This is a genomic window from Dehalococcoidia bacterium, from assembly GCA_040902535.1.
GTDB lineage: Bacteria > Chloroflexota > Dehalococcoidia > DSTF01 > JACRBR01 > JBBDXD01.
This window is the reverse complement of sequence record JBBDXD010000018.1, coordinates 1-56,230: the sequence shown is the minus strand read 5'-3', so window position 1 is coordinate 56,230 and position 56,230 is coordinate 1. Positions and strand designations below refer to the sequence as shown.

Below are 56,230 nucleotides of genomic sequence, written 5' to 3'. Positions count from 1 at the left end.
CCGATGCACCTGCGCCATCTTTCGCTGACCAACTTCCGCAACTACGCGAAGCAGGACCTGGACCTCGCGACTGGCCCCGTGCTGTTCCTGGGTGAGAACGCGCAGGGCAAGACGAACCTCCTCGAAGCGGTATTTCTGCTCGCGACCGGGCGCTCCGAACGCGCCAGCACGGACGCAGACATGCTCGCCTGGGAAGCGCGCGATGACCCGCAGCCATTCGCGCGCGTCCTCGGACAGGGCGTACGGCGCTCCGGCGACGTCTCCGTTGAAGTCACGATCGCAGGCCGCGAGGGCGCACGAGGCAGGCTCATCGCGTCGAAGCGCTTCAAGCTCAACGGACTCCCGAAGCGCGCGTCCGACGTCAACGGCGCCGTACTCGCCGTGCTCTTCACGACCGACGATATGGATCTCGTCAAAGGATCGCCCGCTGGCCGCCGCCGCTACCTCGATACGATGCTCTCCCAGGTCGACCATCAGTACCTGCGCGCGCTCCAGCGCTACAACAAGGTGGTCACGCAGCGGAACGCGCTGCTCAAGCGGATCCAGGAACGCGCCGCCACCCGCGACGAGCTGGCGTACTGGGACGAAGAGATGGCGCGCGACGGCGCCGCCATTGCAGTGGCGCGCGCGCTCGCGGCGCGGGATCTCGCCGAGACTGCACGCGAGGCGCACGCCCGCCTCAGCGGCGAGCGCGAGCGCTTCGACCTGGCGTACGAGCCGCGGTTCGTCGAGGGTTGGACGCCCGACCGCCTCGCGACTGCGGACCCGTCCGAAGCGTCGCTCGCTCTGCTCGAACGGCTCACCGCCATGCACACGCGCGATATCGCCGCCGGCGTTACGCTGAGCGGCCCGCACCGTGACGACCTTTCGATGATCCTGGGCGGCGAGGCGGCGGCGGCGTTCGCGTCTCGCGGCCAGCAACGCACCGCCGCGCTCGCGCTGCGGCTCGCCGAGGCGCGCGTGCTCGCGCACCGCGCTGGTGAGCAACCGATCCTGCTGTTAGACGACGTGCTCTCGGAACTCGACCAGTCGCGACGTGCCAGCGTGCTCTCCGCGTTCGACGCCGATCAGGTCATCATCACGAGCCCCGACCCCGACCGCTTCTCCCCCGCCTTCACCCGCGAGGCGCAGTCGTGGCGCGTCGCACAGGGCGCCGTGACGCTCGATTGCTGACCATCAGATGTGCGCGGCGCGATGTGACTTCTGAGAGCTGCGCTTTAGCGGCGTCGTCAGCACGGCGAGCGAGACCGACGGCTTTGCATTCAACAGCTGGATCCCGCTCGACGCGGAGACGTGGACGATCCTCGAACGCGTCCGGTGCCGTCGCCGCTAGCGTCGCGCCTTCGACGGCGCGGCGCGCTCGCGCGATTGCCCTATCAAATACCCGTAGATATGATCCGGTGCGCGGATCGAAGCGCTGCGGGAGGAATCACGGTTGCTGCCGTCACATGAGTTCCCCGGGAACTGGGTCTACTACATCTCCTTCCTCGTCGCGGTGGCGTTCTTCGCGTACTCGGTGTCCGTCAAGGTCTCCGTCTTCGCGCAGGGCCGCGGCGACTGGCGTTTCGACAAGCTTGGCGAACGTCTCATCTCACTCGTGCCGTATCTCGTCGGCAACACGCGCGTCGCCCGTCTGCGCTACTGGTACAGCGGCCTGCTGCACACGCTGATCTACTGGGGCTTCATCGTCCTGCAAGTGCGGACGCTGAACTTCCTGATCAAGGGCGTCGACAACGACCTGGCGCCCGAATCGTGGGGCGGCATCTTCTACGATGTGCTCGTCCGCGCGCCGATGGACCAGTTCAACATCCTCGTGCTCGTCGGATGCGGCATGGCTGCGTGGCAGCGGCGCTTCTGGAAGCCCGCCCGCATGACGTTCAACTTCGACGCCTGGCTGATCCTCTTCTTCATCGCGTTCCTCATGGTCACCGACATCATGACGAACAGCTTCGAGATCGCCCTGCACCCGGAGTCCGGTCAGGGTTGGTCCTTCGTCGCGTGGCCCCTGGCGCAGTTCTGGCAGGCGACGATGTCGGAGAGCGTCATGGAGGGCATGCTCGTCTTCTGGTGGTACGCACACCTCTATGACTTCCTCCTGTTCTTGAACTACTTGCCCTACAGCAAGCACTCGCACGTGCTCACCGTGCCCTTCAACATCCTCTTCCGCCGCATCGCGTCGACGGGCCAGCTTCAACCGATCAAGGATTTCGAGAACCTGGAGCGCTTCGGCGCCGGCCAGATCCAGGATCTGACGTGGAAGCAGATGCTCGATCCGTACACCTGCACGGAGTGCGGCCGGTGCGAGATCAACTGCCCGGCGTACCTCACAGGCAAGGAACTGTCGCCGAAGAAGATCATGCATGACATGCGCTCCGCCATCGAGCAGGAAGTACACAAGGTCAGTTCGCCGCTGTTCGTCTGGGACGCGCTAAAACCCGGCAAGCTGGAAGACGGCAACGGCCACGCCGAGGAGTTGTCGCTGATCGATGCCGTCGGCTTCAACCCGATCTGGGACTGCGTGACGTGCGGCGCCTGCCAGTACCAGTGTCCCGTGTTCATCGAACACGTCCCGGCCCTGCAAGACATGCGCCGCTTCCTGACGATGAACGAAGCCAACATGCCCGAGACCGCGACGCAGACGCTCACGCAGATCGAGCAGCGCGGCCATCCCTGGCGCGGCACCGCCTACACGCGCACGTCGTGGATGGAGGGGCTCGAGGTGCCGACGTTCGACGGCTCTCAAGAATACCTGTACTGGGTCGGATGCTCGGGCGCCCTCGTCGACCGCAACATCCCGACGACGCGCGCCGTCGCCCGCTTGCTGACCGAAGCGGGCATAAGCTGGGGCTGCCTGGGCGAGGAGGAGTCCTGTACCGGCGATCCGGCGCGCCGGCTCGGGAACGAGTACCTGTTTCAAACACAAGCGCAGGCGCTGATCGAAGTGCTGAACGCCAAGGGCGTGCGCAAGATCATCACGAACTGCCCGCACTGCTTCAACACGATGACGAACGAGTACCCTCACTTCGAGGGCACGTTCGACGTGATCCACCACAGCAGCTTCCTCTCCAAACTGCTGCGCGAAGGCGCGCTGCGCCCCAAGAACGAGTTGCCCCTGGCGATCACCTACCACGACTCGTGCTACCTCGGACGCCACAACGGCAACTACGACGGCCCGCGCGACATCGTCGATGCGCTGCCCGGCGGTTCGCGCGTCGAGATGCCCCGCAACCGCGAGAACAGCTTCTGCTGCGGCGCCGGCGGCGCGCACATGTGGGTCGAAGAGTCGAAGGGCAAGCGCATCAACGTCGCCCGCACCGAGGAGGCCTACAGCACCGGCGCCGAGATCATCGCGACGGCGTGCCCGTTCTGCATCCAGATGTTCGAGGACGGCATCCCTACCGTAGAGCCCGACGGGGACAAGCGCATGAAGACGTTCGACGTCGCGGAACTGCTCGAACTGACCGTCATCGGCAAGCCGGCCGAAGGCTCGCGCGCTGCCGAAGCGATGGCGCTCGATGAGCCGGTCGTCAGCGCCGCTGCCGAAGTCATCGAGGAGTAGGTCCGGTAGCGCACGCCGGTGCAGCGTCATGCCTGGACAGACGGCAGATCCGACCCGCGCTGATCAGGACTACTGCTACGTCACCACGACGGGCCGCGTCACTGGCAACCCGCACACCATCGAGATCTGGTTCGCCATGAACGACAGCACCATCTACATCCTCGCCGGCGGCCGCTACCGCTCGGACTGGGTGAGGAACGCGAAGAAAGCCCCGCGCGTCGGCGTCCGCATCGCCGGTCATACATTCGAAGGCGTCGCGAGAATCGTCGAGGACGGGACGGAGGACGCGCTGGCGCGCCGCATGTTGCTCGACAAGTACGCGAAGTCCGCCGACAGCGGCCTCGACGACTGGGGCCGAACCGCGCTCGCGGTCGCCATCGATCTGACGCCGCAAGCCGACGCTACGACAGCCGGCTGATCGCCGTGTTCTTGACGACCGGCGTTCACATTCTCGGGTTCGGCACCGCGACAAATTAACCGTTTCGCTCATGCCCTCAGCGCGGCGCGCCGGTAAGCTCCTCGCATGGCTGTCGCTGATCCCGAGTTGACCGCGCGGAGCACAGGCGTCCGCACCCATCGGCGCGAAGCCCTGGCGATCGCCATCGCGCTGTGCGTGCTGAACTTGATCCTGCTCGTGCGCGTCCACAATGAGGCCGAGGACAGCATCGGCTACCTCGAGAACATCCGCCGCGGCGTCGCCTCCGACATCTTCAACCCGTACCACCTCGTGCATAGCTGGCTCGGCTGGATCGCGTTTCGCATCGCCGATGGCGCAGGCTACGACGGCGGGCCGCTCGTGCCCGTGCAGGCGATGAACGCCGTGTTCGGCGCCGCCGGCATCGGGCTGCTCTGGTTGCTGATGCGCACCGCGGTCGATGGGCGGCTCGCCGCCGCTGCCGCGACCGGCGTCGTCGGGCTGTCGTACGGCTACTGGGCGTACAGCCTGGGCGCCGATGTCTACGCCTTCTCGGCCATGACGCTGATCCTCGCGCTCTTCGCCGCGTATCGCGCCGCGCTCGATCCTTCGCTGCCGCGGTTCGCGATCTTGGGGCTCGCGACGGGCGCGACGGTGCTGGCGCACAACACGAACGTGCTCTTCGGCGTCGTCGGCGTCACCGCGATCCTTCTTGCGACCCGGGATCCCCGGCTCATGCTCCGATTCGGCGCGGCATATGCGGCGGCCGTCGTGGTGATGGTGGTGCCCCTGTACCTCGTCGCGCTGGCCACAGTTGACGCCAACACGCCGTCGGAGGCGAACGAGTGGCTGACGGACTACGCCCAGTCCGGTGAGTGGGGCGTGATATCCGCACAGAGCGCGCCGAAGGCGGCGGTCGGCGCCGCCCGGGCGTTCGTCGGCGGACTCTCGGCCTTCGCGCTGGACGACGTCCGCGATCTCGCGGACCGTGCCTCCGGTAACCAGAGCCTGCGAGAAGAGACATACCTCGTGCGCGATTATCCGCGCGAGCTCGCTGTTGTGCTGCTCGCCGCTTCGGCGGCAGCCGTTGCCGCGCTCGCGCTGCTGGCGATGCGATGGCTCCGCCGCCCGGCTCTCGACCGGCCCGCGCGCACGCTGGCGCTGCTTTCGCTGGCGTGGCTTGTGCCGTACGCCGTCTTCGTCACGTGGTGGGAGCCCGTCAACCCGGAGTTCTGGATCGCCCTCTGGGTGCCCGCGGCGATCCTGATCGCCGTGCCGCTGGCAGGCGACGGCGCACGCGCGACCGGACTGGTCTTCATACTTCTTGGCGCGCTGTTCATCGTCAACCTGGCGGGCAACATCGCTCCGCAACTCACCGAAGAGAATGACTACTGGCGGGAACGGACAGCCTGGTACGAGTCGGAAACGTCGCCGGGCGATCTCGTCGTCACCAACGGCTTCATTCAGAGCGCGTACTTGCGGTACTTCGCGCACGCTGACGTGCTTGACATCGACGAGTGGGACATCGTCGAGACCAACGAGGCGCTCGAGGAGATCGACGATCTGATCCAGGCTTCTGACGCGAGCCGCGTACTGTTCTCGAAAGAGGCGTTCTTGCCGGCGTCCGACGAGTACTCCGACTGCCAGCCAGGCACGAGGCCTTGCCTGTACATCGCCGATGCGCTGCGTCAGCGCTTCGAGCCACGGTCGCGCGTCGTGTACGAGTCCGAGCTCGAGACGGTCTGGGAGCTCGTCGATCGCTAACCCCCGGCGGGCGCCGCTCACCGGCAGCGACCGTGCCGCGGCCGCCTCCCAGCCCGCAGTCAAGACACCGCCGGTGCCACGATGCCACGACGACGATAGACCCTCCAGCGCGCAGGTGTGCAGTATCGCCATGGCCATGGATGTAGGTTGAACTTGGGGCTGGGACCTCTCGCGCCGATTGTCCTCGGCAAGAAGATTGAGTCTATGACTGGCAAGTTACTTGCGTCCTTGGTACAATGGATTCGTATCTGAGCGAGAAGGGAACGACCGCTTTCGATGGCTGCCAATCTCTACGAACTGCTCGGCGTCAAGCGCAGCGCCTCCGAGAAGGAGATCCGCTCCGCCTACCGCAAGCTCGCCCGGAAATATCACCCAGACGTCAATCCGGGCGATGCTACGGCGGAGGCCCGCTTCAAGGAGATCAATGCCGCACACCAGGTGCTCTCGGACGCGGAGAAGCGCCGGAAGTACGACAAGTACGGCGAGAACTGGGAGCACGCGGACCAGATCGAAGAGATGCAGCGCCAGCGTGGACAGCGCACCTCCTACGGGAACGGCGCCGGCTTCCAGACGTTCGACGTCGACGACCTGGGCGAGCTGGGCGGCGTGTTCAGCCAGTTCTTCGGTCGTGGCGGCAGCACTCGCACGCGCACGGCGCCCCGGCGACCGCCAAGCATCGAGCAGGCCGTCGAGATCACGCTCGACGAGGCGTTTCACGGCACGACGCGTACGCTGGAGACCATGACGACCGAGGCCTGTCCGACGTGCGGCGGCGTCGGCGAGATCGCGGGGGCGACCTGCCACACATGCGGCGGCCTCGGCGAGGTGCAGAAGCCGCGGCGGCTGGAAGTGAAGATTCCCGCCGGCGTCACGAGCGGCTCGAAGGTGCGCATCGCGCGCGAAGGCCAGGCCGCTGCCGGCGGCCAGCGCGGCGACGTCGTGCTGCTTGTCGATGTGCGCAAGCACCCGCGCTTCGAGCGTACGGGCGACGACCTGCGCGTCGACATCGACGTGCCGCTGACGACGGCGGTGCTCGGCGGCGAGATCGCGGCGCCGACGATGACCGGCAAGGTGATGCTGAAGATCCCGCCGCTCACGCAGAACGGGCGCGTCTTCAAGCTCGCCGGGCTCGGCATGCCGAGACTGAACAAGGACGGACGCGGCGACCTGCACGCGCGCGTGCGCGTCCGCCTGCCGGAACAACTCGACGACCGGCAGCGCGAGCTGTTCGAACAACTCAGCGCCGCCGGCGTCTAAGGGAGTACGAGATGACCGGAGAGATGCGCAACGACATCTTCGACGATGACGATCCGTGCTTCGTCATATCGATCGCCGCCCGCATGGTAGGCATGCACGCGCAGACGCTGCGCCAGTACGAGCGCGTCGGCCTGGTCGAGCCGAAGCGCACGCGCGGCAACGTGCGCATGTACTCGCGCTCCGACGTCGCGCGGCTGTTGCAGGTGCAGCGGCTGATCAACGACCTGGGCGTGAACCTGGCGGGCGTTGAGGTGATCCTCCGCATGAACGAGCGGATGCAGCAGATGGAGCAGGAGATGGAGCGCCTGCGCAACGAACTGCAGCGCTTCCGCGACGGGCGCCTGCCGGCAAGGACGGACCGATAGAGACGGTAACCACGCGTAGAGCCTTTCGGGGACGAATACGGGGAGACAGACGACATGATGCGACAAGATAGATTCACACAGCAGGCGCAGGAAGTGCTCGCGGCCTCGCAGGACCTCGTGCGCACGCAGCGCCACTCGCAGTGGGATGTCGAGCACGTGTTGCTCGCGTTGCTGCAGCATCCCGATAGCCTCGCCAATCAGATCCTGGAGCGGGCTGGCGCCGACGTCTCGAAGCTGCGCGAGCGCGTGGTCGAGACGCTGTCACGCTCGCCGAAGCTCGCCTACGACGTCGTGCAGGTCTACACGACGCCCCGCATCGTCCGCATGCTCGAGACGGCGAACGCCGAGGCCGAACGCCTGCAGGACGAGTTCGTCGGCGTCGAGCACCTGCTGATCGCGATCGCCGACGAACGGGAGGGCGACGCGTCGCGGATCCTGCGCGACTTCAGCATCGACAAGGAACGCATCTACCGCGCGTTGCAGGACATTCGCGGCAGCGCGCGCGTCGATTCGCCGACGGCGGAGAGCCGTTACGGCGCGCTGGAAAAGTACAGCGTCGACCTGACGCAGGCCGCGCGCGACGGAAAGCTCGATCCGGTGATCGGACGCGACATGGAGATCAAGCGCGTCGTCCAGATCCTGAACCGGCGCACCAAGAACAACCCGGTCATCATCGGCGAGGCGGGCGTCGGCAAGACGGCGATCGCCGAGGGGCTCGCGCAGCGCATCGTCGCGGGCGATGTCCCGGAGAACATCCGCGACAAGCGCGTGCTCGCGCTCGACATGGGCTCGATGGTCGCCGGCGCGAAGTTCCGCGGCGAGTTCGAGGAGCGGCTGAAGTCCGTCATGGACGAGATCCGCCGCGCCGAAGGCGAGGTGATCATCTTCATCGACGAGATTCACCAGGTCGTCGGCGCCGGCGCCGCCGAAGGCGCGATCGACGCCAGCACCATGCTGAAGCCCGCGCTCGCGCGCGGCGAACTGCGCGTCATCGGCGCCACCACGCTCGACGAGTACCGCAAGTACATCGAGAAGGATCCGGCGCTCGAGCGGCGTTTCTCACCTGTGTTCCTCGATGAGCCGACGGTCGAACAGTCGATCGATATCCTCAAGGGGCTGCGACCAAAATACGAGGCGCACCACAAGGTGCGGATCACCGACGAGGCGCTCGTCGCGGCCGCGCGCCTGAGCGACCGCTACCTCACCGAGCGACACCTGCCGGACAAGGCGATAGATCTCATGGACGAAGCGTCGAGCAAGAAGGTGATCGAGCAGCAGTCGCTCACACCGGAGATTCGCGCGCTCAAAGAGCGTCTCGACGAGTTGAACATGGAGATCGAAACAGCCGCCGTCCGCCAGGACTTCGCGGCCGCGGCGCAGCTCCGCCAGGAAGTGCTGACGCTGCAGACCGACTACGACCGGCTCAAGGCAGAATGGCAACAGTCGCACGACAGCGCCGATATGACCGTCGCTGAGCATGACATCGCCGCGCTGATCGCGTCGATCACGGGCATTCCTGTCAGCCGCATGCTCGAAGGCGAAGCCGAGAAGCTGCTGCACATCGAGGAGACGTTGCACGGTCGCGTCATCGGCCAGGACAAGGCGATCGAAGCGGTCGCCGAAGCGTTGCGACGCGCCCGCGCCGGGCTCAAGGACCCGAAGCGGCCGATTGGCAGCTTCATCTTCCTCGGCCCGACAGGCGTCGGCAAGACGGAACTCGCGCGCGCGCTCGCCGAGTACCTGTTCGACGATGAAGAGGCGCTGATCCGCCTCGACATGTCCGAATATCAGGAGCGGCACACCGTTTCGAGGATCGTCGGCGCGCCGCCGGGATACGTCGGCTACGAAGAGGGCGGATCGCTGACGGAAGCCGTGCGCCGCCGCCCGTACCGCGTGATCCTGTTCGACGAGGTCGAAAAGGCGCACCCTGACCTGTTCAACCTGCTGCTCCAGATCCTGGAAGACGGCCGGCTGACCGACGGGCAGGGCCACACCGTCGACTTCCGCAACACGATCATCATCATGACGTCGAACCTCGGCACCGGCTCCGACGCACGCGGCCCCACCGGCTTCGCGACCCGCAGCGAGAACGACGGTCAGCGGTCGGTGCGGCAGGAACAGGTCGAGAAGGCGCTCCGCGAGACCTTCCGGCCGGAGTTCCTCAACCGTATCGACGAGATCATCATCTTCGAGCCGCTGACGCCCGCTGAGCTGCAGCAGATCGTCGACCTGATGATCAACGAAGTGCGCAACCGGCTCGAGGACCGCACGATCGACTTCGAAGTCACGCAGGCCGCGAAGGACGAATTGGTGAAAGAGGGCTACGACCCGACGTACGGTGCGCGGCCGCTGCGCCGCACGGTCCAGCGTCGCCTCGAAAACCCGCTCGCGCGGCACATCCTGGCCGGCGAGTTCAAGGAGGGCGACGTCGTCCGCGTCGACTACCGAGAGGGCGAGTTCACGTTCGAGAAAGCCGGCGCGCGCGCGAAGGCGGAGCCACAGCCCGTTTCGGCGTAACCGGAACGAACGGCAACACGAGGAGCGGCGGAGCAATCCACCCCTCCTTTCGTCTCCCGCGGCACTGGGGACGTACAGCCGCACGCCGTACGAGGCTGCACTACCATCAATACAAAAGTTGGTTCGATACGGCCCACGCGGAATGCACGAGATCAATGAGCGAGACGGGGTACTCGGTGGCTGGACGAACGTGCTAGTTGTGTGGATCTGCGTGGCGATCGGGTGGCTTGTCACACTCCGTTGGGCCCTCATCTACAACGGCGTCATCCGCGGAAGCCAGGGGGGGATCGCGCTATCTTGGAGCCTTCTTCGCGGCGATCGGGCTGGGATCAGTCGTAACGATGATATGGTACGAGAAATTCGATCCTGGCTTGGTTGCCGTCGCTGTTTCGGGAATCGGGATTGCCGCGTGGAGCCTTGTTGACGAAGGCTCAACTAGAACCGGCGCTCCGCGCGAGCGGGCTCGTGAGAACGCGTACGTCTCCTTCGCATTGTCGTCCTTTTTTACGATAGTTCTGCTGATCGTGACGATCGCGTAAGAGGCAAACTGATGAATGTCCGGCGCCGGCTCGTTGTTATCACGCTCTCTGCAATAGTTGTTCTCGCGCTCGGCCTGTCGTTTTTCCGGTGCGAGTCAACGGAAAGCGAGGCACGGACCACATCTACATCGGCTGATGCAGATACTGGCTCCGGGCTCCCGATGCGGTAGCACGCGTTTGGGCCGCGCGCGCGGTTCCGCAAGCATGAAAAAGCTGGTTCAATGCCACGCGCATCCATGGCCCTCACCCGGGGCGATCAGGGGAGGTACCTTTGGCAGTCGGACTCAAGCGCGTCGATCACGTCAGCATGGCGGTCTGGAAGATCGACGACTCATTGCCCTTCTTTACGGACATCTTCGGTTGGAAGGAAGCCGGCCGCTTCCGCAACGACGAGGCGGGCTTCGCCGGCGTCGTGCTCGACGTGCCCGGCCCCGACGGCCAGCGCCAGATGCAGTGGGAAATCCTGGAGCCGATCGGCGACGACAGCTTCATCGCCAAGTTCCTGCGTGAGCGCGGCCCCGGCCTCCACCACGTCACGCTCGAAGTCGCCGACGCCGACGGCGCGGCGTCCGACCTGCGCGCGAGCGGCATCGAGCCGTTCGGCGGGCCGCGCGTCAGCTACGACTGGAAGGAGATGTTCGTACACCCGAAGGCGTCCGGCGGCGTCCTATTCCAACTCTACGAACAGTTGCCGGAACCGCCTGAAGGCAACGCCAAGGATCACGCCTGACTCAACTCCCGCTCGTACACAACGACCGGCAACGGACCGGCGGTGTAGCGCTGCGTCTCGACGAGTTCGTGGCGGCGCGCGAACGTCGCTATTGCCAGATCGCTCGCTTCTTCGCGCATCCACAGGGTCTCCGCACCGACGGCGCGCGCTTCGGACAGCATTCGAGCGAACGTCTGGTTGCCCGGCGCGCCGTTGAGCCGCTCGGGGCTCATCACGACGAAGAGCCGCCAGCGTCCGTCGTCTACGTCCTCCTCGATCGCGCCGTACCCCACGACGGCGCCATCCTCCTGGACGACGTACTGCCGGCGGCGGCGCGATAGTTCATCAAGAGAGCGACGCGCGTCGAGCCATTCGCGATTGTCGTCCGCTGCGTTCGGAAGCGCTTCATGCGCGACGCGCCCGATCTGGATCCAGTCAGAGGGCGCGACCGGTCGAAACAGCACAGTCATGGTCATCCTCCCACGAGCTGTCCCCCCACGTAGGTGTCCTGCACGCTCAGTGCATCATCCAGCAACACGAAGTCCGCGGCCAGCCCCGGCTCGACCGCGCCGTAGCGCATGTCAAGCCGCATGGCGCGCGCCGCGTGCGTCGCGGCCATTGCGACCGCCGTCTGGAGCGGCACGCCCAGGTGCTGAACGGCGTTGCGCACCGTCTGGTCGAGGGTGATCACGCCGCCGATGATCGTGCTGTCGGCGACGCGCACCGCCTTGCCCCCCTCGACGCGGATCGCCTGCCCCTCCCACTGCGCCTCGCCATCCCCCGTGCCCGCGAGCGTCATGCCGTCCGTCACCAGGACGATACCCTGCGCCCCTTTCGCCCGCAGCAGCACGCTCGCCGCGGCGTAATCGACGTGCGCGCCATCGCCGATCAGTTCGGCCGTGACGCCGTCGGAGGCCATGATCGCGGCGAGACATCCGGGGTCGCGATGCGAGAACGGCCGCATCGCGTTGAAGCAGTGCGTCACGTGCGTGCAGCCCAGCTCGAACGCGTGCATCGCCTCGTCGTACGACGCGTCGGTGTGCCCTATCGCAGCCACTGCCCCGGATGCCAACACAGCCTCGATGAGCGCGTCGCCGCCCGGCAACTCCGGCGCGAGCGTCACCTGCCGCACCTGCTTGTCCGATGCGGCGACAAGCTCCCAGTACTCGTTGACGTCGGGCGCGCGCAGCCATTGCGGCGGGAACGCGCCTTTCCGCGCCGGATTGATGTACGGGCCTTCGAGATGAAAGCCCAGCACGCGCGCCGCCCCCGGTTCGCACCCGACGACCGGCGCCAGCGCTTCGAGCCGCCGCACGATCTCCGCGTGGTCCCGCCCCGACGTGCTGACCAGGAACCCCGTGACGCCGCGCCGCGCGGCCCACCGCGCGTACGCGCGTACTTCGTCCGGGTCGTCCGTCATCAGCGAGTGTCCGCCGCCGCCGTGCACGTGTACGTCGATCAGCCCCGGCGCGAGATAGCGCCCGCCGCAGTCGATGACCTCCGCGTCGTGCGGGATCGGGCAGGCGCCGATGTGCACGCCGCCGATTACGCCGTCACGGACGACCACGCAGCCTTCGTGGATCCGCGTCTCGAACACGATGCGGGCGTTGACGAACGTCTTTACCTGCATGGCCGGTTCACTTCTGGCACGTTCGGCACCACGTCGTCACGCGGTCGTTCGGCGTGATCTGCGCCAGGTACGAGCCGCAACGCGGACAACGCCCCTCGTCGGAATTGCTGCGGTCGCCGCCGCCTTTGCGGTGCACCTTCAGGTGTTCGCGCCACTCTTCGTAATGCAGCGTGTCGCGAAAGTGCTCGTGCAGGATCGGGATCGCCCAGTCCATCGTCTCGCCGATCGCGCGGTACACGTCGCCGATCTCCTCGTCCGACATCGCGCTGCGTTTCCGAAACGGGTCGATGCGCGCGCGGAACAGGATCTCGTCCGAATACGCGTTGCCGATGCCGGCGATGAACTTGTAGTTCGTCAGTACGTTCTTGATCGCGCCCGTGTGCTTGCGGATCCGCTTCCGGAAGTCCTCTTCCGTCACCGCGAGCGCATCCGGCCCCATCTCGCCGAACGTCGGCACGCTCGCCACCTGGTCGGCCGCCACGACGTACACCTTTCCCATCACGCGCTGATCGGCGTACCGGATCTGCATCCCGTTCGCGAGAGAGATCGTGAAGACGAGCTTGCCCTTCTTCTTCTCGGAGGGGTGCACGTAGAGAAACCGGCCCGTCAGCATCGGATTGACGACCATCACGTAGTCGTCGGCGAGCGCGAAGAGCAGGAACTTGCCGTACCTCTCAATGCCGGTGATGCGGTTGCCGGTCAGTTCCGCCGCGAAGTCGGCGGCGCCTGTGCGGATGACCGGCGTGATCATCACCTCCGCGCCGGTCATCTCGACGTCGAGGATGCGCTCGTTGAAGAACGACCGAATGGCTTCCAGGTCGGGGATCTCCGGCATGGAGCAACCGTATCACGGCGCCGTGACCGCCCGATAGGAGCGCTCGCATGGCCGCGGTTGTTGTCGTAGGCTGCCTCCATCGCTCAGCACGAGGAGGGGATTGTCATGCCGGGTCCGCTCGACGGCGTCAAGGTGATCGACTTCACAGTGTTCCAGCAGGGGCCGCAGGCGACGCTGATCATGGCCGATATGGGCGCCGACGTGATCAAAGTCGAGCCGACTGTCTTCGGCGACCTCGGCCGCGTATTGGCATTGACGGGCGAGAATCGCTTCAGCGCTTATCACCTCGCGCACAATCGCGGCAAGCGCAGCATCACGCTCAATCTCAAGATCGAAGCGGCGCGCGACGTCGTCCGCACGCTCATCCCGCGGATGGACGTGATGGTGCACAACTTCCGCCCCGGCGTCATGGAGCGCCTCGGTCTGGGCTACGACGATCTACGCCCGCTAAACGAGACGATCATCTACGCGCACGCCTCCGGTTGGGGCCCCGCTGGCCCGAAGGCCGAACATCCCGCCTTCGACATCGCCGCCCAGGCGCGCGGCGGCCTCATGTCGGTCACCGGCGAGAAAGACGGCGGCCCGCTGCCGGCCGGCGTCGCGATCGCCGACTACATCGGCGCTGTGAACCTCGCGCTCGCCGTCACCGCCGCGCTCTACGCGCGCAAGACCACCGGCGCCGGCCAGCGCATCGATACGTCGCTGTTCGGCACGCAGATCGCGGCGCAGGCGTGGGAATTGCAGTACTTCATCCTCAGCCGCAAACCGAACCGCGGCGGCCGCGGCCACTCCTACCTGCCGACGATCTGGCGCACGTTCCAGACCTCCGACGGCTGGGCGGTCGTCGGCGGCGTCGGTGACGATCGATGGCCGGCGTTCTGCCAGGCCGTCGGCATGCCGGAGTTGGAGCACGACGATCGCTTCGTCAACGCAGGCGTGCGCCGCAACAACCTCGAAGTCCTCTACGAACTGCTCGACGATAAGTTCCTCGCGAAGACCACGCGCGAGTGGATCGACGTCCTGGAATCGCACGACATGATCTGCGGCCCCGTGCAGGACTACGAACAGCTCACAGCCGACGCGCAGGCGCTCGCCAACGGGTACCTCGTGGACGTTGAGCACCCCTCGAACGGCACGACGCAGGTCGTCGGCGCCCCGTGGCGCTTCAGCGAAACGCCGGCGCACATCGCGGCCGCCGCGCCCGAACTCGGCCAGCACACCGAGGAGATCCTGCTGTCGTCAGGCTATTCCTGGGACCAGATCACGTCCCTCCGCGAAGCCGGCGCCATCTAGTGCATACTGACGCCCCGTCATTCAGAGCGAAGCGAAGAATCTCCATCACGACAATCGCCTTCGCCTACACCCACCCGCCGAGCCCGTCATTCAGAGCAACCGAATCGCCGCTCCCGTCATTCAGAGCAACCGAATCGCCGCTCCCGTCATTCAGAGCAAGCGAAGCGCAGCGAAGAATCTCCTCGCGGCGACCAAGTCCTCTCCCTCGATTACTCCCGGAACCAGATCGTCCCTCCGCGAAGCCGGCGCTATCTAACGCGCGGCGTGGCGCAGACTTTCAGCCCGCGACTCACGCACCACGAGACCGAACGCAACCTCACCCGCCCACAGGCGACAATATGTCAGACTGATCGCGGCGACTGGCGACTGACTACGAAGGACTCACCACTGATGCGCAAGATCTTCGACATCCACATGCACTTCCCGCGCAACTGGGAGAAGCCCGACGCCGACCCGGCGCCGCTCGTCGAGAACCTCTACGAGCATGCGATCGCCGCCGGCGTCACGAAGGCGAACCTGCTGTGCGGGGGCCGCTTCGGGCTGTCGTACGAGGATTCGATGAAGTACGCCCGCCAGCACGAGGATCTGTGGATCCCGTCCGCCATGGTCGACCCCGAGGTCACCACCCCCGAGCAGGTGCGCGAACTCGTCGGGATCGGCTACCGCGGGCTGAAGATGATTGGCGTCAAGCGCGACTACGACTGCGAAGATTACTTCCCGATGTACGAGGAAGCCGAGAAGCAGGGCCTGCCGATCCTCCTGCATATGGGCGTCATCGGCGGCGGACTCGACTACTCGCTGACGCACCCGCGGCGCAGCCAGGAAGCGCGTGACGTGTACCGCCGCTGGGAGCAGATGGCGGCGCCGCGCAACATGTCCGCCATGCGCATGCGGCCCTTCCACCTCGACACGATCGCCAACAACTTCCCCCGCCTGCGCCTGATTGGCGCCCACCTCGGCGGCACCGGCAACTACGACGAGGCGGCGTCCGTCGCGCGGTGGCGCCACAACGTCTACTTCGACTTCAGCGGCGGCACCATGATCGAACGGCACGCCGTCGAGCGCCGCCTGATCGGCCACGAGATCGGCTTCGAGAAGCTGATCTTCGGCTCTGACACCGCCCCCGAGAAGATCGGCCAGCACGTGCGCCGATGGGACACCATCTTCGACCTGCTCGAAGTCGACGACGACTGCCGCGAGCGCCTCTGGTGGCTGAACGGCGCCGAGATCTACGGCCTCGAAGCTCCGTCCTGGGCGAAACGCTCCCGCAAGCGCACGACAGCGGTCCGCGTGACGACGAACGGTGCAAAACCAACAAAGCCCGCCGCAAAGAAAACAAAGCCCGCGCCATCGCGCCCCCGCCGCTGATCACCGCCGCACCTGCCAGGTGATGCGCCCGTCTAACCGGGAGATGCGTCGTCACGCACCGCCGTCGCCGCAGAACCGGCCAACATTTGCCTCATCTGTCACATCTGCGGATACCGTATCCCGCGTCGGCACGCCCCGGAACGCCGTCATCCCGAGCCGCAGCGAGGGATCTCTCCGCCCATTCACGCGCCACAAGTTGTACGGGCAAGCCGCGTCATAGTCGATCAACAACAGCCTTTCTTTATCTGTTGCCTGCGGACGCCGATCCCAGTCGTCCCAACATCTGTCCCATCTGTTACATCTGCGGACGAGCCACTCCCAGTCGTCCCAACATCGGTCCCATCGGCTACATCTGCGGACGAGTCATTTCCCGCCCCCGCCCGAGTCCTGCGGACGTACATCTGTGCCAATCTGTGTCCAAAGCTTCCCAGCCACCCACCAGCGACCAACCACCAGTTTGACACCTGTTCGAAGCCACGGTTAAGATCGCCTGTCGCTGGACGGCTCGGTTCGTCCCCTCCCGGGACGCTCGCACGTCGTCGAGGCACCTTCCTATGGCTACATCTCCTACGCTCGAGCGGAGCGTCCCGCCACTCCACGATGGATCGTCTGGCCTGCAGCAGACCCGGGGTGCATCCCGCGCCGGGCGCATCCCGCTTCTCGCCATCGTCTTCGGCATCGGCCTGGCGATGTTCATCTCGCTCGATCCGGTGCGGCCGTGGATCCTCCTCGCGCTCACCGCCATCGTCGGACTCGGCGCCGATGGCATCATCCGATCGCATCCGCGCGCGCAGTTTCACACGATCGCCGATACGGCGCCGTATCTCTTCGTGCCGGTGTTGTTCACGCTTTCGGCGGGGCTCTTTCTTGAAGATGTCATCCTTGGCTACTGGCAGATCCCGGCGGTCCTCGGCGCGACCGTGCTGATGGCGAGCGCGCTCTATGCCGAGCATTTGTCCGTCGAGCCGGAACACGCGCAGTTCCCGATGGCGCGCTTCGCACTCAACGTCATCACGTATCTCACCGCATTCGGCTTCTATGCGGTTGTGTACGGCTTCGACGTCGACCTGCTGCCCGCCGCGTTCACCGTCGGCATGATCAGCATGCTGCTCTCGATCGAGATCTTTCGCGAGGCCGAGGCCGATCCGATCCGCGCGCTCGTGTTTGCCGCCGTCATCGGCGTCATCGTCGGCGAAGCGCGGTGGGTGTTGTACTTCATCCCGCTCGAAGGCTTCCTGGCGGGCGTCTTCATCCTGCTCGTCTTCTACCTCACGACGGGCGTCATCTCGCATTACCTCGCCGACCACCTCGACCGCGCGGTGCTCCTCGAGTTTGCGATGGTCACCACGGCAGGGCTCGCCATTGTCATTGGCGGACGCGTGCTCGCGTAGCCCGCTGGCGCGATCGGTCTAGCGCGCGCTCAGGCAAAGGTCGAATAACCGGAAAGACGAACAGCCCGCTCATCCTGATCCGTGCGCATCGCCCGCGCGCTCCCACCCCTCCGCACCGCGAAGCAGTGCGCGTTGCCGGTTGATCTCTCCCGAGTGATAGAGGTCGTGGTTCATCACGATGCTCATCAGTTGCGCGCGACGCATCGGCAGGCGCCACGGCGCCGGGCGCTCGACGCTCAACTCCGCGTCGTCTTCGAGCGCGGCGAGGCCTCCCGCGAGCAAGCGGTGGCCCTCGTCCAGCCAGTCGAGCACCGGCTTCATATCCAGCGGCGGCAGCCTGATATCGCCCCACTCGAGCGACGCATCGCCGAACGCGCGGTCGGCGTACATGAACTTCGCGCCCGCGACGTGCAGCGTGATGTCACAGATCGAAAGCTCCGGCTGCGTCCCGAACTCGTCGACGCTCCAGCTCGCCGGGCGCACGCTCCATTCTTCGGGCCGCACGCTCTCGACGTTCTTGCGCAGCGCATGGAACGGGTCGCCGCGATAGGCGGCCTCCATCTGCGCGACGAGCGTTTCGATGGCGATGCGAGTCATACGCGGGAGCCTACAGGCGGCGGCGGTTGCAATGCAATATCCCGCCCACGCACGGCCCGCTCCATCGACGACGAACGGCTACTATGTCGCAACGGTCACGTAGCATCGAAGTTTGCCTTGTCGACGCTATCCCCACGTCGTGCTCAAGTAACGCCAGTTCCGACCACCGACAACCCGGGCACCGACGCCTCATTGCTCGTCCGGCGCCTCATACCCGCAGGACTCCACTCGAAGCCGCCCGCCAGGAACCGCCCGAGGTGCGCCTGCTCCGCGAACAGCAGATGCCGCACGTTCTCGATGATCGACCAGTCACCGTTAGCCGGCCGCCTCGCGAGCGCACCCGGATTCTTCGAGCGCAGCAGCGCGCGGAGCCGCCCCCGCGCCCGGTCAACCTCCGACACCAGCGCCGCGACGTCCTGCTGGCTCATGCCGCCGTCCACTCACTCACCGCGCGATCGACGAAGCCTACCAGCGCCCGCCACCTGGCACCGTTCGACACAAATTCGGTCCGAACAACCAAGCGTTTGCCGTGATATGATCGGGTCTGGGTCGGGCGTGGCCCGCCGCGGTCGCGCACCTGACCGCGGGCTACTCCGGCGCGAACGCAGTGCTCGCCTATGTGTGGCGACGGCAGGAAGTCGGACGTTATCTGCGTTAGCGAACACCTTTGCACGTGCTTACCAGGAGGACGAGGCGATGAGTGATCTGAAGGAAACCGTTGAGCGTATGCTCGCGGTCTACAACCGCCACGACGCGGCCGGCTTTGCCGCCTGCTTCGCCCGGGACGGCGTGCTGCGCGTGGTCGCGACCGGTGAGGTCAACGAGGGCCGCGAGCAGATCCAGGCCGGGAGGGAGGTGGTCTGGCGCGCGTTGGACTACACGCTCGAGCCCCGCGGACTGTACGAATGCGGCGAGCACGTGTGGCTCGAATGGACGATGACCGGAACCAACGTGGGAGAGTGGATGGGCATCCCGCCGACCCACCGCCGCGTGGAGGGGCTGCTCGGCTGCTCGCATTTCACGTTCGGCGCCGATGGGTTGATCGCGCAGGATGACGTCTACTTCGACTCTGCGACGCTGCTGCGTCAGCTCGGTTTGTTGCCGGAACCGGAAGCCGCTCAACCCGCCTGAGCCGCGATGAGGGCGCGCACCGTATTTCTGGCACTTCTAGGATGAGAACATGAAAAAGCCGGGCGCGAGCCAGGGCCAGCCGGCATCGGAGCTCATCTCGAAGAGAATCGCCGAACTCGGGGACTGGCGCGGGGAAACCCTCAGCAGAATGCGCAAGCTCATCAAGCAAGCAGACCCGGACGTCGTCGAGGAATGGAAGTGGATTGGCACGCCGATTTGGTCGCACGACGGCATCATCTGTACGGGCGAATCCTACAAGAATGTCGTGAAGCTTACCTTCGCCAGGGGCGCGTCCCTGAAGGATCCGGCCCGTCTCTTCAACTCGAGTCTCGACGGAAACACACGCCGCGCGATCGACATCCGCGAAGGCGAAGAAGTCGACGCGTCCGCCTTCAAGGCGCTCGTTCGCGAAGCGATCGCGGGCAAGGCGAAACCTTCGAAGAAAGCGAAGTCCTGAGCGATAAGGCGGCGATGTATTCGATAACCGCTTCGTTGAAGCGGCTTCACGCCTCTGCTACGATCCTCACTCTGGGCGGGGCGTAGAACCGCCCATGTGGCGCACTTGACTGGGGGCTACCGCAGCGCTAACGCGGTGCTTGCAAGCTACACCCCATCGAAGTTTCCCTCAGGTTAGGTACTATTCTGCACGGTCCCGAAAGGGGGACCGTTTCCGCCATGGCGATTTTAGACACGCTCTCGAAACGGCTTGCTCGGGCTGCCAGTGCCGGAAAGGCCGACGTTTACCAGTACGACAAACTGCCGATCGCGTTCCGCGTACAGGTTTGCCATATCTGGGTGGCGTCAATCGGGCCCTTCGTGGCTCCCGACCGCTATTTGGGCTCGGCCCCGTGCTCGATTGCTTGGGTCGAGATCCATAACGCGTTCGCAAGGGAGCAGGGCGTATTTGAGCTGGATCCACGCTCGGGACAGGATCCGTTCTTGCAGTGTCAGAACTTCCTTCTCAAGGCGGAGACCCTTCCTGCGCTCGACTTGATAGAGCTGACGTTTCAAGCGATTCCCATCGCGTGGGAGCGATGGTCTTCCGCGGCCAGCGCTTTCCAACGGCATGACTTCAACGTCACGCAGTCTCCAATTGAGGCGATTGCGGAACTCAACATCCGTTTTCGAGAGCACGCCATCGGCTATCGATTCGAGAATGGCCAGTTGATCCGCATCGATTCGCAGTTCATCCACGGCGAGGTCGTGACCCCGGCCATCAGGCTCCTACACGACGCCGCTTTCCGCGGCGCCAGCCAGGAGTTCTTGAAGGCGCATGAGCACTATCGCGCCGGCCGTTACAAAGAAGCCATCAACGAGGCGCTGAAGTCCTTCGAAAGCACGATGAAGACCATCTGCGACAATCGCGGATGGCGCTACCAGCCAAACGTAACCGCCCAAGGGCTGATTGATCTCGTATTCAAGAACGGGCTGATTCCAGTCGAGTTGACGAGCCAATTCACGGCATTGCGGTCTTTACTAGAAAGCGGCTTGCCCACCATTCGGAACAAGCAAGGAGCGCACGGACAAGGAGCCACGCCGGTCGCCGTGCCAGACTACCTGGCAGCCTACGCCCTGCATCTCGCCGCATCGAATATCGTTGTCCTTGTGAGTGCCCACCGACGTCGGTGAACGAATCAGCAGTTTGGTGAAAATTCATGACCGACCAGTACAACGCGGGCAAGAGAGCCCTTGGCGAGATCCTCACAACGACGAGCGCCAAGATCGAGGTCCCTCAATGGCAACGCGATTACAGCTGGGAAAGCACTCAGGTGGAGCAATTTTGGACGGACCTGGTCGTATTTTCTGACCAGCACCCCGGCCAGAATCTGAACAAGCACGAATATTTCCTCGGCTCCATGGTGCTCGTCGAGGACGACAAGAATACAAACCTGTTACTCGATGGACAGCAGCGTCTTGCTACTGCAACGATTCTTCTCTCAGTTATTGCTTCGTACCTCGTTGAGTACGACCAAAATGCATCGACGCGCCTCCGGCAGAAATACATCGTCGATTATGACGACGCAAGTAAGGAGAACCGCTACACGGTTACTCTGAGCGTCTTTGATCGCGAGTTCTTTCGCATCGCCATTCAAGACGGGCAGCCGGACGCCATCGCGCCCGAGTATTACTCCCACAAACTCATCAAGCACGCGCGTGACTACTTCACAACTAAGTTTGAAGAGCAATACACCAAGCTTGGTCGCGGAGAGCCGGCGAAAGATTGGGCATTGCGGATTCGACAGGTCCTAACAGATCACATGTCAGTCGTCGTCGTCTCATCGCTAGACGAAGATAGCGCCGCGACAGTTTTCGAAACGCTCAACGACCGCGGAATCGGCCTGTCAAACGCCCGACCTTCTCCCGCAGCCTGCTTCTCCGCCGCGCCATCGAGACCGATCGAGACACCATCATCGAGTGCTGGAGAGACATTCTCGAAGTGTCCGAGGTCGGTGATGTGAACGAATTCCTCCGGCACTATTGGCTGTCCCACCACGGTGATGTCAAGACCAGATCACTGTATCGCGCGATGAAACTCACGATCTTAAATGAGAACATCAGCTCCCTCGACTTCTCCCGCGAGTTACAGCAGACGGCAATCCTCTACCGAGATGTGCTGGCGGGGAAAGACGCGAGCAAAGAGCCTGATGTCGAGGTGTCAAATCTTCTCTCCTCGATTCAGACGCTCGGCGCCAAGCTCTTGCTCCCCGCGATCATCAGCGCCTACGAAGCAGACCCCGCAGAAGGACAGCTGAGATCGTTGTTAAGATGTCTGACCTCGCTATACGTACGCCACAACGTGATAGGTTCTCTCGAGAACAGTCGCCTCGAAACCGAAGCCTACTCCCTTGCTAAGGACCTGCGCGACAAGCGCGATTTCGCCGCAGCGTCAGCACGCATCAAGGTATTTGCTCCCTCCGACACGGAATTCGAACAGTCGTTCAGTACCGCCCAGGTGTCGAGGCAGGCGAGCGCCCGTTACGTGTTGAAGGAACTTGAATTGCAGAAACGACGCACTCGCGAGTTGACGGTTGAGACGCCGGCGAAGGTTCACGTCGAACATGTGTATCCGCGTGCTCCGGACGCCCCCAAGTGGCCAAACCACAACAACATCATAAACCGGCTCGGCAACCTCACCTTGTTGGCGGCACCAATCAATATGTCGATCAAGAACAAGAATTTCGCCGCGAAGAAACCGGAGCTAGCAAAGTCTGACCTGGTGCTCACGCAAGAAATTGCGGGCCGCGACCAATGGTCGATTGATGAAATCAACGCACGGCAAGCCGACCTGGCTAAGACCGCGCTGGCGATTTGGCGTCTGGACTGACAACGTTCCGCAGCCGGCGTGCGCTCGGATCATGTGTGTCAATCAGATGATCCGTCAGCTCGACTAACTCACCATGCTCACTGACTACCAGTCGAGTACGCCTACTGAAAGCCGGGATCGCTCGCCGCTAGGCAGAAAGGTCGATGTTCGTTCCTCCATCGACCTTCGGTCGTCCAGCGTGGGTGCAACGACCCGCCGAGTCAAAAGGCAATCGCAAGGTAAAGTCATGGACCTGGTGAGCGCTACACCCCAGCGTTTGAGAGGCCACCAGCCCCATGCTACGATCCCCACTCTGGGCGGGGCGTAGCGCAGCCCGGTAGCGCACCTGACTGGGGGTCAGGAGGTCGCAGGTTCAAATCCTGTCGCCCCGACCATCTCCATTCGCCCGTAGACGGTCCTCGAACCCCGATTCCCGGGTCCGGCAGAACGTCGCTTCGGCGCTGCGAGCGGCGCCCGGGCATCGCTGTTTCATTGGCGACGAGAGGGAAGTCCCGTGAGAGCCTCCACCTGGCGCAACGCCGTCAACGCACCCGGCGAGTCGCTGCCGCTCGCGGCGATCTTCGCGACGGTGCTGACGTGGGGCATCGTCAGCCCGGTCATCAAGACCGCATCGCTCGATGGCCCGGCGCTCGCGTTCTACCGCCTCTCGATCGGCGCCGTCGTGTTGCTCGTCGTCGTCCGCGCGACCGGGACGACGCTGCGCACGCCGTCGTGGCGGCTCGCCGTGCTCGGCGGCGCGCTCTTCGGCGTCAACGTCATCCTCTTCGTGCTCTCGATCAAGCTCACCACCGTCGCCAACGCGACGCTCATCGGCGCGCTGCAGCCCGCGATCGTGCTCGTGGTCGCCGGACGTTGGTTCGGCGAGACGGTGAGCCGCCGCGAGATCACGTGCGTCGCGCTCGCCATCGCCGGCGTCGCCATCGTCATTCTCGGGTCGGCCGGCACGCCTGAATGGAACATCCTCGGCGACTTCCTCGCCGTGCTCGCCGTGCTGACGTTCACCGCCTACTTTCTGATCACGAAGCGCGTGCGCGCGACGAGCGGCACGCTCGGCTACATGGCCCTCGTGCACCTCGTCGCGACGGTCGTCGCCACGCCCGCCGTGCTCGCGCGCCCCGGCAGCCTCGGCGGTCTCGACGTCCGCGATGTGCTGATCGTGCTGTTCTTCGCGCTCATCTCGGGCACGCTCGGGCAGATGGTGATCGGCTGGACGCATCGCTTCGTCGACGTCTCCGTGTCGTCGCTGTTGCTGCTGGGCGTGCCGGTCGTCGCCGCCGTCTCGGCGTGGCTCATGATCGATGAGCCGCTCGGGCCCGTGCAGATCGCCGGCGCGTCGGTGACGCTCGTCGCCATCGGCGCGATGGTATGGCGCCGTCCCCCCGCCGAGCCGGAGGACGTCATGGTCCCCGCCGCCATCGCCGCCGAATGACTGCAGTCTCAACCACTCTGTTGTCTGTTGTCTGTTCTCGATATCCGCCCATCTTTGCTGTTTGCTGTTTGCCGTTGACCGTTCCCCCAACCACGCGCCTGCGCCATGATGTGACCGCGGACCGCCTGTTGTATCGAGGACGCCATGCGCACCAGCCTCTTCTATCTCCCGTCCATCGGCTCGCGCGCCGAGATCGAGCAGGGCATGGCGGGCCTGCGCGGCGACCTCTACGAGCGCATGCTCGACGAACTGCGCGAACAGGCGCAGGCCGCCGACGACCTCGCGTACGATTCCATCTCCTTCACCGAGCATCACTTCCACGTCGAAGGCTTCGAGCTGTCGAACAACCCGGTGATGCTCGACCTGTTCGTCGCCATGCAGACGAAGCGCATTCGCGTCGGGCAGCTTGGCGTCGTGCTGCCCGCGCACAACCCGATCCGCGTCGCCGAAGACATCGCCATGCTCGACCATATGAGCGGCGGTCGCGCGAATGCCGGCTTCGCGCGCGGCTACCAGCGCCGCTGGGTCGACACGATGGCGCAGCAATTGCACGGCATCCACGGCGCGACGCCCGGCCAGCACGACGCCATCGATGCGGCGAACCGCGAGGCGTTCGAAGAGCACTTCCGCATCATCAAGAAGTGCTGGACCGAGGACATGCTCGACTTCCAGGGGCGCTACTGGCGCATTCCCGCCGAAGGCACGCCGTGGGACATCGAGGCGACGCGGCTGTGGGGCGGCGGCGTCGAAGACGGCGTCGTCACGCAGGTCGGCGTCGTGCCGAAGCCGCTGCAGAAGCCGCACCCGCCGATCTTCCAGCCCTTCGCATCGAGCGAGAGCACTATCCGCTGGTGCGCCCGCGAAGGCGTCACCGCCGTCCTGCCGCCGATGTACCTCGCGCTGCAGGACCAGCTCTATGCGTCGTATCGCGAGGAGGCGCTGGCGCACGGCCGCGCGCTCGAAACGGGCGAAGGCCTCGGCGTGCTGCGCGACGTCCTCGTCGCCGATACGGACGAAGAAGCGCTGGAGCTCTGGAGCCGCGGCGGCGCGTTCTGCGGCGCGGCGTGGTTCTCGCCGTTCCACTTCGGCGACGTGCTCGTCGAGCCGGGGCGCACCGACCGCCTGACGCCGCAGGAGATGATCGAGCGCGGCATGCTGCTCGTCGGCAGCGTCGACACGGTCACGCGCTCGCTCGAACGTCTCGTCGCGGACACGCCGGTGCAGTGGCTGTTCGCGTGGACGTACAACGGCCTCGTCCCGCACGCGAACATCATGCGGTCGATCGACCTCTTCGCGCGCAAGGTGCTGCCGCGCTTCGAAGGCGCGCGCTAGCCGAAATCACACGCGCACGACATGTGTCGATGTACGGAAGTGGTTTCATGTGCCGTACGCGGCGGATCGCCCCCCGCGAGGATCGGCGGCTGCACGTAGCGCTTGTGCTGCCAGATCACTACGCCGCGATCGACGGCCGCCCGGCGAGCAGCCGCTCCAGTTCCGCCGGCACGCGCGCCTGCCCCAGCGCCTCCTCGCGCGTGATCGCCATGCTCGCGACGAGTTCCGCCAGCGCCTGGTCGAGCGTGCGCATGCCGAGCGCCGCGCCGGTCGCGATCGTGGTCGATATCTGGTGCGACTTGGCTTCCCGCACGAGATTGCGGATCGCCGGCGTGCCGAGCATCACCTCGCAAACGGCGATCCGCCCGTCGCCACTTGCGGCCGGCACCAGCACCTGCGAGATCACGGCCTCCAGCACCATCGAGAGCTGCAATCGGATCTGCTGTTGCTGGTCACTGGGAAACGAGTCGATGATGCGGTCGATCGTCTGCGGCGCATCGGGTGTGTGCAACGTCGCGAATACGAGGTGCCCGGTCTCCGCCGCGGTGATCGCCGATGCCATCGTGTCCAGGTCGCGCATCTCACCGATCAGGATCACATCGGGATCCTGCCGGAGCACATGACGAAGAGCTTCGCCGAACGACCGTGTGTCGCTGCCGACTTCGCGCTGATTGATGATGCTTCGCTTGTTGCCGTGCAGGTACTCGATCGGATCTTCGACGGTCACGATGTGGCGCGCATCGCGCTCATTGATGCGGTCGATCATCGCGGCGAGCGTCGTCGATTTGCCGCTGCCGGTGGGCCCGGTGACGAGCACAAGCCCGCGTGGAAGCTGCGTCAGGCGGTCGCACACGCGCGGCAGCGACAGCTCCTCGATGGAGGCGATGCGGCTGTTCACCAGCCGAAACGAGAAGTACAGCGACCCGCGTTCGTACGCCACGTTGACGCGGAACCTGCCGATCCCGTCCACGTCGAGCCCCTTGTCGAGTTCGCGCTGCGCGTCGAGCCGTACACGCTCGCTTTCCGACGTGATCGCCTCGAGCGCGGTCGCCAACGCATCCGGCGTGAGCGGCGCCGCCGTCGGGTGCGCTTGCAGCGCGCCGTTCCGGCGCATGACGGGCGGCGTGCCCGACGCAAGGTGCAAGTCCGAGGCATTCTCGGACACCATCCAGATCAACAGATCGTGAAGCGTCATCGCGCGACCTCGATCGAAAACACGCCGCCGCCCGCCGCCGGCGCGAACGAAGCCAGGCGCGCGGAAGGAAATCCGCCCGCTCCGGCAAGTGTCTCCGCATAGGCGATCGCGTCGAGCGGGCCCGCAGCCACGCCTTCGACGCGCAGCGCGTTCGGCTCGCCCACCAGGTGCGTGATGCGCGCGCCGGAGGGCAGGAACCCCCAGCCGAATACCATCGAGAGTTCTTCGTGCAACGGACGCTGGCCTTGCTGCAGCGCGTGACGCTCGGCCGTGAGCGACGCGGCGTTCTTCGTTGCCTCGTCGATCTCGATGCTGCGCGCGCGCGCCTGTATGAACTCCAATTCGAGGCTCTTCAGGTGTTTCTGCGCCTCCTCTGACCGGTGCTGCATCGTCGCGGCCCGCGCCTCGATGTTTTGCGCGTGGATTGCGAGCGGCACGAGACCGCTGATCGCCAGCAAGAACACCGCCGCGATCGCCGCCGCGCGGCCGGAGACCTCCGTCGGTCGTTCCGACGCCGGCAGAAGGTTGAGGTCTACGATCGCCGTCGCCTGCCCGCTCACGCTGCCACCTCCTTCAGTGCCAGCCCGATGTTCGCCGCGAAGCGCACGGACTGGTCCTCCGGATCGACGGAGACGCGAAGCGGCGGCATGGCGACTTCGTGCCCCGTGGAAAGCGTGACTTGCTCGGCCAGGATCGCGCGCCGCGCCGCGCCGCCGACAAATGAGATCGGCAGCGACGGGACGATGTCATCGTCTCGATGCGAGTCGCAATAGAACTTGAGCGTGCGCGCCAGTTCCGCCGCCATCTGGTCCTTCCATGCCTCGTCGTCTTGCGGCGCCATCGCGACGTGACGTATGACCAGCGGGATCCCGTCGCGAATGATGGCGATCTCGATCTCGCCGTCTTCGACGTTCGCGACCACCGCGTCGCTCGCGCCGATCGCGCGCGAGGCGGCGATCACGCGCAGGTCAACCGCGTCCGGCGCCAGGCCGGCCGCACGCACCGCCGCGACGTGCGAATCGAGCACATCCCGCGGCGCGCCGGCGACGAACACCCGCGTCTTACCCTCGTGCTCCGCCCCGATCGCCCAGCTCACGCGTGCGTTGTCCGCCAGCATCGGCATCTCGCGCCGGATCTCGCGTTCGATGACTTCGTCGAGTTGCGCGCCCTTCACCGCCGGCACGTCGATCTGTCGAAAGAGCGAGCGTTGCGCCGGGACCGCGACGATCACACGCATCATGCGGCCCGCCGGGGGCCCCGGCACTGCGCGCAGGATTGCCCCCGCGCTCACCGGATCGGTGATCACGGCGTCGCGCACGAGGTGCTCGGGCAGCGGCGCTGATCCGATCGTGTCGATGCGCCCATGCGCGCCAGCGGTCCAGCGCACATCGCGCTCGTGGAAGGCAATAGTCAGCACACGCCGCCGCAAGATCTCACGCAGGTTCATGGCGCCGCTCCCGCGACGGGCGTCGCATCATCGATCGCGGTGTACACGCTGAAGACAATGTCAGCTTGCGCGCCGCCGGACGCATGCATCTCCAACGACGTAAGCGTGGCGATCATCGCGGGGTCGGCGGTGTGCATCTGGTTCAGAAAGTCACCGATGCTACCCGTGCTGCCATCGACGGTGATCCGGATCGCCTGTACGTCGTAGGTCGCCGTCTCCGATTTCATCTGCGACGGATCGATGCGCGCCACGCCCGTCACACTGACGCCCGAGGCCTGCGCGCGCCTGACGAGCAACGCCGTCGCCGCATCCGACGCGGCATCGATCGTGCTGGGCTCCATCAATGCCTCGGCCTGCTTGAGCGAGGCGTTTGCGGCGGCGAGTTCGGCCTTCAGCGCTTCCAATTCAGACGGCGGCGCTTCGATCAGTGTCAGCGTGTCGGCGTAGAGCCGCTCGGCGGCGGCCTCATCGCGACCGGCGTTGTAGATGGCCGCGAACAGCGACGTGTACACGATTGCGATGCTCGCCGCCGCGATCGCGAGCATGTAATGTACCGGGATCCGCAGCACCGGCTTGTCGTCCGAAAGCGACGAGAGGAAACTGCGGCGCGTCAGTTGAGTTGCCACGAAATCACCCTCACCCCGCTATATCCCGCGATCAGCCGCGCAATCGTGCTGCGGCTGCCGATGATCGAACGCGCCTCGTACGTCGCCGCCGGCACAGAAAGCTCGATCGTGCCGTCCGTTGCCGCGGCGGTGCTGATCAGCAACTGCTGATCGCCCGCCGCGCCCAGCGACAAGTCGACGCCGTACGGCGAACCGCCGAACACGGGCTCGGCGCCCGGGGGCAGCACGCACGCCGCGGCCGCCGGCAGCACGGCAACCCACACCTGACCCGCATCGACGCTGATGCGCGCGGAGAGCGTGCCCGCCTCGGAGGCCGAGAAGGTGTAGCACCGGTCACCACCTCCGTTCTGCCAGGCCGGACTCTGCACCTCGATGCCGCCCGCAGACGCTACATAACGGATCTCCGTCTGGGGAAACGCCATCCCGTTCAACGTCGCGGGGAACGGCTGCAGCGGCGTGTCCGTGAATGAAGTGTCGGTGGTCAACCGCGGGTCGGCCATTAGGCGCCACCCTGACCACTCGATGCCGGCGTCCATGCTGTAGCGCTCCTGCGCTCGCGTGCCTACCACGCTCGCCGCCCGCGATCCGGTACTGGCACCGCGCAGCGGCTGCAAGCGCTAACTTCCCGCTGCCGTCGCTTCTTCCGTGAACGTCTGCCGGTCGTTGAGCACGCGAAACGTCGCCGATGCCATGATCGCCGTCACGATGCAGACCGCGATGCCCATCGCGATCAGCGTCGGCCGCTCGCCCACTGCGTCCGCGAGGAAGCCGATCGGCAGCGCGATCACGCCAAATCCAGCGAATGCCATCATCGTCAGCGACATCACCCGCCCGTAGTACTCCGTCGATGCCTCGCGCACAATGACGGCGTTGTTCAGCGTCTGGAACGCACCGCTCGTCAGTCCCACCACGAACATCGCGACCGCCGCGATCAGGACCGTCGGCGCCATGCCCGTCAAGATCAGCGACACCCCGAATCCGACGCAACCGGCGACGATCACCTGTGGCGCCCGTGTCGAGTCCGCGATCTGCGCGACGAGCAGGCTCGCGATTAAGCCGCCGATCGCCATGATCCCCATCAGCAGTCCGAACGTCGAGGTGTCCGAGCCGAGGCTGTTCTCGACGAATGCGGGCATGATCGCGATGAATGGAAAGCCTGCGAGCATCACGAACACGAACTGCAGCACCAGCGCCCGCAACCGCGGATTGTTTGCCACGTAGCGCATGCCGATCAACACGTCCTCCATCAGGCCGATGCCCTCGCCGCCGGCGCGACTGGGCGCTGCCGGGAGCAGCGCCAGCGTCACCATCGCCGCCAGGTACATGACGCCCATGACGAGATACGTGCCCGTCGCATCGATGAATGGCACGGCGAGCAGCGCCGCCGCCAGGAATGGCCCTCCGACGCGCCCTGCGTTGAGCGCCACCTGCTGCAGGGCGACGGCGTTACCCCGGCGATCCGCTTCGACCAGGTACCCGACGTATGCCTGACGCGCCGGCCCCAGCAGCGAGAACATCGTGCCGATGACGAACGACCCAACGCTCAGCGCGAGGATCGAGATCGCGTCGAGGCCGATCAGCACGCCTGTGACGAAGAAGACGGCGCCGATCACCGCCTGCGACACCACGAGCAGCATGCGCTTCGACATGCGGTCGGCGAGCGCGCCCCCGAACGGCGCCAGCAGCACCATCGCGATGCCCTGCCCGAACACGACGGCGCCGACGTCGCGGTTGTTCCCCGTAAGGTCGAAGGCGACGGCGCTCTGGGCGATAGTCGACATAAAAAAGGCCACGAACGCGAGCATCGACCCGAGCCAGAGCGTCCGGTAACCGCGATTCTGCAGGGCGTCGAAGGTGCTGGCCGACCAGCGGCGGAACATCGGGATCACGAATTCACTATCAGTCAAGCCGCAGCGCCGCGCCAGCGGGTGCGCCGTGCGGCGCCGTTCCGCTCGGAAAGAACCCTCATTAAGTACATATGCGAACGCGTCGATACTCCGCGGACAGGGAGCAATCGTGACCGAGCAGAGGCAAGCCCTCAGCAGGCTTGAGACGGCACGGCGTGAGCAGACGCCGCAGGCCCTCGCGCGCCTCGCGATCGTCGGGCTGTTCATCGTCCTGTGGGGTTGCCTCTGGGTAGCGCGCATCCCGATGCCGCTCCCCTTCCTTGCGGTGCTCGCCGCCGAGGCCGTGTTCTTCGTCGCCTATCTGCGCGTCGTGAAGCTGCTCGACTCCGAGGGCATGATCCGCGCCGCCCACTATTTCATGCTTGCCGCCGAAATCTTGTTTCACACGACCATCGTGTACTTCCTGGGCGGAATCACGTGGCTGGGATCATTCGCGTACGTCTTCGGGCTGATCTTCACGAACACGTTCCTCGACCTGCGACGCGGCTTCTTCTACACCGCCGGCGCCGCGGCGTCGTTCGTCGCACTCGCGCTGCTCGATGGGACAGGGACGATCCCGCATTACGTATTCCTCGACCAGGATTCCCTGCGCTACTCGGATCCACGCTTCGTCGCGACGACCATCATCGGTGGCGTCGGTGTGTTCTTCAGCACGTATCTCTGGATCAACTGGGTCGGTCACCAGATCCGCCGCGAGCGCGATAGCGCCATCGACGTGCAGGAGAAGCTCGAGCGCGCCCACCTCGCCGTCGAGCGCGTCAACGCCCACCTCGAAGAGCGCGTCCGCACCGTACCGCCGCGCTCGAGCAGGCGAACAGCGCGCTCAGCGTGAGCGAAGAACTCCTCAAGTCGACCATCGAGTCCACCGCCGATGGCATCCTCGTCGTCGACAGCGATGGCAAGGTCGCCTTCGCGAATCGTCGCTTCGCCGAGATGTGGCGATTGCCCGACGAACTCATCGCAGCCGGTGATGACGATGCGCTGATCGATCATGTCGTCAGCCAGGTGCTCGATCCGGAGCAGTGGCGCGCCAAGGTGCGGGAGCTGTACAGCAGCGATTCGGAGAGTCTCGACAGCGTCGCGTTCAAGGACGGCCGCGAGTTCGAGCGCTACTCGCGGCCGCTGCTCCGCGACGGCTCCGTCGCCGGGCGCGTGTGGAGCTTCCGCGACGTCACGCACCGCAAGCGCGCCGAAGAGGAACTCAGGCGCAGCGTCAAGAACTTCCGCCTGCTGTTCGCTGACAACCCGCACCCCATGTTCGTCTTTGAGCGCCGCGCCAAACGCTTCCTCGAGGTCAACGAAGCGGCGATCGCCCACTACGGCTACTCGCGCGATCAGTTCCTCGCGATGACGGAGGACGACGTGCGCGCGGACGCCCCGGCCGGCGTCACCGGCGCGAGCGCCGATGCGAAATCGAACGGACAACGGCACCGCCTGAGCGACGGCCGCATCGTCGATGTGCTGCTGCTCGAACACGACCTCACGTTCGCCGATGGCGACGCGGTGCTCGTCGTGGCGCACGACATCACGGAGCAGAAGCGCACCGACGAAGAACGCGCCCAACTTACCGCCATCATCGAAGCCACGACGGACCTCGTCTCCATCGCCGACGCCGGCGGCCAGCACCTCTACTTGAACACGGCGGGCTGCCGCATGCTCGGGCTCTCGAATGAAGGCGATATCACCGACACGAATATGCTCGAGCGGCGCCCGGACTGGGCACGCGACCTGCTTGAACGGGAGGTTATCCCCGGTGCCACTACCGACGGTGCATGGGTCGGCGAATCCGCGTACCTGAGCCCCGATGGCCTGGAAATACCGGTATCGCAGGTCACGCTCGCTCACCGGTTCGCGAATGGCACCGTCGAGCGGTTCTCGACGATCGCGCGTGACATCAGCGAGCGGAAGCGGTTCGAGGAGCAGCTCATCCACCTGGCGAACCACGATCCGCTGACCAGCCTCTTCAACCGTCGCCGGTTCGATGAAGAAGTCGAGCGCCAGCTCCGCGAGTCCGAGCGTTACGGGATCCAGGGCGCGCTGCTGTTCATGGACCTCGACCAGTTCAAGGACGTCAACGACAGTCGCGGCCATCGCTCAGGCGATGAACTGCTCACCGGTCTCGCCTCCTTGCTTCGCGAGCGCCTGCGCCGCACGGATGTCGTGGCGCGTCTCGGCGGCGACGAGTTCGCCATCTTGCTGCCGCACACGCAGCCGGAGCACGCGCGCAGCATCGCCGCCGACCTGCTCGATGCGATCCGCAACTTCACGTTCATGGTCGGCGGCTCGCCCCTGCGGATCAGCGCCAGCATCGGCGTCGCGCTCTTCCCCGAGCACGGTACGAGCGCCGGCGAACTGCTCTCGCGCGCCGACCTCGCGATGTACCGCGTAAAGGACGACGGCCGCAATCGCTACAGCGTCTTCGTCCCGGGGGCCGACTGGCAGGCGCAGATCGAATCGCGCATCGGCTGGTATCAGAGAATCCGCGAGGCGCTCGAGAACGACCGCTTCGTACTGCACGCGCAGCCCATCCTCGACCTGTCGCGCGGCGAGATCACGCAGTTCGAGCTGCTGCTCCGCATGACGGATGGCTCCGAACTCGTGTTGCCCGGCATGTTCCTGGAGACGGCGGAGCGCACCGGGCTCATCCAGGACATCGACCGCTGGGTGGTGAGGCGTGCCATCGAACTGCTGGCCGGATCCGAAGTCGCCGCCAGCGGCGTCCGCCTGGAGGTCAATCTCTCCGGCAAGGCATTCGCCGACCCGGAGTTGCTGCCGATGATCCAGAGGGAGCTGCGCGCGACGAAGATCGACCCGTCGCGCCTCGTACTCGAAGTGACGGAAACTGCCGCCATCGCGAACATCGACGAAGCGCAAAAATTTCTCCGGGCCCTGCGCGGCATGGGCTGTGGATTCGCCCTCGATGACTTCGGCGTCGGCTTCTCGTCTTTCTCGCACCTCAAGCATCTGCCCGTCGACTACCTGAAGATCGATGGCAGCTTCATCCGCGACCTCAGCCATAACACGGTCGACCAGCACCTCGTGCGGGCGATCGTCGGCGTGGCGCGCGGTCTCGGCAAGCGCACAATCGCGGAGTTCGTCGCCGACGAAGAAACGTTGCGACTGTTACGGGAATACGGCGTCGACCACGGGCAGGGGTTCTACATTGCCGAGCCCGGCCCGCTTGCGTCCGTGATCGCAAAAACGGGCGCCTTGGCAGCATGACGGAGTCTTACGTGTAGACTCCGCGGGGAGGTTCCATCATGACCGCAGAATTCGCGCCGGCAAGCTCACTGAGCGGCTACAAGCTCGACCGCGACGTCTTCCTCGTCAACCAGAAGCACCTCTCGCTGGGGAAATCCAAGTACTTCGTGTACGGCGAGGCCGGTGAGCCGCTGTTCTATGTCGAGCGGCCCGTCATGCGACTGTTCGGACGGCGCGCCGACATCAGCTTCTTCGAAGACGAATCCGGCGGCGAGCCCGTGCTCACGCTCAAGCAGGACCATGGCTACGAGTTCCGGCGCCGCGAATACACGCTGGTCGATGCTTCCGGCGCGACGATCGCGCGTCTCCGGCGCGACAACATCAAGGCGCTGTTCCGCCGCGCCTGGAACATCGAAGATCCGGACGGCAACCTGATCGCGCGCGCGCTCGAGGATTCTGCGTTTATGTCCGTCGTGCGCCGCGTCGTCGACTGGATCCCCTTCGTCGCGCTGCTCGGCTTCGTGATCAAGACCGACTTCCACATCCTCGCGTCGGACGGCCCGAACGAAACGAAGATCGGCTCCTTTGACCGGAAGATCGGCCTCGGCGACAAGTACGTGCTGAACCTGCGCGAAGACGCGTCGCGGCGCTTCGACCGCCGTATCGCGGTCGCGCTCGGCATCCTGCTGGATACGGCCGAAGCGCGTTAAATCCGCAGATTGGAAGGCGATCTCGCAACGCGGTTAACAGATCGTTCAGATTTATCGCAAAGCCGTTTAACGGCTCCATGGCATAGTCGTCACGTCTCCGAGGAAGGGGATAGGACGCTGGGCGTCCATGGGGGTGGATCGCGGGGAACTCTTCCTCGGCACGGCCGCACATTCGCGCGGCTGCCTCTCTCGACGGTTCGTCACCGTCCGACACGAAGTCACCCGCCAGCACGGTTACGCGCACGCGCCTGAGGTGATGCTGCGCCCCGAACGCACGCCCAGCGGCGCGTGCGCACATAGCTGACGCCCCGCAGTACACAGGTTCATGGGGGAGCCTGGATCTGAGGGAAGCATGAAGGAGCAGCGCGACCCGACGTACTATCGTGCCGTAGCGCGCGCCATGGGCGTGCCGGAGTTCTGGATCGAAGATGCAGCGCAGGACATCGCACTTGCCACCTGGCGCGACGGCAAACCCGGCGACGTGCTCGCCATCCGCCGCGAGGCCATCGATGCGGCGCGGCGATACGGGACCTTTGCCCGCGGCGGCAAACGCAAGCTCGCCTACGTGCCGCTCGAAGCGGCCGCGCAGGTCGGAGAAGCGCCCGACGAGAGCTTCGAGATCATGCAGACGGTGAAGATGGTGTTCGGATCGCTCACGCCGAAGCAGCGCCGCGCCCTGCGCCGCCGCATCGAACGCTTGCCCATGTCTAATAGCGACAGCGCGCGCGCAAGCGCCGCCCGCAGGAAGCTGCGCCGCGAACTGGCCGGCGAGTAGGACGGCCCGCGGGCGGCGCTCACCAGCGCGCGATATGGGCCTCGATCCAGCCGCACAGGTCGCGGACCAGGCGCTCGTCGAGAAGCGCCGCCATGGCTACGTCATCTCCTTGTGCACGCGCCCGCCCTGCATGATCAGAGCGATCCGGCTCGGCTCCTGCAAGATCTTGATGTCGTCGAGCGGGTCGCCATCGATGATCAGCAGGTCGGCGTACTTGCCCGGCTCGAGCGTCCCGACGTCCGCCTGCATGTGCACGCACTCGCTCGCCGTCTTCGTCGCCGAGACGATCGCCTGCATCGGCGTCATGCCGCACTCGACCATGAGCTGAAGCTCCTCGGCGTTCGAGCCATGCCGCCCGACGCCGCTGTCCGTGCCCATGGCAACACGCGCGCCCGACTCGATCGCGTGGGCGATGTTGCGCTTGTGGTCTTCCATCACGAGCTTGGTCTTGCGCACCGACTGCGGCAGCACGCTGCCCGGCGATCGTTCTGAATGTCGCAGCACCCACACCGGCGCGACGAGCGTTGGCACGAGGAACGTCTTCGCGCGCTTCATCATGTCGATCGCTTCGTCGTCCACGTAGATCCCGTGCTCGATCGATTCCACGCCCGCGCGGATAGCGTTCTTGATGCCCTCGGTGCCCTGCGCGTGCGCCATGCAGGTCTTCCCCTGCGAGCGCGCCTCGTGGACCATGACGGCGATCTCTTCCGGCGTGAACTGCGTGTGCGTGGGCTCATCGGCGGGCGACATCACGCCGCCCGTCGAGCAGAGCTTGATGAAGTCTGCGCCGGCCCGCAACAGCCTCCGCACGGCGACGCGCACTTCCTCCGCCCCGTCGACGACGGTCTCGGGCCACTCCGGACCGCGCGTGCCGCCGATACCGCCCGGGTTCACGCCCGAAGGCATGGTGCCGTCGCCGTGACCGCCCGTCTGCGACAGCGCTGAGACGGAGATCCGCAGCCGTGGCCCGGGGATCAGCCCGCGCTCGATCGCCATCTTGAACCCCTGCGGCGAGCCCGAAGCGTCGCGCGCGGTGGTGATGCCGGCGTCGAGCGTGCGACGGGCGTTCTGCGCACCGTAAAACAACTGCAGGCTTGGCGGCGTGAGCATCCGCTCCTGGAGCGCCTGCACGCGGCCATACAGGTGTACGTGAGAGTCGATCATGCCCGGCATCACCGTGCGGCCGCCCGCGTCGATCACGGTGGCGTCACGCGGCGCCTTTACGCCGCCGCCGATCTGGGTGATCCGCTCCTCGTCGATGACGATAGTCGCGTTGCGCACCGGATCGGCGCCGGTGCCATCGATCGGCGTCGCATTGGTGATCGCTGCCGTCACTTGGCCTCCGCTAGATCTTGCCGACGAGCGACTTGAGAAGCGCGCGCGTCCGCGCGAGCGATGCCTTCGCGTCGTCGCCGACCGGGAACGCGGCGCCGAACAAGTCCGTCGCGCCTGCGCTCGCAAACTCTCGCAACTGTCGTTCGACCGCCGCCTCGTCGCCGAGGATCGCCACGTCTGCCGGCCCCGCCGCTCCCTCCTTGTCCAGCACCCTGCGGTAGTTGGGCAGTTGGCCGTACACGACGAATGCCTGCGCCGCCCGCTCTTTCGCCGCGGCGAGATCGTCGGTCACCGCGATCGGCAGACCCGCCGCGATGCGTGGCGCCGCGCGGCCCGCATCCGTTGCCGCCGCCGTCAGCTTCGGCACGATGTGCGTCGCGATCGTCTTCGGTCCGGTCATCCAGGTCACCGTGCCGTCAGTCAGTTCGCCTGCGATCTTCAACATCCTCGGCGCGAGCGCGGCGACCAGCACCGGCACTTTGGGGGCACCGGGCACCGCCAGGCTCCCCGCCGTCTTGAACACGTCGCCGCTGAACGCGACGCGTCCTTCCGTGAGGAGGGGCTGCAGGACGGACAGGTATTCCCGCATATGGCGCGCCGGCTTCTCGTACGACAGGCCCCACATGCCCTCGACGACCGGCGCGTGCGAAAGACCAATCCCCAGCGTGAAGCGGCCTTGCGTCGCCGCCCCCACCGTCAACGCCTGCTGCGCCATTACCCAGGGGTGGCGCGTGTACGTCGGTACCACGGACGTGCCGATCTCGATGCGCGACGTGCGCGCTCCCGCCATCGCGATCACCGTCATCACGTCCGATCCGAAGACCTGCCCGAACCACGCGGCGTCAAACCCATCCGTCTCCACGTCAACGATCGAGTCGACGATCGCGCCGATCGAAGCCGCTCTATCTGGAAGCATGATGCCGATGCGCATTTACAACACCTTCAGGAACTCGATGATCGCAGCGTTGACCTCGTCGGGCCGCTCCTGCTGCGTCCAGTGGCCGGCTCCCGGCAGCTTCACGATGCTGCGCAGATTCGGCACGTTCTGCTTCATGATCTCGGGACCCGCCGGGTTCATCGCGATCACACCGTCATGATCGCCGTAGATGAACTGCGCCGGCTGCTGCACCTTCGCGCCTTCGAGCTGCGGCAACTCTTCCCAGTCGCGGTCCATGTTTCGATAGCGGTTCAGGCCGCCCCGATAGCCGGTGCGCTCGAACTCCGAGACGAAATACTGAATGTCCGCCTCGGTGAGCCATGCGGGAAGCGTCTCGAGCACCGGCATGCCGTCGAGGAACTTCGCGGTCTGCGGCTTGATCCAGTTCGTGCGTTCCTGCGGTGCATCGCCGGAGGCCGCGTAGAGAAACCCCGTGATCGAGCGATGCACGTCGGCTTCGAGTTCAGCCTCGGCGACGCCGGGATCCTGGAAGTACAGGATGTAAAAGAAGGTGTCGCCGAATGCCTGCTTGAAGAGCTGCGTCGGCGGTGCGGGCGAGCGTGGAAAGTACGGCACGCTCATGCCGATCACCGCGCGGAAGCGTTCCGGGTAGAGCACGGCGCTGTTGCACGCGATCGGCGAGCCCCAGTCGTGCCCGACGACGACGGCCGTCTGCTCGCCGAGGGCGTCCAGCACGCCGACGGCGTCCGCCGTCATGTTCTTCATGCTGTAGGCCTCAATCGGCGCCGGCGCGTCGGTGCCGCCGTAGCCACGCACGTCGATCGCGACGGCGTGGAATCCGGCGTCCGCGACGGCCGGTATCTGGTGCCGGTACGAATACCACAGCTCGGGAAAACCGTGGATCATCAGCACGAGCGGCCCGGATCCGGCCTCCGCGATATGCATGTCGATGCCGTTGGTCCGAATGGTGCGATGCGTGATGTCCGCCAAGCCAGCCGCCCTTCCTGCATAGTGTTCAGGCTGCCAACTATCGGCGATCGGCGGCGTAGGCTCAATTCGCGCAGCCAATGACAGGGGGGGCGGCCATCGGCTGCGCCCCCCTGGGGACTTTGCTCCCGCGCTTTTTACCGGCGGCTGCGCGACCCCGTCCCGCGCTTCGTCGTGGCGCGCTTGCTGGTCGATGTCGTGCGCGCACGCGTCGAGCCGCCCGTCCGCGATCGCGTCGCCGCCGAACGCGGCGTCCCGCGTGCTGTGGAGGTCCGGCTCGAACGCGTGCCACGCGTCGTCGCCGCTCGCGAGCGCGTGCCAGCGGCCGCGCGCGTCGTCCGCCCTGACGCGGCGCGCGTGGTCCGCTTTGCGGACGTCGATCGCGTGCCGGTGCTCGTCCGGGGCTTCGCCGCGCCGGGCCGCGTCCGCGACGTCGTTGTCGTGCGGCTGCCTGCCGTCGTGCGGGCCGTGCGGCCGGTGCGCGTCCGCGCTCCGCTGCGCGAACCTGTCGCAGCGCGGCGCTTGCGCGGCGCGCTCCGCATCTCGTCCATCAACGCAACCTTTCGTTCCGTGAGCTGCTGGCCGACGCGGTCGAGCACCGCCCGGCCAGCCTCCGTCGCCTTCGGGAACATCTCGCCTTCCTCTTCGCCGATGTGGTGCTTCACGTTCTCGGCGAGGACGGTGAACTTGGCGTCGAACGTCTTGTCATTGAGGCGCATGGTCTGCAGCTCTTCCATGAGCATCTTGGCCACGTGGTGCTCTTCCTCGGCTTCGTGCAGCAACTCATTGTTGCCGAGTTGCTTGCGCATCGCCGGATAGAAGATCTCCTCTTCTATCTGCGCGTGCACTTCCAACTCCATGATCGCTTCTTCGGCGATCTTCTTCTTCTCCGAGCGATCGTCGCTCCTCTCGAAGCGCTGGAACATCTCCTTGACCTTGTTGTGGTCCTCGCGGAGCACTTGCAGGGCGTCGGGCATCATTCTCCTCCTATGCTGATGCGGACTCAGTGCGCGACGTCGCATTATGTGCGACGCGCCGTGAAATCGATCCGTCGTGTCTCATACTCACAAGCCCGAACGATGATGCCATGTACATGCTTCCGCTCCGATAACGGCCGCGAGTGCGTGTGTGTCGAACACGTCACATGTGGAAAAACGCACAGATGCCGGTATGGCCGGCCTCTCTGTGTGTTGTTGTTCGGACGAGCGCTGCTAACCGTTATCCTGCTTCACTTCTCCGCGCCAGGCGCCGGTTTCGCGCCCGCGCTCTTCGATGAACTCCTTGAAGCGGCCCAGGTCGCCCTCCACGCGGCGTGAGACGAATCCCAGCTTGTCGCCCACCGTCTCGACGACGCCCGCAGGGTCGTACTCCATCTGCAGCATCACGCGCGTCGTCTCCGGGTCGAGCTTGTGGAATGTGACGACGCCGGCGTTCGTGCTGCCCGATTCAGCCGTCCAGGCGACGCGCTGGTCCGGCGACTGCTCTGTGATCCGTGCGTCCCACTCCTCCGTCTTGCCCCCGACGTCGGCGACCCAGTGGAGGTGCGTGTCATCGACCTGGCGTACTTCCTTCACGCCTTCCATGAATCGCGGGAACTCTTCGAACTGGGTCCACTGGTTGTACGCCGTGCGCACCGGCACCTGGACCTCAATCGACTTCTCGATCGTCGCCATATCTTCCTCCTTGCGTGTTAACGTGTCTCGGCATCTATCGTACGCCGGGGCCGCTCGAACTGACGTTGCGGAGCGGCCTGCGCAAATGTCAGGCTGCTCGCGGATGCCGCGCCCGGTTTGTGCGCTGATCGCCGTTCCTGATACGAGATTGAAATATCCCCATCGACCTCTTGTACCCTTCGCCGGAGGCCCCCGGCGTAGGATCAGGGACGTTGCGGAATAACGGGGGTAAAAGGAGTACATGCATGTCGGCTGAACCACTCGTCCTTGCGGTAGACGACGAAGCGGGGATCCTGCGCCTGATCAAACTCGAGCTTTCGACGCAGGGATTCCGCGTCGTCACTGCCGAGAACGGCGAGCAGGCCCTCCGCATGGCAGAAGAACACCGCCCCGATATCGTCCTGCTCGATATCGTCATGCCGGACATCACCGGCCTCGAAGTGATGCGCAAACTGCGAGAGCGCACCAACATCCCCGTCATCCTGCTCACGGCCAAGGGCAGCGACGCGGACAAGGTGCGCGGGCTGGAGATGGGCGCCGACGACTATCTCGCCAAGCCCTTCAGCCCCGAAGAACTCAGCGCCCGCGTCCGCGCCGTCTTGCGGCGCGCCCTCGGGTCTGCCGGTCTCGAGAACGTTGTCCACGCGGGCGCGGTCGAAGTAGACCTCAACCGGCGGCTCGTCAAGCGCCACGGCGAACTCGTGACGCTCACCCGCACCGAGTGGATGCTGTTGCAGCACCTGGCTGCCAACGCGGGAAAGATCATGCTGAATGCGGAGTTGCTCAGCAAAGTCTGGGGGCCCGAGTACCGCGACGACCTCCAGTACCTGCGTGTCTGGGTGTCGCGGCTGCGTCGCAAGCTTGAAGAAGAGCCGTCACAGCCGAAGCTGATCAAGACCTTCCAGGGCATCGGCTACATGTTCGACCTCGGGATCGAGGACGGCAACGCGCAGTCCGCCGAGGAAGAAGAAGAAGTTGACATAGGTGTCGAAGCCTGACGCCAGCCAAGGTCCCGCCACCAGAAGCGAAGACGGCCCGTATGGAAACGGGCCGTCTTCTGCGTCTTCGCGATCGTCAGCTTAGGCGTCGTGCGCGTGGCGCCGCGAGCCGCCGCCGATGAATCCGTAGTTCGCGGTCAGCAGGCCCATGATCAGCAGCCCCGCCACGAAGTACACGATGAACGCGATCAGCGAAGCTGGCTCGAAGATGCCGCCGGTGTCTTCGACCGTCTTGTTCGCCAGGTCAAGCATCCCGAAGAACGGCTTGACCCAGAAGTCGCTATGCCGGTAGAGCCGGTCGATGATCTCGCTGCCGCGGTTCGCGTCGAAGAGCAGCGCCAGGAAGCGCCCGCCCGTCAACACCAGCACGGCCGCCCATGCGAGCGCGAACAACGTCGTGATGATGCTTCTCAGCATTGTCTCCTCCTTACCTGTCGGGAGGCGCATCTACGCTTCCCGTGGCGTTGAGCGGTGTTACCCCACAACTATGTGGCGGCTGCGATTACACCGGCGATACGCCGGCGTGCGGCGCCTTTCAATTCGGTCGCATCGCCGCAATGAAACTGCGATGAATCGGGATAGACCAGCTTGTGCCTTCGCTCAAGCGTCAATACCACCTTCCGGTGCGCGTCCCGCTGACCAGGTTCACCACCAGCATGACGAGTGCCGCGATGAGCAGCACCCAGATGAACGCGCCCCAGTTCACCGCGAAGCCCACTAGCCAGAGGACCAGCAGCACCGCGAAAACCAGCCACAATAAGGAAGCCATGTTCCCTCCCTTCCTGGCCACCGGCCCACTCAGGTGGCCGACAACGGCGTTTGCCCTGCTACGAATATGCCCGTTGACGCGTATCGCCGCGGCCACGTATCTGTATCCGCTGGTTACAGGGGCATATAGGTAGGGAGGCTTGTGAAGGAGGAATCTGCTCGTGAGGAGCGAGCGTCTACGCGGGAACCGAGTCCCGTTAGCGACGCTGAGCGCCGACGGTCACCCGTTCGATCGTGAGGTTGCCCGCAGGGTCATAGGCGCGCGCTTCGACCTGCGACGTGCCCCTGCGCGGCACGCGGATGCGGGCTTCGTACGGCGCCCGGCGGTCAGTCTTCACGAGCACGCCATCGGCCCAGAACGCCACGCGCTCGACGCCGCCGGCATCGGAGGCGTTCGCCGTCACGGTCAACGTACGGCCCTTGCCGCGTACTCGAAGTGAGAGTTCCGGTGGCGTTTCGTCTTGCTCATCGCCGCCCGCGTCAGGCTGTGGCAGGGGGGCGACGGGCGCCGGCTGCGCGATCGTTGCGTATCCATCGTCGACGCCGCCGAATTCGGTCGTCCAGTACCAGCCGTACGGACTGCCCACGACGTACTCGCGCCCGATGCCGATCGTCGTGTAGTTCGACCCGAGCATGTTCGCGTTGTGGCCGCTGCTGTTCTTCCACAGGTCGAATGCCGCCTGTGCGCTCGAAACGCCGGCAGCGATGTTTTCGCCGAGGTAGGTGTTGTAGCGGTAGCCGCAGTCGCGGATGCGCTGCGCCCGCGTGCGGTTCAGGTCGTCGTGCGCGAAGTAGGCGTTGACGCCCAGGTCTTTCGACTTCCACGCCGCGGCGCGCGATAACGTGTACGACAGTCCGAGTGGCGCCCGCCCGTTCTGCGCACGATGTTGATTGATCAGCTTGAGGAACGCCTGCTCCTCTGCGTCGACGGTCTCGTTGATGTTGCAGTCGCCCGCCGCTTGCGCCCGCGGCGTGTCGCGCGTCAGCCCGATCGCAAACAACGCGACGAGCAGCGACGTGCAGAGCACCGCGCGCAGCGAGCCCTCGATGGTCCGCGTGTACATGAAGCTGACCCCGGTTCGATCATCGACCGGGCCGGCGGCTCCCTGAAGGGAAGTCAAACGGCACTCGGACGATGGAGTGAGTAAGCCGCCGGGTCGCCGCTGGCGGCGATCACGACCGCGGGAGGGGCAGACCGAACGTATCGCTCCCGGCGGCGCTTGTTGCTGGGCGGACCGAGTCGCAATTCCCCGCCGCACCCGCCCGAAGACGGACTCGGCGCGTCTCGGCCTGACCCAACCCCTTCAGATCGATAGTCGGCGCGGGCTCGAAAATATGTGGCCGCTCGTCAGCGTTACCCGCGCGCCTGCGCAAGGTCGGCCGCCGCGCGCTGCTGTAAGCAGGCGATGTCGGCGGACACCGTGATCATGCGATACCCCGCTTCGACGTGCTTCGCCGCCAGCGACGCGTTTGCGTGGATCCCCGCCGTCACGCCGCGCGCCGCACATCCCTTCGCGATCTTCATGCGCGCATCCTCGAACTTCCCCTCGTTATCGGGCCGCGGCGGCTGTCCGTAGGTCACGCTGAGATCCGAAGGCCCGACGTACACCGCATCGATGCCCGCCACGGCGAGAATGTCGTCGAGCCGCTCGACGGCTTGCGCCGTCTCGATCATCGGCACGCAGGCGACCTCTTCGTTGGCATGGTCGAAGTAGTCCGCGCCGGCGTACCAGTTCGCCCGCGACGGTCCGTAGCTGCGCCCGCCGTCGGGGAAGTAGCGGCACGCGGCCACCGCGGCCCTCGCCTCCTCGACGCTGTTGACCATCGGGATGATGACGCCCATCGCGCCCGCGTCTAGTACGCGGTTGATCATGCTGAAGTCGTTCCACGGCACGCGCACGAATGGCGTCGACTCACCCAGGCTGATCGCCTGCAGCATCGTCACCGCCACCTGGTAGTCGATGAAGCCGTGCTGCATATCGATGCACACGTAGTCGTACCCCTGGTGCGCCACCGCCTCCGCCGAAATCGAACTCGGGATCATCAGCCACGCGCCGTACGCCGGCTGACCGTTGCGCCACTTCACCTTGCACGCGTTCTTCCGCATCTACCCCTCCATACCGATCGACTGATCGATCTGCGACCTCCACTCGACACCGCTCGGGCCTCCACCGTCTTCGATCTATCGTCCGCCCGACTTCTGACTTCCGCACTCCGACTGCCCGCAATCACACGCCCTTCTCGTCCCGCCAGCGCTTGATCCATCCCGCGTGCTGTGCCTCGTGCATGCTTCGCAAGCCCGCCTCGCCGTAGAGCGACGACTCCAGCCCGCGCGCCGTCGCCGACGAGATCGCGTCGAGCAGCCGCTGCCTCGACGTCTCCAACTCCCACTTCACCTGCGCAGGCGAGAGCGCCCGCCGCAGATCGTGTGCAAGCGCGTTGTAGGCGCCGTCCTGGTCGCCGGTCATCCGCCACGCCGAGTCGTGACCGGCTGAAATGCGCGCCACCTCCTGCGCGCGGATTTCGTCCCACGTCGCGAGGTGCGCCAGGTGATCTTTCACCGACCATCCGTCGAGCGACGGTTCCGTCAGCAACTCATCGCTGAGACCGCCGATCGCCGCGATCAACTCCTCGCGTGTGCACCGGTAGTGCTGTAGCAGTTCGTCTTTGTCTTCGGCCATGGTGTTCCCGCATTCTCATCCATCACGCCTCACCTGCGACCAGCGACCAGCGACCAGCAACTAGCGACCAGGCGACCAATCAAACGCCGTGGTACTCAGGATCGCGCTTCTCGCGAAACGCCCGTATGCCCTCTCGCGCATCGTCCGTCGACCCGGCGATCTTGCGCATCGCCTCGCCCATGCGCAACGCGTCTGCGAACGACATCGCCTGCGATCGCACCGCGACTTCCTTCGTCGCGGCGACCGCTTGCGGGGCGTTGCGCGCCAGGCGCTCCGCCCAGCGCCCCGCTTCCGCCAGTAACTCTTCGTGCGGCACGACCTTGTTCACCAGCCCCATGTCGTACGCCCGCTGCGCATCGATGCGGTCGCCGATGAGCAAGAGTTCGAGCGCCGCGCCGAGCCCGACGACACGCGGTGCGCGGACCGCTCCGGCGATCGTCGGGATGCCGATCTGCACTTCGGGATACGCGAAGCGCGCCCGCTCCGACGCGATCCGCAGGTCGCACGCCAGCGCGAACGTCAGCCCCTCGCCGATGCAATATCCGTTGATCGCCGCGATCGTCGGCTTCCACACTTCAAGGCCGCCCTGCAGGTCCCAGTCGAAGCGTGTCTCCCACATGTGCCGCGCTGGCCCCATCGGGCGCTTCTCCTCCGGATCAGGCTGCCGCCCGAAGCCGCGCACATCGGCCCCGCCCGAAAACGCGCGGTCGCCCGCCCCCGTCACGACGGCGACCCATACGTCGGGGTCATCCCGGAACGCGAGCCATGCATCGTGCAACTCGTTGTGCATCGCCCGGTCGAAGGTGTTCAGCGCCTCCGGGCGGTCCAGCGTGACCCACGCGATGCGCCCTTTCGGTTCGTAGCGTACGGCCATCCGCCGCACCTCCTTTCGTCGAAGCCAGGCGTCTAGCATATGCCGCGATGGCACCGAGCGGGATGTATATGAGAATGCGATGCGTCTGCCGGTTCGATCGCATTCCAGCGCAAGCGGCCCCGGTCATAATGGCGATCCACCGCGGGGGATGTCAGCTTGACTGGAGTCCTGGTAATGGCAGGGATGGCAACGCAGACCATGCGCAACGCCGACGCGCCCAAAGACCGCAAGGCTTCGCCCGAACCACGCCACGAGGTGAAGGTGCGAGCCGCGTTTATCCGGTTACCGCGACGAGGCAACTCGATGCGTCAGGATGGACGCGTCGCCTAGGGTGCCGGACGCGTCGCCCGATGCGACGCCACGAGATCTGGGGGCACGCACACGCGTGCCCCTTCGCTCACGCTCGCCGGTCAGCCCCACCAAGGGCCACATCACCGACTCGGTAGAGGAGATCGCGCGCCTCGAAGCTGCCTCCGCGCCGCAGAGCCGCAGCGAGGTGCTGTCCGACTGCATTACGGCGTTCGGCGGCAGCATGCTGTTCATCGGGCTCCATGCCATCTGGTTCACCGTTTGGATGGCGCTCAACGCCCCCGGCGCGCCGTTCCGGTTCGATGCCTTTCCCTTCGGCTTTCTCACGATGATCGTCTCACTCGAAGCGATCTTCCTCTCGACGTTCGTCCTCGTATCGCAGAACCGCCAGGCCGCGGCCGCCGACCGCCGCGCTCGCGTCGACCTCCAGATCAACGTCATCGCCGAGCGAGAGCTGACGCGGGTTATCCAGCTCGTCGCCCAGATCCACAATCATCTTGGTCTGCCGGATCCCACTGATCCCGAACTGCGCGACATGGAGAGCAAGACGCACGTCGCCGACCTCGCCGATGCCATCGATGAAGCGGATGCCCGCGAGAAGGAAAACGGGAAAAACGGCGCCGCCGCTAAGTAGCGTCTCCACGGTAAACCACTCGTAGGCCCCTTCGACCCGAGTACACTCCCGCTCATGAGCGATGGTACGCCGACTCCGCCCACCGAGCGGCGCGATCCGCTGGACGGCGGACGCCGGCGCGTCCGCAGCGCGTATCTCCGCGCCGATGCGATCCTCGATCACGGCCAGCACCGGGCGTTTCGGCTGCTCTGGTTCTTCCTGCCCGAGACATCGATCGCCCGCAACCCGCGTTTCCAGCAGATCATGGCCTCGCGCTTCCTCTCCGATGCCGGCCAGCAGGCGCTCGCGTTCGGCGCCATCGTGGCGATCGTCCGCGACGGCGGCAGCGCCTTCGACGCGGCGCTCGTCGGCGTGGCAGCCCTCGTGCCGCCTGCGCTCTTCGGCCTGTACGGCGGCGCCGTCGCCGATGCATTGCCGCAACGCGTCGCGTTGGCGTTCGTGTACAACCTGCAGGCCGCGCTCTGCTTCGCCGTGCCCTTCTTGTTGGGCACCGGCCTCACGGAGACGATCCTGCTCATCTTTGCGGTGAACGTCCTCGGCCAGGTCTCCGGCCCGACAGAGTCGTCCGTGGTCCCGGTTGTCGCTTCGGACGAGGAACTGGCGAGCGCGGCATCGCTGGTGACCCTCTCGTCAAACCTCGGCACGGCGTTCGGCACGGCGGTGCTTGCGCCCGTGCTCGTCCGTGCGTTCGGAGTCGATGTTGTGTTTTACGTGGCCGGGGTTTTGCTGTTGCTCGCCGCGTCACGCGTCTTCGACCTGGCCACACCCGAACGCGCGCGCCGCATGAACTGGCGTCGCCCGCAAGTCAACGTGCGTCGCACTATCACGTGGATCATTCACGAGCGCGCCGTCGCGACGATGATGGTCGTCGCCGTGCTCGCGGGCACGGCGAACATCGTGGTACAGGTGCTCGCGCCGCGATACGTCAGTTCGGTGATCGGCGTCGACCCTGCCGACTCGGTGTACGTCTTCGCCCCGACGGCGCTTGGCCTCGCCGTCGCGCTCCTCGCCGCTCCGCGTCTCATACGGCTGCTCGGCGAGCGGGGCGTCGCGCTTGCCGGATTCGTGCTGATCAGCGGCGCGTTGATGCTGCTCGGCTTCGTCGGCGATGACCTGGCTTTGGCGCTCGACCCGATCAACCCGCTGCGCTTGCTGGCGATCGTGGACATCGACCTGGGATCGCGGCTGCGCACCGCCGGGTTCATTGCGATCGCGCTTGGCTTCGGCTTCACGCTCACGACCACGTCCGTCCAGACCTACATCAATCGCCGCGTGCCGCTGTCGTACCAGGGCCGTGCGTTTGCGCTGCAGAGCGTGCTGAAGAACGGTACCGCCATCGTCCCGCTCCTCACGCTCGGCGCGCTGGCGACCGTCGTCGACGTCGAGACGGTGCTTATCGTGTCGCCCATCCTGCTGGGCGCCGCCGCATTCGCGCTCATCGAGTTGAGCGTTGTCTTCGGCGGCGCCGCGCCCGCACGCCGTCTCGACGTGCTTGCATCCTTCTGGGAAGAGTCCGACGTTCCCGTCGGCAATCCGGACGAAGAATTAGCCAGCCGTCTCGCGACGGAACCGGAACACGCTGGCGGCGACGAACATCAGCGCGCATAAGACGGCCGTGACCGCCACGCCTTGCGCCGGCCCCGCGCCCACCAGGATCTTGCCCTGGAGCCACGGCAATGCCAGTCCGCCCGCATTGCCCATCGTGACGGTCGCCGCCGTCGTGCCGGCGACCGCGCCACGCGAAGATGCGATCGCCACGGTCGTCGGCCACACGGGTCCCAGGAAGAAGCCCGCACCGAACGCCGCCGCCGCACTGATCGCAAGATTGCCCGTCGAAAGCGCCAGCACCAGCGCCGAGATGCCGGCGCCGCCCACGGAAACCAGCAGCAAGATCGATGCGTCACGCTGCCGCGAGAAGTACCACGTGCTCGCCACCCGGCCGAGCGCCAGCGCGCCCCAGTAGCCCGACGTCAGCACCGCCGCACCGAAGACGCTGGCATCCGTCGTCTCCTTGGCATACTCGGAGACCCACGTCCCCAGCCCGAACTCCGCGCCGACGTACAGGAACAGCACGCCGCCCATGAACCACGCCGTGGGATTGCCCGGGAGCGCGAGTTTCTCCTCGCGCGGCGCCACGACGTCGTGCGACGGCGCCTCCGCCAACAACATCAGCACGAGCGCGATCACCGCGACGACGCCGATGCCGCCGTACACCAGCGCGCGCTCTTCCGTCGTCTGCAGGATGCCGCCGGCCCACAACGGACCCGCGAACGCTCCGACGGCGAACCACAGGTTCAGCCGGCTGATCGCTCTCGCCGGCTCCCGCGACGTGATCGCCATCAGGATGTGCAGCGCCGCGATCACCAGTCCGTCGCCCGCGCCCAGCACCGCGCCGCCGATCAACGCGACCCAGAGGTTCGGCGCCAGGCCGATCGTCGTCACGCCGGCGACCATCGCTACCAGCCCCAGCGTCGTCAGCCGTCGCATGTCGCGGCCGTGCAGCGCAATCGCGATCGATGACGACGCGAGGATCGAGCCGAAGAACAGCGCCGTCAGCAACAGCCCCGCGGTGTCGACGGAAATGTCGAGGTCGTCTGCGAGGAACGGGAAGACCGGCCCGAACGAAGCCGCGTACATGCCAATCACGAACAACGCCGCATATGCGGCGATGTGCAGCAACCGGTAGTCGCGCTCGTCCACGCTGGCAGGGTATCCGCGACCATCGTTGCCCGGGAGACGCCGCCGCAAAGGCATCGCGGCTTGCGCTCTGCGCTCGATGCGTTCGTGCGTGCGCCGGCACGCTAACGCAGCGCGCGTTCCAATTCTCGCTTCAGTCGCGACGGCTGGGCGCGCTCGACGCGGACTTCGTCGCAGCCAACCCACGTCGCCGCCTCGCGCAGCGCCGACGCCATGGCGTCGACCGCGTCCGGATCTTCGAGCGAGAGCGAACGCGCGATGAGCGTGCGGCCCGAACGCTGCGGGTCGACGCGCCCTGCCAGGCGTCCGCCCGTGAGCAGCGGCATGGTGAAGTAGCCGTGAATGCGCTGGTCCTTGGGCTTGTACGCCTCGAGCAAGAACGTGAAGCCGAACAGTCTCTCGGTGCGTTCGCGCTCCCACACCAGCGAGTCGAACGGCGATAGCAGCGTCGTTCGATGCTGTTCACCGCGCGCCGCTCGCAGCATCTCCGGCGCGACGATCGCCGGCTCCGCCCAGCCGTCGACGCGCACGACCTGCAACCCGGCGTCCGCGATCGCTGCGTCGACGAGCCGAACAGCGTCAGTCGCGTTGCCGGCATACCTGGTCGTGAGCTGGAAATAACGCGCGATGTCGCGTCGCGTCCCGATCCCCATCGCCCGCGCCGACTGGCGGACAAGCTCTCGATAGCACTCTTCGTCCGTCGCAGCGTGCGCGAGCACCTCGGGCGGAAGCGCCCGTTCGGCGAGGTCGTAGACGCGCTTCCATCCGCGCCGCGTCGTCACGACGGCTTCGCCGAGCCGGTACAACATTTCGAGCGCCCGCTTCGCGTCGGACCAGTTCCACCAGCCGGCGCTGCTCGCCCGCGCCCCTCCGACGTCGCTGGCGGTGATCGGGCCGTCCTTGAGCCGCGCGCGCACCTCGTCGATCGCGCGGCCCTTGACGTTCGGCCACTGTCGAAGCCCTGCCCGGCGTCGAAACGCGAGGTACGGCCACAGCTCGACCGGCAGAATGCAGTTCGCGTGCCCGTGATACTCGAACGCCCGCGCCGGTGCACCCCAGTACGCGTCCTCGACGGTCTCCCGCGGCGTCGCGCCCAGCCGCGCGTACGCTACCAGCTCATGCGACCGCGCGAGCACCGAGATCGTGTCGAGCTGGACCGCGCCCGTGCGTCGCAACACCTCGCCGACGCTGCGTGGCGCGCGCTTGCTGATCGTCAAGCCCTGTGCGCGCAGCGCGATGAGGCGCGCATCCTCGATGCTCAGCTCGAGCGGCGGCGAAGCGGATACGGCGCGCGACCGGGTGGCCATCGCGGCAGTGTACTCGCGTGCGCCGCCCGGGGACTGTGCTTCGACAGTATCTGACAGGAGTGCCGTCATCCTTCGTCGACCAGGGTTCGCTCCGTTATACTCCCCGCCACTATGAGCACTCCCATGAAGCTCGCCCTCGTCGCGGCGTTTGCCATCGCCATGGCGAACGTCGAGGCGGCCGTCGTCGCCTACCTGCGCGAGGTCTACGGCATCGAAGACCTCGTGCGTGATCTGCCGCGCGAGTTCGACCGGCTCGTCGCGATCGAGCTCAGTCGCGAGGCGGCGACCATGGTGATGCTGCTGATGGTGGGGTTGCTCGCGGGCCGGCGACTACAGGACGGCATCGGCTATTTCGTGTTCGCGTTCGGAATATGGGACATCGCCTACTACCTCTGGCTGGCGCTGTTCGAGGGCTGGCCGACATCGCCGCTCGATTGGGATGTGCTGTTCCTGCTGCCGCTGCCGTGGTGGGGGCCCGTGCTCGCCCCGTCCATGATCGCCGCCATGATGTGCCTCGGCGGGGCGGCCGCCGTGCTACAGGCAGAGCGCGGCATCGCGTGGCGCCTGGACCGCACGAACGTCGGCATTGCAGCGCTTGGCATCGCGATCTGCCTCTACGTCTTCATGGCGGATGCGATCGCGGCGATCCCCGACGGACGAGAAGCGGTTGAGGCGGTGCGTCCTTCTCAGTTCCGCTGGGGCCTCTTCCTGCTCGGGTTCACAGTGATGTCATGGGCGGGCCTGCGCGTGACGTGGCCCGCTGAGTCGCGGTTCCTTCTCACGTCTGAAGAGTCGTCTGTGGCCGTCGACCGACCGCGGCTCTAGCAGTGCCCGTGACTATCCGACCAGCTTCTTGAGCAACGCCCGGAGCTTCGGCGTCGAGTCGAGCGCTTTGCGCAGATCGGCGATCCCGTCCGCGCCGACCATCAACGGACTGCGCTGAAAGCGGCCGTCAGGGCTGTAGTGAGCGAAGCGGATCGTCAGGTAACCGGCGTGCTCCGGGTCCGTGTACTCCAGGAGCTGGATCGCCGCCTCGGAATGCTCGTACCTCGCCGACGCTTCCTCGATGATGTCACCGTTCCCCCAGTGCATGTCGAACGGGCGCGGCAGCTTGCGGTCTTGCTTCATACGTCCCTCCTCGCCGTCATCCTACGCCACGTCGCCCATCGGCGAATCGCAGCGATGCCGTTCGGCGCGCCGTCCAATCTGGTATACACAGCGGCGTAGGTGAATCACATGCCCGACGCCGCATCCACGATCAGCCGCAACCTCGATGAAGTGCTCACGCGCGACGACCTCGACCGTCTCGTGGCGTCCGGCACGCCGATCCGGCACTACATCGGATTCGAGATCTCCGGCAAGATCCACCTTGGCACCGGCCTCGTCTGCATGTCGAAGGTCAAGGACTTCGTCGATGCCGGCGCGCACTGCACGATCTTCCTCGCCGACTGGCATTCCTGGATCAACGACAAACTCGGCGGCGACCGCGAGACGATACGCCGCGTCGCCGCCGGCTATTTTCAGGAGGGGCTGAAGGCGTCGTTCGCGGCGCTCGGCGGCGATCCCGCGAAACTGACCTTCGTGCTGGGCTCGGACCTCTACCATAACAACGACGCCTACTGGGAGACGCTGATCGACGTCAGCAAGAACATTACGCTCGCCCGCATGCAGCGCAGCATCACGATCCTCGGCCGCCGCGAGGGCGAGTCCGTGGACTTCGCCAAGCTGATCTATCCGGCGATGCAGGTCGCCGACATCTTTTCGATGCAGATCAACCTGGCGCACGCCGGCATGGACCAGCGGAAGGCGCACGTCATCGCCCGCGACGTCGCGTCGAAGATGCGCGTCTCGCCGCTCCTCGATGCGAAGGGCGAGCAGATCAAGCCCGTGTGCGTGCACCACCCGATCCTCCTCGGGCTCAAGAAGCCGTCGATGTGGCCGCCGCCCGAGGCGGACCTCACCGACTACTGGGCATCGATGAAGATGAGCAAGTCGGATAAGAACTCGGCGCTCTTCGTACACGACTCCGAAGACGACATCCGCACCAAGGTGCGTAAAGCGTTCTGCCCGCCCGACTCCGTGCAGTTCAACCCGATGCTCGACTGGGTGCGCAAACTCGTCTTCCCGCGTGACGGCGAGTTTCGCATTGCCCGCAAGCAGGAGCACGGCGGCGACCTGCGGTTCGGCGCCGCCGACGACGTCGATGAAGCCTTCATGTCCGGGAAGCTGCACCCTGCCGACCTGAAGAACGGTGTCGCGGACTGGCTCGTCGAGACGCTGGCGCCGGCGCGGCGCGCGTTCGAGCAGCCGGACGAGCGCGCGCTGCTCGACGAGCTGGAAGCGCTGACGGGGCTATAGCGACTCGAACGGCCCCAGGATGCGCTCCAGCCAGTCGGCCACTTCCTCGACCGTCGTTCTCGACGACGCAACGGCAACCGCCAGTTCGCCGAGCATGCGGAAATGCAGCGGTGACGGTGTATTGTCCAAGACTCCGGACGCTATGAGATAAAGAGTCGTCGCCAAGGTCGCGGTTCGTTTGTTCCCATCGACAAACGGATGACCTGAGATGATCCCGTGAAACAGGGCGGCGCCCTTCTCCACATCGCTAGGAAAGTAGTCGCCGTGAACACCACCTTGAAACGGCCTCGCGCAGCATGCAAGAAGTCGGGCGGTGTGCTCGCCAGCAGCGCCCGACGTTTCTATTATCTGTTCGTGCCAGTCGCGTATCTTCGCCACCAGCTCGTCAAGCCAAGCTACCGCTTGGCCATCTCCTTCAGCCACTCGGCGTTCTCCCGAAGGATTTGCTTCAGCGCCTCGTCCGCCTTCTCAAAGTTTGGGCGTTCCGCCTTCCTAAGCTGAATATCCTTCTTCTGCAGGGCCATGTGAGTCCTCCCGCTTCGAATGCGGCGCTCGCATTCTATCATCGACGCCGCCGAAGGCGCTCCGCTAGGATAAGGCGGCGCCGGGAGGGCGCCCCGGCGTGAAGATCTGCTTCCTCATGTACCAGGGCAACATGTATTCGGGCGGCCAGGGCGTCTACCTGCACTACCTCACGCGCGAACTCGCCCGCATGGGTCACGACGTGCACGTCATCGCCGGCCCGCCGTACCCCACGCTCGCCGAGGGCGTGACGGCGCACAACATCCGCGACTACAGCTACTGGACGTACCATCACTACAAGAAAGACTTCGTCTACAACCGGCCCCCACTCAGCTACTTTCACCCCGTCAACTTCTACGAGTTCGCGTCCACGCGCGTGAACCTGTCATCGCTGCTCGCGAACTTCAGCGTGCGCGCGTACTTCAAACTGCGCGAGCTGTCGCGCGAGCACCGCTTCGATGTCGTACACGACAACCAGACGCTGAGCTACGGCATCTGGGCCATGCACCGCTCGGGCTTCCCGCTCGTCGCGACGATCCACCACCCGCTGTCGTACGACCTGCGCAACGCCCTGCGCCAGTCCCGCACCGTCTACGAGAAGGCCCGCCGCATCCTCTGGTCGCCGTGGATCATGCAGGAGCTGGCCGCAAAGAGCGTCGACCGCGTCATCGTCGTATCGGAGACGTCGCGCGCCGACGTCGAGGAGGCTTTCGGCCTCGACCCCGCGAATGTGCGCACCGTCCACAACGGCATCGACACCGACACCTTCCGGCCGATGCCCGGCGTCGAGCGCCAGCCCGACAAGCTGCTCTACGTCGGCAACTCCGAAGACCGCAACAAGGGCGCCCGCTTCTTCCTCGAAGCCGTAAACATCCTCAAGGACGAGATGGACTTCCGCGTCACGTTCGTGGACAACTACAAGTGGTTGCTCAAGATGGCGCCGCGCCTCGTCAACGAGTTCGGCCTCAATTCAATCGTCGATTTCACGGGCCGCGTGCCCACCGACGCGCTCGTCCGGCACTACAATGAGGCCAGGTTGTTCGTCACGGCGTCCGTCCACGAAGGCTTCGGCTTGCCCCTCGCAGAGGCGATGGCGTGCGGCACTCCCGCCGTCGGCACGGACATCGGCGCCTACCGCGAGATCGCCGAGCACGGAAAGCATGCGTGGCTCGTGCCGCCGCGCGATCCCCGCGCGCTTGCGGCAGCGATCCGCACGATGTGGCACGATGACGCGCTGCGCACCCGTATCGCCGGCGCGGCGCGGCAGCGCATCATCGATAACTTCAACTGGCGCAAGACCGCCGAGGAGACGCTCGCCGTCTACGAAGAGGTGATGCCGCTGAAGCGCAGGAGTTTCGCCATGAGCGCCACCGGAGCCGCCGATGCCCGATAACATCGTCAACGTCGACTTCCGCCGTCATTTCCCACTCGAAGCAGGCGACCGCGTGCTCGACCTCGGCTGCGGAAACGGCCGCCACACGCTCGAGGCCGCGCGGCACGGCGGCCACGTGATCGGCGTCGATATCTCGCGCGAAGACCTGCACGCCGCGAAGTTCATGTACGACGACCTCAAGTCGAAGGGCCTGGCGAAGGGCCGCGCGGACTTCATCGTCGGCGACGCGCAGAACCTGCCCTTCAAGGACGGCACATTCAACAAGTCACTCTGCACCGAGACGTTCGAGCACGTCCCTGACGACCGGCGCAGCATAGCGGAGTTCCTGCGCGTCACGAGCCCCGGTTCGCAGGTCGTCGTCAGCGTGCCGGCGTACTGGCCCGAACGCGCCTACTGGTCGCTGAGTTGGGAGTACTGGCATTCGCCGGGCGGCCACGTGCGCTGGTACCGGCCCGGCCAAATGCGCGCCATCCTCGAGGAGCACGGCATGACGGTGGAGTTCCAACGCCGCCGCCACGCGTCGCAAAGTCTCTACTGGTTCCTCCGCTGCATCCACGGCCTGCCGAACGAAAACTTCCCGCCTGTGCGTCTGACCTGGAAGCTGATCAACGAGCATCACAACCGTCGCATCAAGATGCTCGAGTACATCGAGACGGTCGCCAGCCTCGTGATCGGCAAGGACCTGATCTTGTACGGCCGCAAGCGCGCCGCCCCCCGCGACGTTGCCTCCGAAGCGCGCAGCACGCCGGTGGGGATCGAAGCATGATCGCCCAACTACCGTCCGCGGCGGAGATGGAAGAGCGGCTCGCGACGTGGGCGGAGCGCTATCGCGTCCCCGGCGCGACGCTCGCCTGGATGCACGGCGACGAGTTGCAGTCCGCAGCTTCCGGCGTGATCAACGTCAACACCGGCGTCAAGACGACACCCGACACGCTGTTCCAGATCGGCTCCATCACCAAGGTCTACACCACCACGTTGATCATGCAACTCGTCGACGAAGGACGCATCGACCTCGATGCGCCGCCGTCGACCTACCTGCCCGACCTGCGCTTCGGCGATCCGAAAGCCACGCCGGCGATCACGATCCGCCACCTGCTGACGCACACCAGCGGCGTCGATGGCGACTTCTTCGATGACTTCGGCCGCGGCGATGACGCCGTGCAGCGCTATGTCGCTGCCTCCGCGACGCTGGCGCAATTGTTCCCGCCCGGCGCCATGTGGTCGTACTGCAACGCCGGCTTTGTCGTGCTCGGCCGCATCATCGAGGTGCTGACGGGCATGACGTGGGACGCCGCGCTCAAGGCACGGTTGCTTGAGCCGCTCGGCGTCAAGCACACGGTCACGCTGCCGGAAGAGGCGTTGCTCCACAACACCGCCGCCGGGCATAACGTGTTGCCGTCGTTGCAGGCGTCGCTAGTGCGCCAGTGGGGCATGACAGGGGGGGGGGGGGGGGGGGGGGGGGGGGGGGGGCGGGGGGGG

57 protein-coding genes and 1 tRNA gene are annotated in these 56,230 nt (G+C 65.7%); 31 read left to right on the top strand and 27 right to left on the bottom strand.

What is annotated here, in order from left to right:
• Positions 1-3 precede the first annotated feature (3 nt).
• The 8 genes from recF to WEB52_08430 all read left to right on the top strand — a co-directional run bounded on the left by recF (position 4) and on the right by WEB52_08430 (position 11,146).
• A complete protein-coding gene (recF, locus tag WEB52_08465; protein MEX2226467.1) occupies positions 4-1,173 on the top strand; it encodes a DNA replication/repair protein RecF in 1,170 nt (389 codons plus the stop codon).
• Between the two features lie 262 nt (positions 1,174-1,435).
• Positions 1,436-3,559 carry a (Fe-S)-binding protein gene (locus tag WEB52_08460; protein MEX2226466.1) on the top strand — a complete coding sequence of 708 codons (2,124 nt, stop codon included), beginning with the start codon at positions 1,436-1,438 and terminating at the stop codon, positions 3,557-3,559.
• A gap of 28 nt (positions 3,560-3,587) precedes the next feature.
• On the top strand, positions 3,588-3,977 hold the full coding sequence (locus WEB52_08455; protein ID MEX2226465.1) for a nitroreductase family deazaflavin-dependent oxidoreductase: 390 nt from the start codon (positions 3,588-3,590) through the stop codon (positions 3,975-3,977).
• 105 nt (positions 3,978-4,082) lie between these two features.
• Positions 4,083-5,738, top strand: coding sequence for a glycosyltransferase family 39 protein (locus tag WEB52_08450; protein ID MEX2226464.1), 1,656 nt, complete (start codon positions 4,083-4,085; stop codon positions 5,736-5,738).
• A 276-nt stretch (positions 5,739-6,014) separates the two neighbouring features.
• Entirely contained in the window at positions 6,015-6,995 is a 981-nt protein-coding gene (locus WEB52_08445; protein ID MEX2226463.1) for a J domain-containing protein, read from the top strand.
• An 11-nt stretch (positions 6,996-7,006) separates the two neighbouring features.
• Positions 7,007-7,360, top strand: coding sequence for a helix-turn-helix transcriptional regulator (locus WEB52_08440; protein MEX2226462.1), 354 nt, complete (start codon positions 7,007-7,009; stop codon positions 7,358-7,360).
• A gap of 57 nt (positions 7,361-7,417) precedes the next feature.
• A complete protein-coding gene (locus WEB52_08435; GenBank protein ID MEX2226461.1) occupies positions 7,418-9,877 on the top strand; it encodes an AAA family ATPase in 2,460 nt (819 codons plus the stop codon).
• Between the two features lie 810 nt (positions 9,878-10,687).
• Positions 10,688-11,146: a VOC family protein gene (locus WEB52_08430; GenBank protein ID MEX2226460.1), complete on the top strand. Its 459-nt coding sequence runs from the start codon at positions 10,688-10,690 to the stop codon at positions 11,144-11,146.
• Here the strand turns inward: WEB52_08430 and WEB52_08425 are convergent.
• The 3 genes from WEB52_08425 to WEB52_08415 are packed head-to-tail and all read right to left on the bottom strand — an operon-like array spanning position 11,137 to position 13,590.
• Complete coding sequence (locus WEB52_08425) at positions 11,137-11,595, bottom strand: hypothetical protein (protein MEX2226459.1); 459 nt, start codon at positions 11,593-11,595, stop codon at positions 11,137-11,139. The genes WEB52_08430 and WEB52_08425 overlap by 10 nt on opposite strands.
• A 2-nt stretch (positions 11,596-11,597) precedes the next feature.
• Positions 11,598-12,755 carry an N-acetylglucosamine-6-phosphate deacetylase gene (gene nagA / locus WEB52_08420; GenBank protein ID MEX2226458.1) on the bottom strand — a complete coding sequence of 386 codons (1,158 nt, stop codon included), beginning with the start codon at positions 12,753-12,755 and terminating at the stop codon, positions 11,598-11,600.
• 7 nt (positions 12,756-12,762) lie between these two features.
• Positions 12,763-13,590: a DNA-formamidopyrimidine glycosylase family protein gene (locus WEB52_08415; GenBank protein ID MEX2226457.1), complete on the bottom strand. Its 828-nt coding sequence runs from the start codon at positions 13,588-13,590 to the stop codon at positions 12,763-12,765.
• A 105-nt stretch (positions 13,591-13,695) separates the two neighbouring features.
• On the opposite strand from WEB52_08415, the gene WEB52_08410 reads away from it, so the two are divergent.
• From WEB52_08410 to WEB52_08400, 3 genes are all read left to right on the top strand, one after another.
• Entirely contained in the window at positions 13,696-14,883 is a 1,188-nt protein-coding gene (locus WEB52_08410) for a CoA transferase (protein MEX2226456.1), read from the top strand.
• A gap of 390 nt (positions 14,884-15,273) precedes the next feature.
• Positions 15,274-16,251 carry an amidohydrolase family protein gene (locus WEB52_08405; GenBank protein ID MEX2226455.1) on the top strand — a complete coding sequence of 326 codons (978 nt, stop codon included), beginning with the start codon at positions 15,274-15,276 and terminating at the stop codon, positions 16,249-16,251.
• Between the two features lie 554 nt (positions 16,252-16,805).
• The gene (locus tag WEB52_08400; protein MEX2226454.1) at positions 16,806-17,642 is read left to right on the top strand and encodes a hypothetical protein; all 837 of its coding nucleotides are present in this window, start codon (positions 16,806-16,808) and stop codon (positions 17,640-17,642) included.
• A 69-nt stretch (positions 17,643-17,711) separates the two neighbouring features.
• Here the strand turns inward: WEB52_08400 and WEB52_08395 are convergent, their stop codons facing one another.
• Together WEB52_08395 and WEB52_08390 are read right to left on the bottom strand one after the other, a co-directional pair.
• Positions 17,712-18,239 carry a DinB family protein gene (locus WEB52_08395; protein ID MEX2226453.1) on the bottom strand — a complete coding sequence of 176 codons (528 nt, stop codon included), beginning with the start codon at positions 18,237-18,239 and terminating at the stop codon, positions 17,712-17,714.
• 143 nt (positions 18,240-18,382) lie between these two features.
• Entirely contained in the window at positions 18,383-18,667 is a 285-nt protein-coding gene (locus WEB52_08390) for a DinB family protein (GenBank protein ID MEX2226452.1), read from the bottom strand.
• Between the two features lie 268 nt (positions 18,668-18,935).
• Between WEB52_08390 and WEB52_08385 the strand changes: the two genes are divergently transcribed.
• The 8 genes from WEB52_08385 (at position 18,936) to WEB52_08350 (ending at position 25,456) form a co-directional block, all read left to right on the top strand.
• Complete coding sequence (locus WEB52_08385; protein MEX2226451.1) at positions 18,936-19,370, top strand: nuclear transport factor 2 family protein; 435 nt, start codon at positions 18,936-18,938, stop codon at positions 19,368-19,370.
• Positions 19,371-19,419: 49 nt separating this feature from the next.
• Positions 19,420-19,827, top strand: a complete 408-nt coding sequence (locus tag WEB52_08380; GenBank protein ID MEX2226450.1) for a DUF1801 domain-containing protein — start codon at positions 19,420-19,422, stop codon at positions 19,825-19,827.
• Positions 19,828-20,045: 218 nt separating this feature from the next.
• On the top strand, positions 20,046-20,999 hold the full coding sequence (locus WEB52_08375; protein MEX2226449.1) for a hypothetical protein: 954 nt from the start codon (positions 20,046-20,048) through the stop codon (positions 20,997-20,999).
• Between the two features lie 26 nt (positions 21,000-21,025).
• The gene (locus WEB52_08370; protein ID MEX2226448.1) at positions 21,026-21,829 is read left to right on the top strand and encodes a DUF262 domain-containing protein; all 804 of its coding nucleotides are present in this window, start codon (positions 21,026-21,028) and stop codon (positions 21,827-21,829) included.
• A complete protein-coding gene (locus tag WEB52_08365; GenBank protein MEX2226447.1) occupies positions 21,808-22,695 on the top strand; it encodes an HNH endonuclease family protein in 888 nt (295 codons plus the stop codon). Before WEB52_08370 ends, WEB52_08365 begins: the two co-directional genes overlap by 22 nt.
• A 297-nt stretch (positions 22,696-22,992) precedes the next feature.
• Positions 22,993-23,069, top strand: a tRNA-Pro gene (locus tag WEB52_08360).
• A gap of 119 nt (positions 23,070-23,188) precedes the next feature.
• Positions 23,189-24,124, top strand: a complete 936-nt coding sequence (locus WEB52_08355; protein MEX2226446.1) for a DMT family transporter — start codon at positions 23,189-23,191, stop codon at positions 24,122-24,124.
• A 144-nt stretch (positions 24,125-24,268) separates the two neighbouring features.
• Positions 24,269-25,456, top strand: a complete 1,188-nt coding sequence (locus tag WEB52_08350; GenBank protein ID MEX2226445.1) for an LLM class flavin-dependent oxidoreductase — start codon at positions 24,269-24,271, stop codon at positions 25,454-25,456.
• Between the two features lie 118 nt (positions 25,457-25,574).
• Here WEB52_08350 and WEB52_08345 read toward each other — a convergent pair whose 3' ends face one another.
• Genes WEB52_08345 through WEB52_08320 form a run of 6 tightly spaced genes read right to left on the bottom strand, consistent with a single transcriptional unit; the run spans position 25,575 to position 30,631 of the window.
• A complete protein-coding gene (locus WEB52_08345; GenBank protein MEX2226444.1) occupies positions 25,575-26,651 on the bottom strand; it encodes a type IV pilus twitching motility protein PilT in 1,077 nt (358 codons plus the stop codon).
• A complete protein-coding gene (locus WEB52_08340; protein MEX2226443.1) occupies positions 26,648-27,211 on the bottom strand; it encodes a hypothetical protein in 564 nt (187 codons plus the stop codon). The genes WEB52_08345 and WEB52_08340 overlap by 4 nt, the downstream gene beginning before the upstream one ends.
• Positions 27,208-28,098, bottom strand: coding sequence for a pilus assembly protein PilM (pilM, locus tag WEB52_08335; GenBank protein ID MEX2226442.1), 891 nt, complete (start codon positions 28,096-28,098; stop codon positions 27,208-27,210). Before pilM ends, WEB52_08340 begins: the two co-directional genes overlap by 4 nt.
• Complete coding sequence (locus tag WEB52_08330; GenBank protein MEX2226441.1) at positions 28,095-28,724, bottom strand: hypothetical protein; 630 nt, start codon at positions 28,722-28,724, stop codon at positions 28,095-28,097. Before WEB52_08330 ends, pilM begins: the two co-directional genes overlap by 4 nt.
• A complete protein-coding gene (locus WEB52_08325) occupies positions 28,709-29,293 on the bottom strand; it encodes a hypothetical protein (GenBank protein ID MEX2226440.1) in 585 nt (194 codons plus the stop codon). Before WEB52_08325 ends, WEB52_08330 begins: the two co-directional genes overlap by 16 nt.
• 48 nt (positions 29,294-29,341) lie before the next feature.
• Positions 29,342-30,631, bottom strand: a complete 1,290-nt coding sequence (locus tag WEB52_08320; GenBank protein MEX2226439.1) for an MFS transporter — start codon at positions 30,629-30,631, stop codon at positions 29,342-29,344.
• Positions 30,632-30,740: 109 nt separating this feature from the next.
• Here WEB52_08320 and WEB52_08315 point away from each other — a divergent pair, with 109 nt between their 5' ends.
• The 4 genes from WEB52_08315 to WEB52_08300 all read left to right on the top strand — a co-directional run bounded on the left by WEB52_08315 (position 30,741) and on the right by WEB52_08300 (position 35,317).
• Positions 30,741-31,463 carry a hypothetical protein gene (locus tag WEB52_08315; GenBank protein MEX2226438.1) on the top strand — a complete coding sequence of 241 codons (723 nt, stop codon included), beginning with the start codon at positions 30,741-30,743 and terminating at the stop codon, positions 31,461-31,463.
• On the top strand, positions 31,460-33,853 hold the full coding sequence (locus WEB52_08310; protein MEX2226437.1) for an EAL domain-containing protein: 2,394 nt from the start codon (positions 31,460-31,462) through the stop codon (positions 33,851-33,853). Before WEB52_08315 ends, WEB52_08310 begins: the two co-directional genes overlap by 4 nt.
• A gap of 38 nt (positions 33,854-33,891) precedes the next feature.
• A complete protein-coding gene (locus tag WEB52_08305) occupies positions 33,892-34,542 on the top strand; it encodes a hypothetical protein (protein MEX2226436.1) in 651 nt (216 codons plus the stop codon).
• A 352-nt stretch (positions 34,543-34,894) separates the two neighbouring features.
• Positions 34,895-35,317, top strand: a complete 423-nt coding sequence (locus tag WEB52_08300; GenBank protein ID MEX2226435.1) for a hypothetical protein — start codon at positions 34,895-34,897, stop codon at positions 35,315-35,317.
• Between the two features lie 96 nt (positions 35,318-35,413).
• Here WEB52_08300 and WEB52_08295 read toward each other — a convergent pair whose 3' ends face one another.
• The 5 genes from WEB52_08295 to WEB52_08275 all read right to left on the bottom strand — a co-directional run bounded on the left by WEB52_08295 (position 35,414) and on the right by WEB52_08275 (position 40,210).
• A complete protein-coding gene (locus tag WEB52_08295; protein MEX2226434.1) occupies positions 35,414-36,652 on the bottom strand; it encodes an amidohydrolase family protein in 1,239 nt (412 codons plus the stop codon).
• A 10-nt stretch (positions 36,653-36,662) separates the two neighbouring features.
• Complete coding sequence (locus WEB52_08290; protein MEX2226433.1) at positions 36,663-37,583, bottom strand: TIGR03564 family F420-dependent LLM class oxidoreductase; 921 nt, start codon at positions 37,581-37,583, stop codon at positions 36,663-36,665.
• Positions 37,584-38,540, bottom strand: a complete 957-nt coding sequence (locus WEB52_08285) for an alpha/beta hydrolase (protein ID MEX2226432.1) — start codon at positions 38,538-38,540, stop codon at positions 37,584-37,586.
• A 134-nt stretch (positions 38,541-38,674) separates the two neighbouring features.
• A complete protein-coding gene (locus WEB52_08280) occupies positions 38,675-39,514 on the bottom strand; it encodes a hemerythrin domain-containing protein (GenBank protein MEX2226431.1) in 840 nt (279 codons plus the stop codon).
• Between the two features lie 234 nt (positions 39,515-39,748).
• On the bottom strand, positions 39,749-40,210 hold the full coding sequence (locus tag WEB52_08275; GenBank protein MEX2226430.1) for an SRPBCC family protein: 462 nt from the start codon (positions 40,208-40,210) through the stop codon (positions 39,749-39,751).
• Between the two features lie 245 nt (positions 40,211-40,455).
• Between WEB52_08275 and WEB52_08270 the strand changes: the two genes are divergently transcribed.
• The gene (locus WEB52_08270; protein ID MEX2226429.1) at positions 40,456-41,208 is read left to right on the top strand and encodes a response regulator transcription factor; all 753 of its coding nucleotides are present in this window, start codon (positions 40,456-40,458) and stop codon (positions 41,206-41,208) included.
• An 81-nt stretch (positions 41,209-41,289) separates the two neighbouring features.
• Here WEB52_08270 and WEB52_08265 read toward each other — a convergent pair whose 3' ends face one another.
• The 6 genes from WEB52_08265 to WEB52_08240 form a co-directional block, all read right to left on the bottom strand.
• Positions 41,290-41,625, bottom strand: a complete 336-nt coding sequence (locus tag WEB52_08265; protein ID MEX2226428.1) for a hypothetical protein — start codon at positions 41,623-41,625, stop codon at positions 41,290-41,292.
• Positions 41,626-41,815: 190 nt separating this feature from the next.
• Positions 41,816-41,977, bottom strand: a complete 162-nt coding sequence (locus WEB52_08260; GenBank protein MEX2226427.1) for a DUF5670 family protein — start codon at positions 41,975-41,977, stop codon at positions 41,816-41,818.
• Positions 41,978-42,173: 196 nt separating this feature from the next.
• Complete coding sequence (locus tag WEB52_08255; GenBank protein ID MEX2226426.1) at positions 42,174-43,040, bottom strand: CAP domain-containing protein; 867 nt, start codon at positions 43,038-43,040, stop codon at positions 42,174-42,176.
• Between the two features lie 290 nt (positions 43,041-43,330).
• Positions 43,331-44,083, bottom strand: a complete 753-nt coding sequence (locus tag WEB52_08250) for an aldolase/citrate lyase family protein (GenBank protein MEX2226425.1) — start codon at positions 44,081-44,083, stop codon at positions 43,331-43,333.
• A gap of 121 nt (positions 44,084-44,204) precedes the next feature.
• On the bottom strand, positions 44,205-44,657 hold the full coding sequence (locus tag WEB52_08245; protein MEX2226424.1) for a DinB family protein: 453 nt from the start codon (positions 44,655-44,657) through the stop codon (positions 44,205-44,207).
• 79 nt (positions 44,658-44,736) lie between these two features.
• A complete protein-coding gene (locus WEB52_08240) occupies positions 44,737-45,531 on the bottom strand; it encodes an enoyl-CoA hydratase-related protein (protein MEX2226423.1) in 795 nt (264 codons plus the stop codon).
• Between the two features lie 385 nt (positions 45,532-45,916).
• On the opposite strand from WEB52_08240, the gene WEB52_08235 reads away from it, so the two are divergent.
• Together WEB52_08235 and WEB52_08230 are read left to right on the top strand one after the other, a co-directional pair.
• Positions 45,917-46,474 carry a DUF1003 domain-containing protein gene (locus tag WEB52_08235; GenBank protein MEX2226422.1) on the top strand — a complete coding sequence of 186 codons (558 nt, stop codon included), beginning with the start codon at positions 45,917-45,919 and terminating at the stop codon, positions 46,472-46,474.
• 54 nt (positions 46,475-46,528) lie between these two features.
• Positions 46,529-48,082, top strand: coding sequence for an MFS transporter (locus WEB52_08230; protein ID MEX2226421.1), 1,554 nt, complete (start codon positions 46,529-46,531; stop codon positions 48,080-48,082).
• On the opposite strand, the gene WEB52_08225 is transcribed toward WEB52_08230, so the two are convergent.
• Both WEB52_08225 and WEB52_08220 read right to left on the bottom strand, forming a co-directional pair.
• A complete protein-coding gene (locus WEB52_08225) occupies positions 48,020-49,174 on the bottom strand; it encodes an MFS transporter (protein MEX2226420.1) in 1,155 nt (384 codons plus the stop codon). The genes WEB52_08230 and WEB52_08225 overlap by 63 nt on opposite strands.
• Positions 49,175-49,275: 101 nt before the next feature.
• The gene (locus tag WEB52_08220) at positions 49,276-50,478 is read right to left on the bottom strand and encodes a crosslink repair DNA glycosylase YcaQ family protein (GenBank protein MEX2226419.1); all 1,203 of its coding nucleotides are present in this window, start codon (positions 50,476-50,478) and stop codon (positions 49,276-49,278) included.
• A 111-nt stretch (positions 50,479-50,589) separates the two neighbouring features.
• Here WEB52_08220 and WEB52_08215 point away from each other — a divergent pair, with 111 nt between their 5' ends.
• A complete protein-coding gene (locus WEB52_08215; GenBank protein ID MEX2226418.1) occupies positions 50,590-51,303 on the top strand; it encodes a hypothetical protein in 714 nt (237 codons plus the stop codon).
• Between the two features lie 12 nt (positions 51,304-51,315).
• Here the strand turns inward: WEB52_08215 and WEB52_08210 are convergent, their stop codons facing one another.
• Positions 51,316-51,606 (bottom strand): hypothetical protein, encoded by a 291-nt coding sequence (locus tag WEB52_08210; GenBank protein ID MEX2226417.1) that lies wholly within the window; start codon positions 51,604-51,606, stop codon positions 51,316-51,318.
• A 108-nt stretch (positions 51,607-51,714) separates the two neighbouring features.
• Here WEB52_08210 and WEB52_08205 point away from each other — a divergent pair, with 108 nt between their 5' ends.
• The gene (locus WEB52_08205) at positions 51,715-52,836 is read left to right on the top strand and encodes a tyrosine--tRNA ligase (GenBank protein MEX2226416.1); all 1,122 of its coding nucleotides are present in this window, start codon (positions 51,715-51,717) and stop codon (positions 52,834-52,836) included.
• On the opposite strand, the gene WEB52_08200 is transcribed toward WEB52_08205, so the two are convergent.
• Together WEB52_08200 and WEB52_08195 are read right to left on the bottom strand one after the other, a co-directional pair.
• Positions 52,831-53,259 carry a Fic family protein gene (locus WEB52_08200; protein MEX2226415.1) on the bottom strand — a complete coding sequence of 143 codons (429 nt, stop codon included), beginning with the start codon at positions 53,257-53,259 and terminating at the stop codon, positions 52,831-52,833. The genes WEB52_08205 and WEB52_08200 overlap by 6 nt on opposite strands.
• Positions 53,232-53,360 (bottom strand): hypothetical protein, encoded by a 129-nt coding sequence (locus tag WEB52_08195; protein MEX2226414.1) that lies wholly within the window; start codon positions 53,358-53,360, stop codon positions 53,232-53,234. Before WEB52_08195 ends, WEB52_08200 begins: the two co-directional genes overlap by 28 nt.
• Before the next feature lie 98 nt (positions 53,361-53,458).
• Here WEB52_08195 and WEB52_08190 point away from each other — a divergent pair, with 98 nt between their 5' ends.
• From WEB52_08190 to WEB52_08180, 3 genes are all read left to right on the top strand, one after another.
• On the top strand, positions 53,459-54,751 hold the full coding sequence (locus tag WEB52_08190) for a glycosyltransferase family 4 protein (GenBank protein MEX2226413.1): 1,293 nt from the start codon (positions 53,459-53,461) through the stop codon (positions 54,749-54,751).
• Positions 54,741-55,517, top strand: coding sequence for a class I SAM-dependent methyltransferase (locus WEB52_08185; protein ID MEX2226412.1), 777 nt, complete (start codon positions 54,741-54,743; stop codon positions 55,515-55,517). The genes WEB52_08190 and WEB52_08185 overlap by 11 nt, the downstream gene beginning before the upstream one ends.
• Positions 55,514-56,230 (top strand): serine hydrolase domain-containing protein (locus WEB52_08180; protein MEX2226411.1); only part of this gene is annotated, 717 nt, incomplete at its 3' end. The genes WEB52_08185 and WEB52_08180, both read left to right, overlap by 4 nt.

What these genes read in the sequence shown, in the direction of transcription:
- WEB52_08400 (MEX2226454.1), top strand. Translation starts at nt 16,806, where the DNA reads ATGGCTACATCTCCTACGCTCGAGCGGAGCGTCCCGCCACTCCACGAT.
- WEB52_08270 (MEX2226429.1), top strand. Translation starts at nt 40,456, where the DNA reads ATGTCGGCTGAACCACTCGTCCTTGCGGTAGACGACGAAGCGGGGATC.
- WEB52_08405 (MEX2226455.1), top strand. Translation starts at nt 15,274, where the DNA reads ATGCGCAAGATCTTCGACATCCACATGCACTTCCCGCGCAACTGGGAG.
- WEB52_08305 (MEX2226436.1), top strand. Translation starts at nt 33,892, where the DNA reads ATGACCGCAGAATTCGCGCCGGCAAGCTCACTGAGCGGCTACAAGCTC.
- WEB52_08435 (MEX2226461.1), top strand. Translation starts at nt 7,418, where the DNA reads ATGCGACAAGATAGATTCACACAGCAGGCGCAGGAAGTGCTCGCGGCC.
- WEB52_08390 (MEX2226452.1), bottom strand. Translation starts at nt 18,667, where the DNA reads ATGAGCCAGCAGGACGTCGCGGCGCTGGTGTCGGAGGTTGACCGGGCG.
- WEB52_08195 (MEX2226414.1), bottom strand. Translation starts at nt 53,360, where the DNA reads ATGGCCCTGCAGAAGAAGGATATTCAGCTTAGGAAGGCGGAACGCCCA.
- WEB52_08450 (MEX2226464.1), top strand. Translation starts at nt 4,083, where the DNA reads ATGGCTGTCGCTGATCCCGAGTTGACCGCGCGGAGCACAGGCGTCCGC.
- WEB52_08220 (MEX2226419.1), bottom strand. Translation starts at nt 50,478, where the DNA reads ATGGCCACCCGGTCGCGCGCCGTATCCGCTTCGCCGCCGCTCGAGCTG.
- WEB52_08380 (MEX2226450.1), top strand. Translation starts at nt 19,420, where the DNA reads ATGAAAAAGCCGGGCGCGAGCCAGGGCCAGCCGGCATCGGAGCTCATC.
- recF (MEX2226467.1), top strand. Translation starts at nt 4, where the DNA reads ATGCACCTGCGCCATCTTTCGCTGACCAACTTCCGCAACTACGCGAAG.
- WEB52_08300 (MEX2226435.1), top strand. Translation starts at nt 34,895, where the DNA reads ATGAAGGAGCAGCGCGACCCGACGTACTATCGTGCCGTAGCGCGCGCC.
- WEB52_08345 (MEX2226444.1), bottom strand. Translation starts at nt 26,651, where the DNA reads ATGACGCTTCACGATCTGTTGATCTGGATGGTGTCCGAGAATGCCTCG.
- WEB52_08250 (MEX2226425.1), bottom strand. Translation starts at nt 44,083, where the DNA reads ATGCGGAAGAACGCGTGCAAGGTGAAGTGGCGCAACGGTCAGCCGGCG.
- WEB52_08260 (MEX2226427.1), bottom strand. Translation starts at nt 41,977, where the DNA reads ATGGCTTCCTTATTGTGGCTGGTTTTCGCGGTGCTGCTGGTCCTCTGG.
- WEB52_08425 (MEX2226459.1), bottom strand. Translation starts at nt 11,595, where the DNA reads ATGACTGTGCTGTTTCGACCGGTCGCGCCCTCTGACTGGATCCAGATC.
- WEB52_08395 (MEX2226453.1), bottom strand. Translation starts at nt 18,239, where the DNA reads ATGACTCGCATCGCCATCGAAACGCTCGTCGCGCAGATGGAGGCCGCC.
- WEB52_08410 (MEX2226456.1), top strand. Translation starts at nt 13,696, where the DNA reads ATGCCGGGTCCGCTCGACGGCGTCAAGGTGATCGACTTCACAGTGTTC.
- WEB52_08280 (MEX2226431.1), bottom strand. Translation starts at nt 39,514, where the DNA reads ATGCCCGACGCCCTGCAAGTGCTCCGCGAGGACCACAACAAGGTCAAG.
- WEB52_08240 (MEX2226423.1), bottom strand. Translation starts at nt 45,531, where the DNA reads ATGGCCGTACGCTACGAACCGAAAGGGCGCATCGCGTGGGTCACGCTG.
- WEB52_08385 (MEX2226451.1), top strand. Translation starts at nt 18,936, where the DNA reads ATGAGTGATCTGAAGGAAACCGTTGAGCGTATGCTCGCGGTCTACAAC.
- pilM (MEX2226442.1), bottom strand. Translation starts at nt 28,098, where the DNA reads ATGAACCTGCGTGAGATCTTGCGGCGGCGTGTGCTGACTATTGCCTTC.
- WEB52_08350 (MEX2226445.1), top strand. Translation starts at nt 24,269, where the DNA reads ATGCGCACCAGCCTCTTCTATCTCCCGTCCATCGGCTCGCGCGCCGAG.
- WEB52_08185 (MEX2226412.1), top strand. Translation starts at nt 54,741, where the DNA reads ATGCCCGATAACATCGTCAACGTCGACTTCCGCCGTCATTTCCCACTC.
- WEB52_08445 (MEX2226463.1), top strand. Translation starts at nt 6,015, where the DNA reads ATGGCTGCCAATCTCTACGAACTGCTCGGCGTCAAGCGCAGCGCCTCC.
- WEB52_08415 (MEX2226457.1), bottom strand. Translation starts at nt 13,590, where the DNA reads ATGCCGGAGATCCCCGACCTGGAAGCCATTCGGTCGTTCTTCAACGAG.
- WEB52_08265 (MEX2226428.1), bottom strand. Translation starts at nt 41,625, where the DNA reads ATGCTGAGAAGCATCATCACGACGTTGTTCGCGCTCGCATGGGCGGCC.
- WEB52_08440 (MEX2226462.1), top strand. Translation starts at nt 7,007, where the DNA reads ATGACCGGAGAGATGCGCAACGACATCTTCGACGATGACGATCCGTGC.
- WEB52_08370 (MEX2226448.1), top strand. Translation starts at nt 21,026, where the DNA reads ATGACCGACCAGTACAACGCGGGCAAGAGAGCCCTTGGCGAGATCCTC.
- nagA (MEX2226458.1), bottom strand. Translation starts at nt 12,755, where the DNA reads ATGCAGGTAAAGACGTTCGTCAACGCCCGCATCGTGTTCGAGACGCGG.
- WEB52_08205 (MEX2226416.1), top strand. Translation starts at nt 51,715, where the DNA reads ATGCCCGACGCCGCATCCACGATCAGCCGCAACCTCGATGAAGTGCTC.
- WEB52_08375 (MEX2226449.1), top strand. Translation starts at nt 20,046, where the DNA reads ATGGCGATTTTAGACACGCTCTCGAAACGGCTTGCTCGGGCTGCCAGT.
- WEB52_08230 (MEX2226421.1), top strand. Translation starts at nt 46,529, where the DNA reads ATGAGCGATGGTACGCCGACTCCGCCCACCGAGCGGCGCGATCCGCTG.
- WEB52_08210 (MEX2226417.1), bottom strand. Translation starts at nt 51,606, where the DNA reads ATGAAGCAAGACCGCAAGCTGCCGCGCCCGTTCGACATGCACTGGGGG.
- WEB52_08255 (MEX2226426.1), bottom strand. Translation starts at nt 43,040, where the DNA reads ATGTACACGCGGACCATCGAGGGCTCGCTGCGCGCGGTGCTCTGCACG.
- WEB52_08290 (MEX2226433.1), bottom strand. Translation starts at nt 37,583, where the DNA reads ATGCGCATCGGCATCATGCTTCCAGATAGAGCGGCTTCGATCGGCGCG.
- WEB52_08455 (MEX2226465.1), top strand. Translation starts at nt 3,588, where the DNA reads ATGCCTGGACAGACGGCAGATCCGACCCGCGCTGATCAGGACTACTGC.
- WEB52_08245 (MEX2226424.1), bottom strand. Translation starts at nt 44,657, where the DNA reads ATGGCCGAAGACAAAGACGAACTGCTACAGCACTACCGGTGCACACGC.
- WEB52_08215 (MEX2226418.1), top strand. Translation starts at nt 50,590, where the DNA reads ATGAGCACTCCCATGAAGCTCGCCCTCGTCGCGGCGTTTGCCATCGCC.
- WEB52_08275 (MEX2226430.1), bottom strand. Translation starts at nt 40,210, where the DNA reads ATGGCGACGATCGAGAAGTCGATTGAGGTCCAGGTGCCGGTGCGCACG.